Genomic DNA, 56332 nt, shown 5'->3' with positions numbered 1-56332 from the left:
GAGTACGCGTCCACCCGCTCGGGCTGCTCGCTGCGGGCATAGCCGCGCTGGTCGGGGGCGACGACCCGGTAGCCGGCCGCGGCGAGCGGGGCGAACTGGTGGCGCCAGGAGTACCAGCTCTCCGGGAAGCCGTGCAGCAGCAGGACCAGCGGGCCCTCGCCCTGTTCCGCGACGTGCAGACGGACACCGTTCACCTCGACGTGGCTGTGCTTGATCGCGTCGTTCAAGTCCCGCTCCCGGTCCGGTGGAAGGGCCGGGGCATCCGTTTCGCCCCGGTCCTTCCCGGCGCAACACCGCCGGGGCGCGGGGCATTCCCGCCGCCCCGGGGAGAACGGCCGAGGCCGCCCCGGAACTCCGGGACGGCCTCGGCGTGGTGATGGAAGGTCAGTTCACCGTGTAGCTGTAGGGGATCGCCGCGAGCACCGAACCGGTGGTGCCCAGGGTGTTGTTGGCGGTCGCCACCGAGCTGGGGGCGGACACCAGGTACAGCACACCGTGGACGGTGCTGCCCTTCGCACCGGTCGGGGTCACGGTGACCTGGAGCGAGCCGCTGGCGCCCGGCTGGACGGTCACCGGGTTGGCGGCCGGGGCCGAGGCGTTGACCGCCAGGGCGTACGGGTCACCGGTGCTGGAGGTCAGCGCCGGGTCGAACGCCTGGGTGTGCGCGGTCGCGGTGATGGTGGCGGTGCCGGCCGGGGCACCGGCGGTGCCGAACGGGCCGACCTGCTGCAGGAAGGTGCCCCACACGCCGGGGAGGACCGGCTGCGACGCGCTGCCGTTGTCGGTCACGACCGAGATGGTCGAACCGTCCTGGGCCTTCTTCAGGTCGCCGAAGAGGTCCGGCGAGCCGGTGGTGCCGGACAGCTCCAGGTGGGCCGGCGTCGAGGAGGCCGCCACCGCCTTCAGCTGGTCGGTGCCCGGCGGGACGAGGAAGGACGGCACCGCGGAGGTGAGGCTCAGCGGCAGGGTGACCGTCGCGGAGGCGCCCTGCGGCACCAGCGGGATGTCGGTGCGGCGGTCCAGGCGGCCGTCGGCCGAGATCTTCTGGGTGGCGACGGTGTTGTTGGTGTAGTTCACCTGGACGGTGACCGGCTTGCCGGCCGCCAGCTTGGCGTGCGGGTCGTTCGGCAGGCCGGCGGCGGTGGCGACGTTCTGATTGAACGCGACGGTGCCGGCGAAGTCCTGGGCGAGCTCCTGGCCGCTGACCGGGCCGAGCACGTTCAGGACGAACCGCCAGCGGCCGGCGGCCGGGTTGACGGTGGTGGCCGAGACGCCGGCGGTGGTGCCGGTCAGGTTGCCCTGCGCGTCGAGCAGGCCGTTGCCTTCGATGTCGATCGGGGTGCCGTTCGGGCTGATCAGCGCGCCCTGCATGAGCAGCTTCGGGTCCTTGGCGACGGTGACGCCGACCCGCAGGTCCTTCTGGCCCTTCGGGACGTCGAAGGCGTACGCGAAGCTCTGCGTCGGCGAGGCGTTGCGGCCGTTGCCACCGGTGATGGTGCCGGTGAAGGTGCCCTTGCCCTGGTTGACCGGGACGAGGCTGCGCAGCACGACCGGAACGCTGGTGGCGGTGCCGTTGGAGCTGGCGACGGTGATCGCCTGGCTGGAGTCGCCGCTGGTGCCCGGGGTGGTGAGCTGAACCTTGAGGGTCTTGGTCTCACCCGGCTTCAGGTCCGCGACGCTCGGGCTGACGGCGCCGGCCGGCACCGCGCGCTGGGTGGCGGTGCCCAGCTGGACCGGACCGTTGTAGCCGGCCTTGCCCGCCGGGGTGTACAGGACGGCGGTCCACTCGCCGGCCACCGGGTGCGGGACGTCCACCAGGCCGAAGTCGGCCGGGGTGGCTCCGCCCTGCGGACGGGTGTTGGTCTCGAAGCGGCCCGACGGGTCGAGCAGCGTCATGCGGACCACGGAGCCGTTGGTGACCGGGCTGGCCGCACCCTGCCAGGCGATCGACGCCGCGAGGCGGTCGGCGCCGGCCGGGACGGTGAACTTGACCTGCTTCTGCACCCAGGTGGCGCCGTTGGTGGCGTACTTGAAGGTGTCGGTGGAGGCCGTGTCCAGCTGGACGGTCTGCTGGTTGCTCGACTGCGGCACGAAGGTGCGGGTCGCGCCGCTGACCGTCTGCGGGGCGGAGCTGGTGTTGGTGACGGTCACGTCGGCGGTGTGGGTCGAGCCGGGGTTGCCGGCGATGTCGACCTGACCGGTGGTGACGACGACGGTCTTGCTGTCCGACGCGCCGGAGCCGGCGTGGTAGCCGCGGGCGGCCTCGACGGCGGCGCGGACGTTCAGCAGGCCGGCGCCCTGCTCCTCGGCCGGGACGCCGAGGTCCTGGGCGGTGCCGGTGATGAACTTCTTCACCAGCGCCGGGGCGGGCGACTGGCCGTTGTGGGTGTCGCGGTAGGCCTGGATGACCAGGGCCGCGGCGCCGGTGACGAACGGCGCGGCCTGGCTGGTGCCGCCGAACGACTGGATCGGCGAACCCTGGCCGCTGTAGCCGGTGCAGTCGGTGTACTTGCTGGTGTCGGGCGAGCAGAGCGCCCAGTCCGACTCGCCCGGCGCGACCAGGTCGACCGTGCGGCCGGCCTGGGTGAAGCCGCCCGAGGAGAGCGCGGAGATGCGGTTGTTGCTCCAGGTCTTGTTGGAGAACTGGGCGGCCGCGTAGCCGGTCTGCTGGTAGTTCTGGTTGTCCGTCGAGGCGCCGACCGCGATCACGTTCGGGTCGGTGGCCGGGGTGCCGATGGTGCCGCTGATGCCCGCGTCGCCGGTGGAGACGGAGACGGTGACACCGGCCTTGACGGCCTGGTCGTTGAAGAGCGAGATGGTGTCGTGCGCGCCGCTGTCCGGGGTGACGTTGCCGCCGAAGGACTCGTTCAGCACGTCGACCTTGGCGACCGAGACCGCGTAGTCGATGGACTGCAGGATCGACGAGTTCGACATGATCTCGCCGCCGGCCCGCAGGGCGACCAGCGAGGCGTCCGGGGCGAGGCCGCGGATGCGGATGTTGCAGCCGGCCGGCAGACCGCGGGAGGCGTTCACGAACTTCGAGACGTCGTAGACCTGGCGGCCCTGGGCGATGACCGCCGAGGCGTCGCCGAAGGCCTCCGCGCCACCGGTCGGCGCGTCCACGCCGTCGCCCGCGAAGTCCTGGTAGTCGACGACCGCGTGCGAGCCGTCGGCCCGGATGAAGTCCGGGTTGTTCGGGTCGAGGCCGTCCGCGATGTAGGCGACCTTGACGCCCTTGCCGGTGGCCAGGTCGGCCGCGCCGGGCTTGCCGTCGGCGCCGACGGCGTGCGTCGAGTAGAGGCCCTCCGGCTCCAGCAGCGGCTGGGACGGGTCGGACGGGCAGATCGTGTTGGTCGCGTTCTGCTCGGCGCCCTGGCCGTTGCTGCCCGAAACGGCCTGCGGGGCGGCGGCCTTGGCCGACTTGGCACCGGACTTGGTGTCCGCGGCGTCCTTCGCGGCCGCGGCCTTGCCGGCGGCCGGCGGCGTGACGGTGACCTGCTCGTCCGCGACGACCGAGGCGACGGCCGGGTCGGCCAGCAGCGCGGCACGCAGCGCGGGGCTCACCGTGGCCGAGAACGCGTTCCCGACCACGAAGCTCTTGATGTTGGTGCCGCCGTTGGCCTTGACCTTGTCCAGCAGCGGCGCCTGGGCGTTCGCGGCCTTCTGCTTACGGGCGCCGAGGTGGCCGTTGTCGGCCGGGGCGTCCGCTATCTGGTCCTTGAGAATCACGATCACCGGCACCGGGGTCCCGTCCGCGGACGCCACGGGGGCGTTCTGCGGGTCCGGGAGCGGAGCTGCGTTGGCGCTGGACCCGAAGGTCAGGACCATGGACGCGGCGGTGACCGTGACGGCAGCTGCTAGCTGGGATTTCCGCCAGCCGATCAATGGACATCCTTTCGTCTGATGAGACGTCAGGTTGCGCGGCCCAGCGTACGCGAATCCAGGTCGGACGCGTGGTTGCTCCGGACCGCGCGTCCCGACAGCGGTCGCATTCCAGCGCATCCGACACGACCACGACAAGGGGGGAAATCCCCATTAGAAAGTAAAAAAGACCATCAGAAAGTAAAATTCACGGCAGAAATCGGGCCATGTCCGCCCCTTTTCGCTGACCAGACCCGGTCGGAACTGTCCGATCCCGGTCGGAAAAAATCGGTGGCGAACTCTGGACAGTGGCGGACCACCGCCACCTGGGACACACCGTCAGCACCGCCACACACCCTTCCCCCCGGACCCACTCTGAAACCGGACATGACAGAACGGGCGCGCGGTCACACCGACGCCCGGTGGCCGGAACCCCCCGACCGCCGAGCGATCAGCACCCGATCAGCCGGCGGCCAATCGCTCCTGGGCGTCCGCCAGATCCTCGGCGGTGGGCGCGTCGTCCTGGGTCAGCCGGTGGCGCCAGTACCCGGTGAAGTCGATCGACCGCTTCGGCACGCCGCGCTCCGCCACCAGGTGGCGGCGCAGTGCCCGCACCGCGCCCGCCTCCCCCGCGAGCCAGGCGAACGGCGCGCCGGCCGGCAGCGCGGCGGCCCGCACGGCCCCGGCCAGCACGACCCCGGGGGCCGCCCCGCCCCGGACCGACCAGTGCACGGCCAGCTCGGCACGGCTCTCCAGCGGCTGCCGCTCGGCCTCGTCCGCGACCTCGACGAACGCGAGGGCCCGCACCCCGGCGGGCAGCGCCTCGACCAGCGTCGCGATCGCCGGCAGCGCCGTCTCGTCCCCCGCCAGCAGCACCCAGTCGGCAGCGGCGGCGGCCTCGGCGAGCGGGACCGGCGGGGCGTACAGCGCCGAGGGGCCGACCATCCCGAGCCGCTGCCCCGGCTCCGCGCGCTCCGCCCAGGCGGCGGCCGGACCGGTGTCGCCGTGCAGCACGAAGTCGATCTCGACCAGGCGGGTGCCGGGCCGCCGGCGCCGGAGGGTGAAGCTGCGCAGCAGCGGGCGCCCCGCCTCGGGGATCGCCAGGTACGCCTGGTACCAGCTCATCGGGTCGTCGCTCTGCGCGGGCAGCTCGGGCACCGCCTGGCCGGGACGGGGGAAGCACAGCTTCACCTGCTGGTCGGGCGCCGTGCCCACGGAGTCCGCCAGGGCCTCGGCCTCGAAGGTGACCCGGGCGGTGCGCGGCGTGATCCGGCGGACCTCGACGACCTCGGCGAAGGTGACGGGCAGTGTCATCGCAAAACCCCTTCGGTTGATAACCTTACGACATAAAGAGTTGTCGCGGGCGAGGATACTTTACGCCATAAGGAGTTGCTGCATGGTCGTCTACGCCGGACAGGGCGACGCCCACCGGTCCCTGTCCCTGCTCTGGGGCGCACCACCGCAACCGCGCACCGGGCGCAGCGGCCCCAAACCGGGCCTCAGCGTCGACGCGATCGTCTCCGCCGGCATCGCGGTCGCCGACGCGGACGGCATGGCCGCGCTCTCGATGCGCGCCGTCGGCGAACGGCTCGGCCGCACCGCCATGGCCCTCTACACCTACGTCCCGGGCAAGGCCGAACTCCTCGACCTGATGCACGACCGGGCACTCGGCGAACTGCGGCCTTCCGTCGCGGACTTGGAGGGCTGGCGCCCCGCCGTCACCGCCTGGGCCGAGGAACTGTACGCCTGCTACCTGCGCCACCCCTGGATCCTCCAGGTATCGCAGGCCCGCCCGGTGCTCGGACCGGCCGAACTCGCCGCCATGGAAAGCCTGTTACGTGCCCTGCAATCGGCCGCCCTCGCACCCCCGCGGCTGCACGGCGTCGTCGCGGCGCTCTGGCAGTTCGTCCGCGGCACGGCCGCCGTGGCCGCCGAATCACGCGGCGCCGCCGCCGCGACCGGCATCGCCGACGAGGACTGGTGGACCGCCCGGTCCGCCCGACTCGCCGAACTGGCACCGGACTTCACCGAGCGCTTCCCCCTGCTGACCGCCCTCCAGGGCGCCTCCGACGGCACGCCGCAGGACCGCGACCGGGCGGCCTTCCGCACCGGGCTCGCCGTCCTGCTCGACGGCGTGGCGGCCTCGGGGGCGGGGGCTGATCAGAGTGCCGGTCGGGGTGCCGGTCGGGGCTCGGGTTGAGCCGCTGATCAGCCTCGGCGGGCCGCCGGGATCGCCAGCAGGATGCCGAGCACCAGCAGGGTGGCGTACCCGGCGGTCTCATGGCCGTCCGGGACCAGGAAACGGACGAAGCCGAACAACCGGAAGCCCCCCAGCCAGTCCGCCGCCAGGCCGGACCCGCCGCCGAGGATCAGCACGAAACCGAGATAGCCGAGCAGCGTCTTCATGCCCCGAGCCTAGGCAGCTCCCGGCGCCCGGGAATCCGACTTTCGGCGCGACCCGGGGATGACCAAAGTCGTCCCGGCGGCTTCCGCCGGCCGTCCCGGAGCCGCCGGTCGCCGCCCGCCCGCCGCCCGGCCGTCCCGGTGCCGTACCGCCCGGGGTGCGGACCGCCGTACCCGCCCGGGATCCGGACGGAGCAGCAGGCGCGGCGGCCCGGCGGCGCCCCGGGTACGTTCGCCGTGTGCAGCAGATGCCACAGCATGTCAGCAGAGTGGCGGCGGCCGCCGCGGTGTCCGCCCTGATGCTCGCCGCCGGCGCCCCGACCGCCCCCGGGCAGGACGCCGCCGGTGCGATCGGCGGCGAACGGCTCGGCCGGTCCGCCGTCCAGGTCGCTCCGCTGGCCGGGGCGCCCGCGCTGCCGCCCACGTTGACCGGGCGGTCCTGGCTGGTCGCCGACGCCGGCACCGGCGAGGTCCTCGCGGCCCACAACGCCCACCTCCAGCTCCCCCCGGCCAGCACCCTGAAGATGCTCTTCGCGGACACCGTGCTGCCCAAGTTCGACCGCACGACGGAGCACAAGGTCACCACGGCCGAACTGGCCAACGTCGGCGCCGGCAGCAGCCTCGTCGGCGTCAAGGAGGACCTGCCGTACCGCGTCGAGGACCTCTGGCGGGGCGTCTTCCTCAGCTCCGGCAACGACGCCGTCCACGTCCTCGCGCACATGAACGGCGGCCTCCAGCAGACCGTCGCCGAGATGCAGTCCCGTGCCCAGGCCCTGCAAGCGCGCGACACCAAGGTGGTCTCCCCCGACGGCTACGACATGGACGGCCAGGTCTCCTCCGCCTACGACCTCACCCTGTTCGCCCGCGCCGGGCTGCGCAACGCCGACTTCCGCTCCTACTGCTCCACCCGCACCGCGCACTTCCCCGGCGGACTCGACAAGCTCACCGGGCAGCGCACCAGCTTCGACATCGCCAACACCGACCGGCTGCTCGGCAAGTACCAGGGCCTGATCGGCGTCAAGAACGGCTACACCACCAACGCGGGCGCCACCTTCACCGGCGCCGCCCAGCGCGGCGGCCGCACGCTGCTGGTGACGGTGATGCACCCGGACACCCAGACCCGGGTCTACGACGAGGCGGCCGAGCTGCTCGACTGGGGCTTCGCGGCGGCCGACAAGGTCCAGCCGGTCGGGCAACTGGTGGAGGACACCGCCGCCGCCCGCCCGGCCACCATCACCGGCCGGGCCGGCGCTGCCTCCTCCGCCGCCCCCGCCGCCATCGCCGGTCAGGCGCACCCGCAGGCCGTCCGGGGCAACGACCCCGGCCTCGCCCCGGCCGCCTGGACGGCCATCGCACTCGGCGCCGTCCTCGCCCTGTGGGCCGCCGGGCGCACCGCCGCCCGCCGCCGCGCCGCACTCGCCGCCGACCCGGCCGCGCTCCCCGACCCGGGCGCCACCGCCCTCGGCGGGCACGGCCACCGCGGGCTGGCCCGCCGGGCCCGGGCCCTGGTCAGGCACGCCCTAGACTTCCGGCCATGACCACGCCCGACCCCGTTTCCTCCGACCGGCTCGCCCGGATCGTCAGCCTCTCCTCCGGGAGCTACCTGCTCGTCACCACCTACAAGAAGGACGGCACCACCGTGCCGACCCCGGTGTGGGTGGTGCGCGACGGCGAGGCGCTCGGCGTCTGGACCGTCGCCGACTCCTGGAAGGTCAAGCGGATCCGCAACCGCGCGGACGTCCTGGTGGGCCCCTGCGACGTCAAGGGCCGGCCGACCGGCGAGCAGTACCCCGCCACCGCCGAGATCCTCAACCCCGAACGCACCGCCGCCTACCGCACCCTGCTGCGCCAGAAGTACGGCCTGCTCGGTGTGCTCACCCTGCTCGGCAGCCGCCTGCGCCGCGGCGAGCGCGGCACCGTCGGCATCCGGATCACCCTCACCTGACGCGCCACCCGGCTGGCGGGGCCCCCGGTCACTCGCCGGGCCGGCCCGGGGAAAGGCGTGACGAGGAAGGGCGTGGGAGAGGCCATGGAGGACAGGGACGCGGACGGGGCCCGGGGCGGGCTGCCGCTGCTGGTGGTGGACGCGGCCAACGTGGTCGGGTCGGTGCCCGACGGGTGGTGGCGGGATCGACGGGGCGCCGCCGAGCGGCTGCGGGACGCGCTGGTCGCCGTCGCCGGGCAGGGCCTGCCGGAGCGGCCCGGGCCGCTGGAGGTGGTGCTGGTCGTGGAGGGCGCGGCCCGAGGTGTGGACGGACTGCCCGAGGTACGGGTGGTCGCGGCGGCCGGCAGCGGTGACGACCGGATCGTCGAGCTGGTCCGGGCGGCCAGAGCCGAACAGCCGGACCGGGACTGCCTGGTCGTCACCGCCGACCGCGAACTGCGGGCCCGGGTCGGCGCGCTGGGCGCGGCGGTCACCGGGCCGCGCAGCGTGCGGCGTTAGGGCCGGTCCCGTTCAGTCCCGTTCGGTCCTGTCGCGCGCGCGGCAGGACCGAACGGGACCCGTTCCGGGACGCGCGGCGGGGTCAGTCCGCCTGGGTGGCGTACATGCCCCAGTGGATCGCCTGGTCGGAGGCGGTCACCGTGAACAGGAGGTCCCGGCCGGGCCGGGCGGGGATCTCCACCGAGCCGATGCCGGTCGCGCCGACCGGGCACTGGACCGTGAAGTCGGCCGGCGCCAGGCCGGCGACGTGGACCTGGACCGAGCCGCCGCCCTGGCAGCCCACCGTCACGGTGAAGGGCTGAGAGGGGTTGACGGAGGCCGTCACCGCGCCACCGTCGCCGATCCAGTCCGGGATCCAGATCAGGCCCGTCTCCCCCGGGTGCGGCAGGATCTCCCCCGTCCCCATACCGCTCTGGACCGCAGCCGGGCCCGGCTGCGCCGAGGCCGTCCCGGCGACCGCCAGTACCGCCGCCAGCGCGGCCGCGCTGGCGGCCAGCATCCGCTTCCCCGTACGTGTCATCGCTACTCCCCGCTGCGTTGACCATCCGTCCGGCCGCACGAGCGCGCGCGGCCGGGCCGGGTGCCGACCCTCGGCACACGAAGGGATCTTATGACGATCAGATTTCGCCGAGGGCGGATTCGCCTGAACCCCGGCCCTCGAACCACGCCCCCGCGCGGCGGGCTGAAGCGACCCCGGGGCTGAACGCGTATGGGCGCCTCCCGGAACCCGACCACGGGCACCGGCATCTAGTTGACGGGTAGTAGCCGGGGCCCAGCGCATCGGGAGGCGCCGTCCCGGACGCTACCTGGTCACACCGGGTGCGTCATCCGAATTAATCCGGGCCCGAGGCCCGCCGTACGGGTCTCGCCGGGCCCGCGACGCCAGGGCGCTCCCACCGGTCCCCACCGGTTCGGACCGTACGGGAACCAACCGTGCCCGTCGTCCGACTGCTGGGGGGTGAGTGCGAAGTCGCCGGGTGTCCGGCCCTTGAGTGTGCTGGCGGGGTTCGCCCTGCTGCTGGTGGTGGTGTTCGTGGTGGCGTACGCGGTGGGACGGCAGGCGGGCCCGGTGTCCCCGGGGCTGACGCCCGGGGGCGGCGCGTCGCCCGGGGCACCCGGGATGGGCGGGCACGACATGGGCGGGATGCGATGAGCCCGGTCGCGGGGGCCGACGCCGGGGCCCTGGTGAGCACCGATCTGGCGGTCGGCGGGATGACCTGCGCGGCCTGCGTGGGCCGGGTGGAGAAGCGGCTGGCCCGGATCGACGGAGTGACGGCCGGGGTGAACCTGGCGACCGGTCGGGCCCGGGTGCTGCACCCGGCCGGGGTGCCGGTCGCAGAGCTGGTGGCGGCCGTCGAACGAGCGGGATACACCGCCGAGTTGGCGCCCGCCGGGGCGGGCGTCGGGCTGCCGGACGAGGAGCCGGCGGAGCGCTGGCGGCTGCTGGTGACGACGCTGCTGGCCGTCCCGGTGGTGGTGCTGTCGATGGTGCCGTCACTACAGTTCCCCGCCTGGCAGTGGGTCTGCTTCGCGCTGGCCGTCCCGGTGGTGACCTGGGGGTCGGTCGGGTTCCACCGCCGGGCCTGGCAGGGGCTGCGGCACGCGGCGGCCACCATGGACACCCTGGTCAGCCTGGGGGTGGTGGCGTCCTTCGGCTGGTCCGCGTACGCGCTGGTGTTCGACGGCGCCGGGGAGGTCGGCATGCGGATGCCGTTCTCGCTGACCGCGGACGGCGGCGGCGCGGCGCACGTCTACCTGGAGGCGGCGGTCGGGGTGCCGCTGTTCGTGCTGGCCGGGCGGCTGCTGGAGGGCCGGGTGCGGCGGCGCAGCGGTTCCGCGCTGCGGGCGCTGGCCGAACTGGGCGCGAAGCAGGTGTGCGTCCGGGACGGCGGGACCGGCGAGGAGCACCTGGTACCGATCGAACTGCTGCTGCCCGGGCAGGAGTTCGTGGTGCGGCCGGGTGAACGGGTGGCCACCGACGGGGTGGTGGTCGAAGGCGGTTCGGCGCTCGACCTGAGCCTGCTGACCGGGGAGAGCGTGCCGGTGGAGGTCGGCCCCGGGGACGCGGTGGCCGGCGCGACCGTCAACGTCGGCGGCGCGCTGGTGGTACGGGCGACGGCCGTCGGCGCCGACACCCAACTCGCCCGGATCACCGCGCTGGTGGCGGACGCCCAGGCCGGCAAGGCCCGGGCGCAGCGCCTCGCCGACGCGGTGGCCGGGGTGTTCGTGCCGTGCGTGCTGGCGGGCGCGGTGTGCGTGCTGGGCTTCTGGCTCGGCGCGGGCGCGGCCCCGCAGGCGGCGGTGACGGCGGCGGTCGCCGTGCTGGTGGTCGCCTGCCCGTGCGCCCTGGGCCTGGCCACCCCGACGGCGCTGCTGGCGGCGACCGGGCGGGGCGCGGAACTGGGCGTGCTGGTGCGCGGCCCGGAGGTACTGGAGAGCCTGCGCCGGGTCGACACCGTGGTGCTGGACAAGACCGGGACGCTGACCACCGGGCGGATGGAACTGGCGGCGGTGACGGTCGCCCAGGGCTTCGACTCGGGGCTCGGCGAAGGTCTCGACGAGGGTGCGGTGCTGCGGCTGGCCGGCGCGGTGGAACACCGCTCGGAGCACCCGATCGGGCGGGCCGTGGCGGCGGCCGCGCGGGAGCGCTGCGGTCCGCTCCCCGCGGTGGACGGCTTCGCGGCCGCCACCGGGGTCGGGGTGGCCGGGGTGGTCGAGGGCCGGAGGATACGGGTGGTCCGCCCGGACGGCACGGCGCAGCCGCTGCCCGCCGACCTCGCGGACGCGGTCACCGCCGCCTCGGACACCGGCCGCACGGCCGTGGTGGTCGAACTGGACGGGCGGGCCGCGGCCGTGCTCGCCGTCGGCGACACGCTGCGCTCGGGCAGCTGGCGGGCGCTCCACCGGCTGCGCGGGATGGGACTGGAGACCGTCCTGCTGACCGGCGACGGCCCGGGCGCGGCCCGGGCGGTGGCGCGCGAGCTGGGCATCGAACGGGTGCACGCCGCGGCCTCGCCGGAGGGCAAGGCCGCGGTGGTGGCCGAGCTGCGGGGCGCCGGGCGGACGGTCGCGGTGGTCGGCGACGGCGTCAACGACGCGGTGGCACTGGCCTCGGCGGACCTCGGGGTGGCGCTGGCCTCGGGCAGCGACGCCGCGATCGGCGCGGCCGGACTCACCCTGGTGCGCGGCGACATCGAGGCGGTGGTGGACGCCGTCCGGTTGGCCCGGCGCACCCTCGGCACGATCCGGGCCAATCTGCTGTGGGCCTTCGGCTACAACGTGGTGCTGATCCCGCTGGCGGCCGTCGGCCTGCTCAACCCGATGCTGGCGGCGGTGGCGATGTCGCTCAGCTCGCTGCTGGTGGTCGGCAACAGCCTGCGGCTGCGCACCTGGCAGCCCGGGCGCGGCGCCTCGGCGGCCCGGAAGGGGGTACGGCGATGAGCGCGATCGGACGGCTGCGGGTGGTCGGCCCGCCGGTGGGCGCGGCGGCGCTGACGCTGGTGCTGCTGACCGGGTGGACGGCGGTCGGCGGGGCCGGGCGGCCCCGGCCGGTGGAGGCCGGCCCGGGCTGGCTGCTACTGCCGACGGCGGGCGCGGCCCCGGCCACGGCGGCGTTCTTCACGATCCGCAACCCGGGCGACGTACCGGACGAACTGACCTCCGCCAGCTGGGAGTTCGGCGGCAGGATCACGATCAAGCGGCACCTCCACCAGGGCGCCGCAGGCCGCTGGGAGCCGGTGGCCGCCCTCCCGATCCCGGGCCGCGGCGAGCTGGCGATGGCCCCGGAGGACGCCGACCTGATGATCGCCGACCCCCCACCCCTACGGGCCGGCCAGTGGGTGGACTTCACCCTCGGCTTCCGCCACAGCCCGGACCTCCACCTCAAGGCCCAAGTCCTCCCCCCGGGCACCCGCCCCCGCCCGACCGAACCCCCGGCAACCTGACACTCCCCGGCCGGATCACGCCCCGCCCCCGTCGAGGCGTGATCCGGCCCGGCCGATGGCCTGTCGGGCGGAGGCAGAGAACACGAGATTGCGGTTCGAACAGGATCAGGCCCCTTTCCCGGCTCCCAGTCCGGGACCGGAACGGACCGGATTCATTTGCCGGCCTCCGACCCGTACCACTGGAGGGCCTGTCCGGTGACGCTCGCGATGCACTCGAAGTCGCGGTCCCGGTGCAGAAGGGTCAGGCCTTGCAGTTCCGCTGTGGCCGCGACGACCAGGTCCACGGCTCCGGCGCTGCGGTGCTGACCTCGTTTGGTCAGCATGCCCTGGACGTACCAGGCGCGGTCGTAGGCGCGGTCATCGACCGGCACCCAGCCGAACAGCAGCCGCATGTCCTCGATCCCCTGAGCGCGGTCGGCCGCTGTCCGCGCGCTGTAGAAGAACTCAAGTTCGGTGATGGGGCAGGTTGCGACCAAGCCCGCCGCTGCGGCTTGGTCCCAGCCGTACTGCTCGGCGTCGCCGCGCATGAAGCGCGCGAGCGCGCTGGTGTCGATCAGGAATTGCGCCGCGTTCACCGGCGGTAGTTCCTCTTGTCCTCGAAGATCTCCAGGTCGAAGGCCCCCGCGTCCGCCGCGGCACGCAGCCGTGTGAGGGCGAGCGCTCGCCGTCTGTTCTCCAGCACCTCACGCAGAGCGGTGTTGACCGTCTCCCTCTTGGTGCTGGTGCCGAGAGCCTGAGCCACGTCGGCGAGCAGCTCGTCGTCCAGGTCGATCACGGTCCGGCTCATGTGATGCACCTCCTGATATCAACTCGCATCTGAAGTATATCTCGACATGTTCCAGGCGGAAGGGATGCGTGGACGGCGATGCCCAGCACTGCCGGAACGCCTGCGACGCCGCGCACGTTGGCGCCCCCCTGGGTTCCTCGGACGGGATACGCCGATGGCCCGGACCGCTGTGCGGTCCGGGCCATCGGCCGGCGGAGGAGGTGAGATTCGAACTCGTGAGGGGTTGCCTGGGCCCGCTTTCCGAGCGTGCGCCGCCGGGGTGTCGGTCAGGGGTGGGGGATGACGGCGACCGGGGACTGGGCGTGGTGCAGGGCGGCGTGGGCGACGCGGCCGAGGCGGGGGCCGAAGTCGAGGGAGCGGTGGCGGCGGCCGACGACCAGGAGGGCGGCACCGGCGGAGGCTTCGACCAGGCCGCGGGCGGAGCCGAGCCGGACGTCCTCGATCACCACGGTGTCCGGGTGCCGCTCGCGCTGGCCGGCCAGGGCGAGGGTGAGCAGCTTGGCCTCCAGCGCCTCCAGTTGGGCGATCTCGGTGGGCGGCACGGCCCCGCCGGCGTAGCCGAAGACCGGCGGGAGGTCCCAGCCGTGCACGGCCCGCAGCCGGGCGCCGCGCAGGGCGGCCTCCTGGAAGGCGAAGGCGAGCACCTCCTCCTCCGGGGCGTGCGCGTCGACGCCGACCAGCACCTCGGGCCCGTCATCGCCGGCCCCGTCGGGCGCGCCCGGCTCGCGCACCACGACCACCGGCACCGTGCTGCGGGCGGCCGCGGCCATGCCGACCGAGCCGAGCAGCAGCCCGGTGAAGCCGCCGAGGCCGCGCGAGCCGAGCACCAGGAGGGCGGCGTCCGCGGCCGCGGCGACCAGGCCGTCCACCGGCGCGTCCAGGACGGCGTCGGTGTGCACCACCAGGTCGGGGTGGCGCTCGCGGATCGCGTCGGCGGCCGAGGCCAGCACCCGCTGTGCGGCGGCCGGCAGGTCGTCGGGCTCGGCGAAGGTGGCCACACCGTCGGTCAGCCACGGCCAGGCGTGCACCAGGCGCAGCGGGGCGCCCCGGAGCACCGCCTCGTCGGCGGCCCAGAGGGCGGCGGTGGTGCTCTCCGGCGAGCCGTCGACCCCGGCCAGGACGGATGGCGTCATGAGGGTTCCTCCACTGTGTCGGCGCTTGGCGGGGCGGCGCGGGGACGGTGTGCGCACTGACGGCCCGTCCGCTCCTCCCCCACCCTGGCGGTCCGCCAGGGCCTCGCGACAGAGGCCGCAGGCCCCTCGGTGACGGGACGAAAGGCCCGCCCGTGGGAGCGTACGGCGCACCCCGGCGTGCGGGGTGCCGACACCCGGGCACTACCGTGAATCCGGCAATCGCCCTGATCGGGCGGCACCTGGCGCCCTCCGGCGGCGGGTGGAGGACGGGCCGGGGCGAGTACGAGGAGGACAGCGGTGGGCGGAGCGGACGGCAGCGCGGCGGTCGGCGGCGCGCGGATGCCCCGGCTGCGCCTGGACGAGCTGCTGGAGGAGCTCCAGTGGCGGATCGACGCGGCGCGCGGCACCCAGAACCGGGTGCACAGCCTGCTGGAGGCGGTGCTCGCGGTCGGCCGGGAGCTGGACCTCGCCCAGGCTCTGCACCGGATCGTCGAGGCCGCCGCCGACCTGGTGGACGCCCGCTACGCCGCGCTCGGAGTGATCGGCCCGGACGGGCACTCGCTGTCGCAGTTCCTGACGGTGGGACTGTCCGAGGAGGAGATCGCCGAGATCGGCCCGCCGCCGTCCGGCCGGGGCATCCTCGGGGAGTTGATCCGCGACCCGCAGCCGCTGCGCTGCCCGGTGCTGTCCGAGCACCCGGCCTCGGCGGGCTTCCCGCCGAACCATCCGCCGATGCACACCTTCCTCGGGGTGCCGGTGCGGGTGCACGGCGAGGTGTTCGGGAACCTGTACCTCACCGACAAGCGCGGCGGGCTGGACTTCGACACCGACGACGAGGCGGTGATCTCCACCCTGGCGGTCGCGGCCGGGGTGGCGATCGACAACGCCCGGCTGTACGAGGAGGCGCAGTTGCGCCAGCGCTGGCTGCGGGCCAGCGCGGAGATCAGCCGCAGCCTGCTGTCGGGCGCGCCCCGGCTGGAGGTGGTGGAGCTGATCGCCCGCCGGGCCGGGGAGATCGCCGGCGCCGAGCTGGCCGACGTCTCGGTGGCGCTGGACGGTCCGCAGGAGCGGGCGGAGGAGCTGACGGTGGAGGTCGCGCTGGGCGGGGCGCCCGCCGCGCGGCTGGGGGTGACGGTGCCGGTGGACGGCACGCTGTCGGGCGCCGCGTACGCCTCCGGTTCACCGGTGACCAGCGACGACCTGGCCTGCGACGCCCGCTACCCGGCGGGCCCGGCGGGGCGCTTCGACGGGCTGGGCCCGGCGGTTGCGGTGCCGCTGGGCACCGGGGCGGGGTACGGGCGGGGCGTGCTGCTGCTGGCCCGCGCCGCCGGACAGCCGGCCTTCGGGCCGGACGAGACCGGGCCGCTGCTGGGCTTCGCGGACCAGGCGGCGCTGGCCCTGGAGCTGGCCGAGCGGCGGCGCGACGCCGAGCAGCTGACGCTGCTGGAGGACCGTGACCGGATCGCCCGGGACCTGCACGACCTGGCGATCCAGCGGCTGTTCGCGACCGGGATGACGTTGCAGAGCGCGGGCCGGCTGATCGACAGCCCGGCCGCCGCCGACCGGGTCGCCCGCGCGGTGGCGGACCTGGACGAGACCATCAAGATCATCCGGTCGACGATCTTCGGGCTGCGCGCCCACAGCGAGCCCGACCGGGGCCTGCGCGCCCGCGCCACCCGCGTCGTCGCCGAGGCGCAGGGGACGCTCGGCTTCGCGCCCCGGCTGAGCATGGAGGGCCTGCTGGACACCGACGTGCCGCAGGAACTGGCCGACCACGTGGTGGCCGTCCTCGGCGAGGCGCTCAGCAACGCCGCCCGGCACGCGCGGGCGGGCCGGGTGGAGGTGACGCTGCGAGCGCTCGCCGGGCGGCTGTCCCTGGTGGTGGCCGACGACGGGGTGGGCGTTCCCGAGGGCGGCCGGCGCAGCGGGCTGCGCAACCTCGCCGAGCGGGCCGAGCGGGTGGGCGGCGCCTTCACGGTCGGGCCCGCCGAGGGCGGCGGCACCCGGCTCTCCTGGGAGGCCCCGCTCAGCTCCTGACGTGCCGTCACCGGGCCTTCGCCCACGTCGCTCCGCCCCCTTGCGCACGCCGTCCCTACTCGAACGACCGAACGTCCTCGGGCGGGTTCACACGTCAAGCACGCCCCCTTCGAAGAACGCTCTCAACATCCATTGTCGCCACGCATGTTCGACGGTAGAGTCGCCGTTCGCCGAGCACGGATGAGCATTCGACGGCATCATTTGGGGCGGCCATGTCAATTAATCAGGACACCCTCCAGGTCGTTCCCGACCTGATCCACGCGTTCACGGAAATGGCACGCCGCAATCCCCGGCACCCCGCGATCGTCCAGCGGGGTCGCACTCTCGACTACGGCCGGCTCGCAGAGCTGGCGAACACCCTGGCCAGGCGCCTGGGACCGGACCCCGGCACGGTCTCCGTGCCGGCCGTCCACACGGCCGAAACGGTGGTCGCACTTCTCGGCGTGCTGACCGCCGGGGGCGTGTACTGCCCGATCGATCCGGCATTCCCGGCGGCCCGTCGACACGCCATGGCGACGGCCGCGAACTGCCGCACGGCGATACTCGGCGACGCCGTCGCGGAGCACCAACTCGACGCTCGATTAGTAGAGTTACCCGCCCTCTCGGAATTCCCCGGAGAACCGCCCGGAACCCTTCCGGCGGACCGTGCCGCAAGCGGCCCGGAACATCCGGCCTACATTCTCTTCACGTCGGGTTCGACCGGGCAGCCGAAACCCGTCGCCACTCCCCGCCGGGCCGTCGCGGCCACGGCCCACGCACTGCGCGACCTCTTCCACCTCACCCCCCAGGACCGGGTGCTCCAGTTCGCCTCGCTCAACTGGGACACCTGCTTCGAGGAGATCCTCCCGGCACTCACCGCGGGCGCCACCCTCGTCCTCGACCCCGACGCGCACTGCGGGTCGTTCCCGCGCTTCCTGCGGATGGTCGAGCGCGAGCGGATCACCGTCCTGGACCTGCCGACCGCCTTCTGGCACGAACTCGTCCACCACCTGGTCGACGACCGGGCCGAACTGCCGCCCTGCGTAAGGCTCCTGGTGATCGGCGGGGAGGCCGTCCAACCGGCCCGGCTGGACGACTGGGCCCGGCTGGACACCGGGCGGATCCGGCTGCTGAACACCTACGGCTGCACCGAGACCACCCAGATCACCCACGCCGTCGACCTGTCCGGACCGCTCGCCCGCGAACCGGCCCGGCCCGGCGCCGACCGCGCACCGGCCGCCCGCGCACCGATCGGCCACGCCCTGCCGCACGTCATCGAACGCCTCGGCGAGCAGGGCGAGTTGCTGATCGGCGGGCCCGGCCTCGCGCTCGGCTACCCCGGCCTGCCCGAGGCGACGGCGGCCCGGTTCACCACCGTCGACGGCGAGCGGTACTTCCGCACCGGCGACCGGGTGAGCCGCGGCCCGGACGGCCTGCTCACCCACCAGGGCCGCCTGGACGGCGAATTGAAGGTACGCGGCGTCCGGGTGGACCCGGCGGAGGTCGAGGCGCACCTCACCGGCCACCCCGAGGTGAACGCCGCCGCCGTCACCGGCGCCGCCCTGGCCGGCCGCACCACGCTGCTCGCGTACGTCGTGGCGCGGCGGCACACCTCCCCGCCGGACCTGGCCGGCGAGTTGCTGTCCTACCTGCGGGCCCGGGTACCCGGCCACCTCGTGCCCGGGCGGATCACCGTCGTCCCCCGGCTCGTGCACACCCCCAGCGGCAAGGTCGACCGGGCCGGCTGCCACCTGCGCTACGGCGCCCACGACAGGTCGAAGGAGACCTCCGTTGAGCACTGACCTCACCACCCCCGCCACCCCACAGGACCTGGTGGCCGTCTTCCGGCGCGTGCTGGAACGCGACGACGTGGCGCCCGACTCCGACTTCTTCGACCTCGGCGGCGACTCGCTGATCGCCACCCGGGTGCTGAGCGCCGTCGCGCGCGGCTACGCCGTCGAGCTCACCTTCGACGAGTTCCTGCTCGGGCCCACTCCCACCGCGCTCGCGCGCAGAATCACGGCCGCGAGATGAACGACCACCCGTTCAACGGCCGGCAGTTCGACGCGCATCAGCCAGGAGGAACCGCCGTCGTGGTCGGCGCCGGACTGGCCGGGCTCACCGCCGCCACCGGGCTGGCGGCCCACGGTTTCGACGTGACCGTCCTGGAGGCCCGGGACCGGGTCGGCGGGCGCACCCACGGCATCGAGGCCGCCCCCGGTGTCCTGGTCGACGCCGGAGCCGCCTACCTGGGCGACCGGCACACCGAACTACTCGCCATGATGGACGAGTTGGTGCTCAAGACCACCCCCACCACGATGTCCGGCGCCAGCCGGTTCGCGCTCGGCAGCGGCAACCACAACGGCAGCAGCACCGACGCCGCGACCCGCGACGGCCGGTTCCCGCCGCTCGACGGCGTCGCGCTCGGCGACCTGTTCGACCGGCTGTCCGAACTCACCGCCGCCGTACGGCCGGAGGCGCCCTGGCTCACCCCGGACGCCGAACGCCTGGACGCCCTGACCGCCGCCGAGTGGGCCGAGCAGCACCTCACCCACCCCGACGCCCGGCTGTTCTTCCCGTTGTTCCTGGGTGAGATGACGGCCGCCGACCCGGCCGACATCTCCGTCCTCCACCTCGCCTTCTACCTGCGCTCCGGCGGCGGCCTGCGCTACCTCAACGCCTTCGCCGGCGGCGCCCAGCAGGACCGGATCTCCGGCGGCGCCCACCAGGTGTGCGAGCGGCTGGCCGAGCGCCTGGGCCGCCGGGTACGGCTGGGCGAGCCGGTCCGGGCCGTCCACCAGGACGCCGACGCCGTCACCGTGCACACCGACCGCGGCGAACACCGCGCGGACGTCGCCGTCATGGCGCTGCCGCCGCTGCTCGCCGACGCGATCGACTACCGGCCCGGCCTGCCGGTGCGCCGGGCCGGCGAGCGCACCGCGCGCGGCTGCGCGGTCAAGGTCCACCTGGTCTACCCGGCGCCGCTGTGGCGCGACCACGGCCTGTCCGGCTGGTCGGTCAACGCCCGGGGGCCACTGCTCTCCACCGTGGACGACTCCCCCGCCGAGGCCGGCATCGGCGTCCTGACCGGCTTCGTCACCGGCACCGAGGCGCACCGCTTCGCCGCCCTCACTCCGCGGCAGCAACGCGCCGCGGCCGTCGGGCAGGCCGCACAGCTCTTCCCGATGCTCCCCGAGCCGACCGCCTGCCACGTCACCGACTGGCTCAACGACCCGTACAGCCAGGGCTGTTACGCCGCCCTGCTGGGGCCCGGCGACTGGCCGCGGCTCGGCCCGGCGCTGACCGCGCGGCACCACCGGGTGCACTGGGCCGGCACCGAGACCAGCACCGCGTACTTCGGGCTGATGGAGGGCGCGATCCGCTCCGGCCACCGGGTCGTCGCCGACATCCTCGCCCATACCTGAGACCCGCGCCCGACGTCCGGGTCCGACGCCCGCACCTGAGACCCGCGCCCGACGTCCGGGTCCGACGCCCACTCCTGACGCCCGCGCCCCGAACCCACGCCTGACGCCCCACCCCCCGTTCTTCCCCGGCCTTTCCCCCTCCCCGGCGCCGGTTCCACGAGAACCCGCGCCCGGCCCCCCTTCGGGAGACCCCCATGAGCGACCGCAGTTCCATCGCGCCCCTCGCCGCCAGACAGCGGCTGATGACCGAACCCGCCCTGGGCGCGGGCAACTTCCTCGACCACGCCCTCGCGGCCAACCCGCACCGCGCCGTCCCGTCCGTCTTCACCCACCGCACCGACCACCGCGGCGAGGTGGTGCTGCGCGGCCACAGCCTGCTCGACCTGGCCGCGCTGCGCGACCGCTACGCCGCCTGGTACCACGCCAACGGGGTGCGCCCCGGCGAGCCGGTGGGCGTCGTGGTCGGCGAGGGGCTGGAACCGCTACTGCACTTCCTCGCGCTGACCTCGCTGGGCGCCGTCCCCGCGCTGGTCAACGACGCGATGCGGCACGACGTGCTGGTCCGCTACCTGGACCACGTCGGCGTGGTCGGCGTGGTCGCCGACGACCCCACCCGGCTGGCCGCCGCCTACCGCGAGGACCCTGGCCGCCGCCCGCGCTTCCTCGCCCTGGCCGCCGAGGTGCAGGCCTTCGACGCCGACACCGTCGAGCTGCCCGCCGGCCACCCGTACCGGCACGCCCCGGACGACGTGGTGGCGCTGATCCACTCCTCCGGCACCACCGGCACCCCCAAGTCCACGATGCTGGCGCACCGCCAGTTCTGGGACGGCAAGCAGCCGCGGATGGAGCGCTTCCCCGCCGAGCCGTACGACCGGCTGATGTCGCTGATGCCGCACACCCACGCCGGCGGGCTCAGCTACTTCCTCACCGCGACCCTGCTCGGCCTGCCCACCGTGGTGATGTCCGACTGGCGGCGCGCCGTCGTCGAGCCGGTGATGGAGGCCTTCCAGCCGACCATGGTCGCCTCCTTCCCCCGGACCTTCGTCGAGCTGGCCACCGGCGAACTCCCGGTCCGCGGCGCGGCCCGGGTGCACTCCTGGTTCAACACCGGTGACAGCGCGCACCACGGGCACATCCGCCGCCTGGTGACGCTCGGCGAGCGGCCGGCCGGGCTGATCCGCCCCTGGCTGCTGCCGCAGGACCGGGCCGACCAACCCGCTCTTCCCGGTTCGCAGTTCGTCGACGGCCTGGGCTCCTCCGAGATGGGCATGGCGCTCTTCGGCCAGGTGACCACCCCGGAGAGCGCCCGCGACGACCGCTGCGTCGGCAAGCCGCTGGAGGTGGTCCTGAAGGCCGCCGTGCTCGACCAGGACGGCACCGAACTCCCGGACGGCACGGTCGGGTTGCTCGGCGTGGTCAGCCCCTCCCGGACCCCGGGCTACTGGCACGACCGGCGGCTGACCGAGAGCTTCGAGCTGGCCGGCTACTGGCTCACCGGCGACGTCGCCCGCCGCTCGCCGGACGGCCGGTTCTACCACCTCGACCGCACGGTGGACGTCATCGACACCGCCGACGGCCCGGTCTACAGCCTGCCGATCGAGGAGGTGCTGCTCGCCGACTGCGCCGACCTGGTGCAGGACTGCTCGGTGGTCGGCGTGCCCGGGGCGCCCGGTGAGGGACAACGCCCGGTCGCCGTCGTCCGGTTGCAGGCAGGGGCCGGAGGGGCCGCCGGGGCCGGCGCCGAGGAGGTACAGGACGCGGCGAACAAGGCGCTGGCCGCGGCCGGGCTGGCCGCACTCGCCGCCGTCCGGATCGCCCGCACACCTCAGGACTTCCCGCTCGGACCGACCGGCAAGGTGCTCAAGCGCGAGCTGCGCACCCGCTTCGCGGGCCTCTTCACCGACGTCCGAGCCGACCCCCAGGCAAGCCCTCGAACAGACCCCCTGGTCGGCCCCTCCACCGCCCCCTCCACCGGCCAGTAGCCGGCCGTGGACCACCCCGTGATCCGCCAGCCGTACACGTACGCGCGGACGGCGCTGGTCGAGCCGGACTGGCGGCGGCTGCCGGGCTGGCGCCGCGTCACCGAGGCGCAGTGGCGCGACGCCCAGTGGCAGCGGGCCCACTCGGTGAAGACCGCCCGGCAGCTGCGGGCCGTCGTCGGCGACCGGCTCACCGACCACTTCTACCGCGAACTCGCCGCCGACCAGGCCGGGTTCGCCACCATGCCGATGCTGCTGCCGCCGCAGCTGCTGAACACCATGGCCCCGGACGCCCCGGCCGACCCGCAGGCCTTCACCGAGGCGTTCCTGGCCGACCCGGTGCGCCGCTACATGCTGCCGGTGCGCACCGACCGGCACCCGCACTGGCCCAGCCATCCCCGGGCCGAGCGGGATTCGCTGCACGAGGCGGACATGTGGGCCGTCGAGGGACTGACGCACCGTTACCCCACCAAGGTGCTGGCCGAGTTGACCGCCACCTGCCCGCAGTACTGCGGCCAGTGCACCCGGATGGACCTGGTCGGCACCTCGACGCCCCAGGTGGCCAAGACCCGGTTGCTGCTGCGCCCCGCCGACCGGCAGGAGCAGATGCTCGACTACCTCAAGCGCACCCCCGCCGTGCGCGACGTGGTGCTGTCCGGCGGCGACCTCGCCAACGTCCCCTGGCCCCGGCTGGAGTCCTTCCTGCTGAGGCTGCTGGACCTCGGCACCGTCCGGGACATCCGGCTGGCCAGCAAGGCCGTGGTCGGCCTGCCCCAGCACTGGCTGCAACCGCAGTTGCTGGACGGCCTGGCCCGGGTCGCCGAACTGGCCGCCCGCCGCGCGGTCAACCTGGCCGTGCACACCCACGCCAACCACGTGCGCTCGATCACCCCGCTGGTCGCCGAGGCGGCCCGGGCCCTGCTGGACGCGGGCGTGCGGGACGTCCGCAACCAGGGCGTGCTGATGCGGGGCGTCAACGACACCGCCGAGGACCTGCTCGACCTCTGCTTCGCCCTCCAGGGCGAGGCGAACATCCTGCCGTACTACTTCTACCTCTGCGACGTGATCCCGGGCGCCGAGCACTGGCGGACGCCGCTGCACCAGGCGCAGCGCCTCCAGGAGGCGATCATGGGCTACCTGCCCGGCTACGCGACCCCGCGCCTGGTCTGCGACGTCCCGCACGTCGGCAAGCGCTGGGTGCACCAGGCGGTGGCCTACGACCGCGAGCTCGGCATCTCGTACTGGACCAAGAACTACCGCACCGGCCTGGAGAGCGGCGGCGGCCAGGACGCCCCGCTCGACCGGCGCCACCCCTACTACGACCCGGTGGACACCCTCCCGGAGACCGGCCGCCGCTGGTGGTCCGAGCCGTCCACCGCACGAGGAGCGCGATGAGCACCCCCGCCCCGAGCCCCGACCCGAGCCCCGCCCCTCCCCGGGACGGCGAACTGCGCCGCCTGTGCTGGATCTTCCCCGACCGCGAGTCCTCCCGGATGGCCGCGATGTGGCACGGCTTCTTCTGGGACCTCTACGCCGAGAGCGCCGCCGACCTCGGCCTGCGCTGGACCAGGCACGCGCCGGAGGCCGTCACGGTGGACGCCACCGGGCCCGGCCGCCCCCGGGTCTACGTGGACGACGAGCCGGTCACCCCCGAGGACACCCTGTTCATCACCGCGCTCTACTCGCTGCCGTACCAGTCGATGGACGTCTTCAACCAGTACGCGCTGTACGCGGTGCTCGAACAGGCCGGGTTCTACCTGCCGTTCCCGCCGCAGGTCTCGCTGATCGGCAACGACAAGCTGGCCACCCTGCTGTTCCTGGGCGGCTCCCCGGTGCCGACCATCCCGACGGTGCGGATCGGCACCGGCCGGGACATCAGCAAGCACGGCTACGAGGTGGGCCTGCGGAACATGACCTACCCCGCGATCGTCAAACCCGCCGGCTGGTGCGGCGGCGGCGGGATCAACCTGGCCCGCGGCCCCGAGGACGTCCGGGGCCTGGCCAGCCTCGCCCAGGGCGGCGACACCACGCTCGTGGTCCAGCCCTACCTGGGCGACGGCACGATCGACTACCGGGTGTACGTCGTCGACGGCGAGCCGTACGCGGTGATGAAGCGGACCCCGGAGCCCGGCTCCCCGGTCGCCAACGCCAGCCGGGGCGGAGCCATGGAGTTCCCGCCGGTGCCGCCCGAACTCGCCGCCGCCACGGCCTGGTTCGCCGAGCGGCTGCCGATCCCGTTCTTCTGCGTCGACTTCCTGTACGACGGCGAGCGGTACTGGTTCTCCGAACTGGAACCGGACGGCGTGATCGCCCCCGACCTCACCGACCCGGACCGCACCCTCCAACGGGACGTCACCCGCGCCCGCTTCGCCGCCTACCGCGACGGCCACGCCAGGTGGCTCGCGGACGGCGCCCGCCCGCTCACCCTCGACCCCGCCCGAAGCCCCGCCCCCACACCCACACCCACCTCCAACCGCGACCTCGACCTCGCCCCCCGGACGGACTCCCGATGACCGCCTCCTTCTCCCTGCCCCCCGAGGCTGCCGAGCCCCGCCTGCACGTGGCCCGGCGCACCCTGGAGCGGCTGCGCAGCGTCCCCGACCTGGCCCCGCGCTACGCCAGCCACGTCAACGTCCACACCCTCGACCGGCTCGCCACGCTCCCGCCCCTGGCGAAGGACGACCTCAACACCGCCCTCGCCCACCTGGAGCCCGCCGCCGACCAGGCCGCCACCTGGCTGTTCCAGAGCGGCGGCAGCACCGGCGCCCCCCAGGTCGGCTACGCCCCCACCGGCTTCTACATGGGCGGCGTGCACGCCCACTGGCAGCCGCTCGACCGGACGGACGTCTTCGTCAACGCCTGGGGCGCCGGCCGGATGTGGGGCGCGCACTTCCTCGCCGCCGCGCTCGCCGACCTCTCCGGCTGCCGGATCATCGCGCTCGGCTCGGTCGCCGCCGAGGAGTACGGCGACTGGCTGGCCTTCCTGGCCGCGCGCCGGGTGACGGCCATCGGCGGGACGCCCAGCGTGCTGCGGCTCTGGTTCGCGCACGCCCGCGCCGCCGGCATCCGACTCCCCTCCCTGCGCAAGGTGTTGTGGCTCGGTGAGGCCTGGCAGCCCCAACTCGACGAGGACCTCGCCGTGGTGGCGCCCGAGGCGCGGCGCTGGGGCATGTTCGGCAGCACCGAGACCTGGGTGGTGGCCACCAACACACCCGACTGCCCGGCCGACACCTTCCACCCGCTGCCCGACCAGCTGGTCCACGCCGACGCCGGCGGCCTGCTCGACTTCACCACCCTCAACCCCGAGATGCTCAACCCCGTGCTGCGCTACCGCACCGGCGACGCGGGCGAGTTGACCGACTGCCCGTGCGGGCGACCGGGCCCGGCGATGCGGGTGCTGGGCCGACGCGACAACGTCGTCCAGGTCCGCGGCCTCGGACTGGACGTGGCCGAACTGATCGCCCGGGCCGAGCGCGAACCGGGCGTGGCCCAGGCCCAGGTGGTGCTGACCGAACAGCGCGGCCGGGCCACCGGGGTGGAGGTCCTGCTGCTCACCGGCGGGCCGGGCGCCACGCCCGACGCCGAGCGGCTGCGCAAGGAGCTGTTCACCGCCACTTTCACGCTCAGCACCGCCTTCCAGCACGACCCGGAGTCCTTCCGGGTACGGCCGGTCGAGGAGCTGATCAGCAACGGCCGCACCGGCAAGACCGCCGGGCTGGTCCTGCGGGAGGGTGCGTGAAGTCCGACCGGACGGGCGAGGGCGTGACGTCCGACCCGGTGGGAGGCGGGACGGCGCCCGAGCGGCCGGCGCCGCTGGGCCGGGGCTTCGACCTGTTCTGGGCCGGGCAGACCGTCAGCCTGGTCGGCGACAAGGTCACCGTGTTCGTCGTCCCGACTCTGATGATCTTCGTTCTGCACGCCTCCGCCCTCCAGGTCGGCGTGGTGGCGATGGCCCAGTACCTCGGCATCCCGCTGCTCGGGCCGGTCGCCGGGGTGCTGGTCGACCGCTGGGACAAGCGCCGCACCATGCTCGGCTGCGACCTGGTCCGGCTGGCGGCGGTGGCGGCGATCCCGCTCGCGTACTGGCTCGACGTGCTGTCCACCCCGCTGCTGTTCGGCTGCGTGGCGGTGATCAGCGGCGCGACGATCTTCTTCAATGTCGGCTACCTGGTCGCCGTCCCCGCCGTGGTGCCCGAGGACGGCATGGTCCGCGCGTACTCCCGGCTGGAGGGCAGCGGCTCGGTCGCCGAGGTCGCCGGCCCCTCCATCGCCGCCGCCCTGTACAGCGCGCTCGGGGTGGCCGCCCTGCTGGTGGACGCGGCCAGCTACCTGGTCTCGGCCGTCTGCTTCCGGTACATGAGCCCGTGGGGCGAGCGGACGGCCGAACCCGGCTCGATCCGGGAGCGGCTGACCCTCGGCTTCCGGCTCAACTGGGCGGACCCGGTGCTGCGCCGGGTGGTGCTGGCGGCCGTCACGCTCAACTGCGGCGGGCCGGTCTTCGTCACCGTCCTGCCCGTCCTCGCCTACCGGGGCCTGGGCGTGACGGTCGGCGCCTTCGGCGCGGCCATGTCGGTGGCCACGCTCGGCGCGCTGATCGGCGCCCTGGTCGCCCCGCGGCTCAGCCGGCGGTTCGGCCTGGGGCGGACGATGGCCTGGTCGCTGCTGCTGCACTGCCTGGCCGGCCTCGGCCTGCTCGCCGCGCCCGCACTGCCGCCCGGGCCGGTGATCGCGGTGACCATGGGCTGCTACGGGTTCTTCATGTCCTGCATCAACGTGTGCAGCGCGCCCACCCGGCAGGCCCGGATGACCGCCCGCAACCAGGGCGTCATGCACGCCGCCTTCCGAACCGTCACCTGGGGCGTGATCCCGCTCGCCGCGCTGGTCGGCGGCCTGGCCGTCACCCTGCTCACCGGCCCGCTGGGCATCCTGGACGCGGCCCGGGCGGTGATGGCGGGCGGCACCCTGCTGGCCGCCTGTTCCTTCCTCCCCGCCCTCGGCCTCCAGCCGCTGCTGGACGCCGCCGGGCGCGAGGCCGCCGCCCCCGGGGAGCTCGCGGAGAGCGCGTCATGAGCGGCGGGAGCGCTGGGAGCGCTGGGAGCGCCGGGAGCGCCGGGAGCGGCGCGAAGGCCGGGAGCGCCGACGGGAAGGTCCTGCTGATCACCGGGACGTCCTCCGGCATCGGCCTGGCCACCGCCGTCGCGGCGGCCCGGGCCGGGTACCGCACGGTGGCCACCCTGCGCGAACCCGGCCGCGCCGGGGAGCTCCGGCGGGCCGCCGAGGCCGCCGGCGTCACCGTGGACGTCCGCCGCCTCGACGTCACCGACCCCGGCTCGATCGCCGCCTGCCTGGACGGCGTGGCCCGGACGTACGGGCGGCTGGACGCCGTGGTCAACAACGCGGGCGTCTCCAACTCCGACCCGACCCTGGAGATGTCCACCGACGCGGCGCTGCGGGCCAACCTGGAGGTCAACTTCTTCGGGGTGGCCGCGGTCAGCCGGGCCGCGCTGCCGCTGCTGCGGGCCGCCGCAGGCCGCCTGGTCGCCGTCGGCAGCGTGCACGGCGTGGTCGGTCAGCCGTTCAACGAGGCCTACTGCGCCGCCAAGTTCGCCGTCGAGGGGTTCCTGGAGGCGCTCGCCCCGGTCGCGGCGGCGCACGGCGTCCAGGTCTCGGTGGTCGTCCCCGGCTACGTCCCGGACACCCGGTTCGGGGTCTTTCCGGACATCGACCGCGGCACCGTCCAGGCCGCCTCCGGCCCGTACGCGCCCACCTTCGCCGGCTACCTGGACTGGATCGGCGGCCAGGGCTGGGAGTCGGCCGGCCAGCCCGCCCGGGAGGTCGCCGAGGTCGTCGTGCGGACCCTGCTCTCCGACCGGCCGCCCTTCCGGGTGCCCGCCAACCAGTGGGCCGCCGACTACCTGGCCGCCAAACTCGCCGACCCGGACGGCTCCACCGTCCAGTCCCTCGCCCGGACCTGGCTCGGGCAGCCCGAAGCACGCCTCCAAGCGCGAGTCGAAGCACCCCCCGCAGCACCCGCCGAAGCACCCCCCGCCGCACCCTCCTCCTGAGCAAGGGACCCGACCACCATGCCCGCCAAGCCCCTGGCCGAGCTGATCGCCTTCGCCCGCGCCAACTCGCCGTTCTACGCCGAGCTGTACCGCGACCTGCCCCCCGCCGCCGAGCGCCTCGACCAGCTCCCCGTCATCGACCAGGCCGCCTTCTGGGCCGCCAACACCTGGCCCGACAACCGCGTCCTGACCGGCCCGCTCAGCGACGCCGGCATCTACAAGACCGGCGGCACCACCGGCGTCCCCAAGTTCTCGCCCTGGACCCGCACCGAGCACGCCGACTCGGTCACCGCCTTCGGCGCCGGACTCGTCCGGGCCGGCCTGCGGCCCGGGCACCGGGTCGCCAACCTCTTCACGGCCGGCGAACTCTACGGCGGCTTCCTCTACATCGAGGGCGCCCTGCACCACGCCCCCGTGGACAACGTCCGCCTGGGCGTCGGCGGCGCCGCCCCCGACCCGTACATCGCCGACCTCATCACCGGCTTCGGCGTCCACGTGCTGGCCGGCGAGCCGATGAAGCTCAGCGCCGTCGCCGAGTGCCTGGTCCAGCGCGGGGAGACGGCCGACGGGGTCGAACTGCTGCTGTTCGGCGGCGACCTGCTCTTCGCCGACCTGCGGCCGATCCTCGCCCGGGCCTTCCCCCACGCCGCCGTCGCCTCCGTCGGCTACGCCTCCAACGACGCCGGGCTGGTCGGCTCGCCCGTCCCCGGCGACGACGTCCGGGTGCACGAGGCCTTCGCGCACCGCACGGTGGTGGAGCTCGTCGACGACGTCACCGGCAAGACGATCACCACGCCCAGGACTCCCGGCCGGGTCGTCGTCACCAACCTGTTCCGCACCCTGATGCCGATCCTGCGCTACCCGACCGGCGACCGCGCCGAGTGGACCGACGCCCGCTGCCGCCGCTTCCGCCTGCTCGGCCGCTCCACCGAGGGCGCCCGGGTCGGCACCGTCGCCATGCCCACCGAGGAGATCCGCGCCGTCCTGCTCGCCGCCGACCCGGAGCGCCACATCACCGGCATGCAGCTCGTGCAGCGCCGCTGGGCCGGGCGCGACGGCCTGATCCTGCGCCTCGGCTACACCGGGCAGCGGCCGGCCCCCGAGCTCGCCGACCGGCTCGTCGAGGCCGTGTACACGGCCCGGCCGCTCTACCCCGACGAGGTCGCGCTGGGCAGCATCCACGACCTCGCGGTCGAGTGGGTGCCGCGCTCCGAACTGGTCACCAACCCGCGCACCGGCAAGCTCCAGCAGGTGCTGGACGAGCGTCCACGGTCCTGACCGGGAGGTGACGACGGGGGCCGGGCAGCGGTGAGGGGCCGGGCGCTCAGTCGGTCTGCGGCCGGCCCCCGATCACCACGCTCTGCCCGCGGAACTCGGCGATGGCCTTCCCGTCCGCCCGCCGGACCGTCACGTCGTAGACCCCGCCGCGCCCGGCCCGCGACCGCTCCACCGCCTCCGCCACCAGTTCGTCCCCGACCGCCGCCGGGGCCAGGAAGACGACCTGCGCCGCCTGCGCGACCGTCACCGGGCCGTGGCTGTTGCAGGCGAACGCGAACGCGGCGTCGGCGAGCAGGAACAGGAAGCCGCCGTGCGCCGTCCCGTGGCCGTTCACCATCGTCGCGGCCACCGTCATCCGCGTCACCGCTCGACCGGCGGACACCTCGTCCAGCGCGATGCCCAGCAGCCGACAGGTCTCGTCCCGCGCGTAGAGGGCGGCGGTCCCGGGGTCGAGCATGGCGTCCTGTTCCCTCCGTCGACGGCGTCCCGAGCCAGCCTAGGGCACGGCGCCCGCCCGCCGTCCGGGGGAACTCGGCCACGCCGCCCCGCCGTTCGGCCCGCCCCGCCGCCCGCCGACCCTAAGGTCTGTCCGGCAAGATCCGCCGGACAGGCCCTGGCCTGCTCAGGTTCCCCGAGCGCAAGGACGGCTGATGGCCCAGAAGTCACCCGCGACCGCCACCCCACCGGGCCCCGCCGAGATCCCGTCGGCGCAGCCGCCCAGCGGATCCGTGACGGCCCTGCGGATCGGGGCCGCCGTGGCCGGCGCGCTGCCCTCCGTGGTGCTGCGGCTGGCCGGGGTGCACCTGGCGCCCGTGCCGGGCATGGTGGTCTTCGGCCTCGGCGTCCTGGCGGCGGCGCTCCTGCTGATGTGGGCCGCGGAGACCGCCCGGGCCGACATCTCCGGCCCGCTCGCCCTGGCCCTGCTGGCGTTCATCGCCGTCCTGCCCGAGTACGCCGTCGACCTCTACTTCGCGTACGCGGCCGGCACCCGGCCCGAGTACGCCGCCTACGCGGCCGCCAACATGACCGGCGCCAACCGGCTGCTGGTCGGCGTCGGCTGGCCACTGGTCGCCCTCGCCTCCTCCTTCGCCGCCCGGCGCCGCGGCGCCGCCCCCGGGATCACCCTGCGGGAGCACCGCCGGATCGACACCGCCTTCCTCGGCGCCGCCGCCCTGGTGGCCTTCGTGATGCCGCTGACCCGGCAGATCTCCTGGGTGCTCGCGGTCGTCCTGATCGCCTGGTACGGCTACTACCTCTTCCGGGTCAGCCGCTGTAGCGAGGACGACGAGGAGGAACTCATCGGCGTTCCGGCCCGGTTGGCCGCCCTCCCCCGGCAGCGCCGCCGGGCGACCACCGTCCTGGTGTTCGCGGTCGCGGCCGGGGTGATCTTCGCCTGCGCCGAGCCCTTCGCCACCTCGCTGGTCGACGCCGGCGCCTCGCTCGGCATCGACCGCTTCCTGCTGGTGCAGTGGCTGGCCCCGCTCGCCTCCGAGGCGCCCGAGCTGATCGTCGCGGTCGTCTTCGCCTGGCGGCTGCGCGGGGACGACGGCCTCGGCGCGCTGCTCTCCAGCAAGGTCAACCAGTGGACCCTGCTGATCGGCTGCCTCCCGCTCGCCTACCTGGCCGGCGGCGGCGCGGCCTCCCTCCCGCTGGTCGAACGCCAGGTGGACGAGGTGCTGCTGACCGCCGCGCAGACCGTCCTGGCCGTGGTGCTCCTGCTCGACCTTCGGTTCCTGCCCTGGAAGGCCGGGCTGCTGTTCGCCCTGTTCGCCGTCCAGTTCGCCCTCCCCGGCGAGTCCGCCCGGGTCGCCCTCAGCTGGGTCTACCTCGCCCTGGCCGTCCCGCTCCTCGCCGTACACCTGCGCCAACTCCCGCCGACCGTCCGCGCCTTGGCGGGCCGCATCGAGGGCGATCCGCACTAGTCGGTGCGCGGGGGCAGCCGCCGGCCGACGACGAGTTCCGGGCGGATGCGGATCCGGACGGCCCCGGGGGCGCGGCCGGCGGCGGGGCCGACCTGGGCGCGGCCGAGGACGGTCACGTACCAGCCGGAGCCGTCCACGCCGTCCACCTCGTCGGCCTCGAAGGCGATCACGGCGTCGTCCACGGCCCGGGCGAGTTCGGAGCCGGCCGGGGCCGAGAGCAGCACTCCGCCGCCGTCCGACAGGTCGAGCCGGAAGGACACCGGCAGCACCGCCGGGAGGGCGCGGATGGTGTAGACCACCCGGCCGACCGCGGCCCTGGCCAGCAGTTCCAGCGCCCGCTCCCGGTCCAGTTCGAGCAGGTCGTGATCACCGTTCATGCTCTCGATGCTCGCCCCGGCGGTGGCGGCGCCGCGAGGGCCGATGGTCCCGCCGGGGGTCCCGGGCCCGGACGTCGCGTCAGCCCCGCAGGGAGCGCAGGTGCGCCGGCTGCGCGGCGGTGGCCGCCTGGCGCAGTTCGGTGGAGATCAGCGCGGCCTGCACCCGCCGCTCCACACCCAGCTTGGCGAGCAACCGCGACACGTGGTTCTTCACCGTCTTCTCGGCGAGGTAGAGCCGTTCGCCGATCTGCCGGTTGGTCAGGCCCTCCCCGATCAGCGCCAGCACCTCCTGCTCGCGCACGGTCAGCGCGGGCCCGGTGGTGACGGGCTGCGCGGGCTCGGCGTCGCTGCGCAGGCGGTTGAGCAGCCGGGTGGCGGCGCCCGGGTCCAGCATCGAGCGGCCGGAGGCGACGGTCCGCACGGCGGCCACCAGGTCGGTGCCGCTGATCTGCTTGAGCACGTACCCGGCGGCGCCCGCCATGACGGCGTCCAGCAGCGCCTCCTCGTCGTCGAAGGAGGTCAGCATCAGGCAGGCCAGGCCGGGCATCCGGGAGCGCAGTTCACGGCAGACCGACACCCCGTCGCCGTCGCCCAGCCGGACGTCCAGCACCGCCACGTCGGGCCGCAGCGCGGGCACCCGGACGAGCGCCTGCTCGGCGGTGGCGGCCTCGCCGACCACCTCCAGATCGGGCTCGCCGTCCAGCAGGTCGTGCACCCCGCGGCGCACCACCTCGTGGTCGTCCAGCAGGAACACCCGCACCGGCGCCGGTGCCCCGGCGCCCGCCGTCTTGGTCGCCATCACGCGGCTCCACCTTCGTCACCCCCGCACACTCCCGGCAGGGCCCAGGGCATCATCGCCCACCGACCGCCGCAGGACCCAGGGCCCAACGACCCCATTCGGGCGAGCACACGGGCGGCGCGGCCCCCGGAGGAGCCGCGCCGCCCGTACCGGAGGGGCCGTCAGCGCCGCCGCGCGCTGCCGAGGCCCGCCAGCAGGAAGGCCAGCGCCACCCCGGCCCCGCTGACCGCCGCGAGCACCACCCGGGAGCCGACGGCGCCCTCGTCCGACAGCAGGATCGCCACCGCCCCCAGCGAGGCGACGGCGGCGCCGACGACCAGCCACCCCGCGAGGGTGACGGCGGCGGGGCGGCCGGAGCGCGGCGCCGGCCGGGCGCCCAGGGCCGCCCAGCGGGCGGCGGCCTCGTGCTGCTCCCCGCGCCGGTCCCACCGGGCGCGGACCCGCAGCGCCACGCCGCCGACCAGCCCGGCGAGGGCGATCTGCGCGGCGGGCCGCCAGTCGGGCACGGCGAGCAGCAGCCCGCCGGCCAGGGCGAGGGCGGCCCACCACAGGACGCAGGCCGCCGCGGCCGTGCGGGTGGAGCGGGGCCGGTCGGCGCCGGCCTGGAGGTCGGCGATGGCGGGCAGGTACCAGACGCAGCCGCTCGCGGTGAGCGCGGCGGTGCCGATGGCGAGGACGGTGTGGGTCATGGGGCCGGCCTTCCAGGTCGCGAGGGGAGGGAGCCGTCCCCGCCCGTGACGGGGGCGCGGGCGGAGACGGCGGTCGGAGGGTTCGGAGCGGGTGGCCGGGGCGCGCCCGGCCTCGGGTCAGCTGTCCACGGCGGACCGCGCCCGCTCCGCCCTGGTCTGTGGCAGGTCGTACTTGGCCGGGCTCACGTCGCCCAGGTGGGTGGCGGGCTTGCCGGTGTTCTCCAGGACGTCCAGGGCCGCGATGTCGGGGTGGTGGAGGTCGAAGGCCGGGGATTCGGAGCGGATCCTCGGCAGCCGGACGAAGTTGTGCCGGGGCGGCGGGCAGGAGGTGGCCCACTCCAGCGAGCGGCCGTAGCCCCACGGGTCGTCGGCTTCGACCTTCTCGCCGTACTTGGCCGTCTTCCAGATGTTGTAGAGGAACGGCAGGATCGACAGTCCGAGCAGGAAGGAGAAGATGGTGGACAGGGTGTTGAGCGTGGTGAAGCCGTCCGAGGCCAGGTAGTCGGCGTAGCGGCGGGGCATGCCCTCGGCGCCGAGCCAGTGCTGGACCAGGAAGGTGCCGTGGAAGCCGACGGTGAGCGTCCAGAAGGTGATCCGGCCGAGCCGTTCGTCGAGCTTCTTGCCGGTCATCTTGGGCCACCAGAAGTGGAAGCCGGCGAACATCGCGTAGACCACGGTGCCGAACAGCGTGTAGTGGAAGTGGGCGACGACGAAGTACGAGTCGGAGACGTGGAAGTCGATCGGCGGGGCGGCGAGCAGCACGCCGGTGAGGCCGCCGAAGAGGAAGGTGACCAGGAAGCCGACCGTCCACAGCATCGGTGTCTCGAAGCTGAGCGAGCCCTTCCACATGGTGCCGACCCAGTTGAAGAACTTGACCCCGGTCGGGACGGCGATGAGGAAGGTCATGAAGGAGAAGAACGGCAGCAGCACCTGCCCGGTGACGTACATGTGGTGCGCCCACACCGTCACCGACAGGCCGGCGATGGCGACGGTGGCGGCGATCAGCCCCGCGTAGCCGAACATCGGCTTGCGGCTGAAGACCGGGATGATCTCGGAGATGATCCCGAAGAACGGCAGCGCCAGGATGTACACCTCGGGGTGGCCGAAGAACCAGAACAGGTGTTGCCAGAGCATCGCCCCGCCGTTGGCCGGGTCGAAGACGTGCGAGCCGAACTTGCGGTCGCATTCGAGGGCGAGCAGGGCGGCGGCGAGGACGGGGAAGACCAGCAGCACCAGCACCGAGGTGAGCAGCACGTTCCAGCAGAAGATGGACATCCGGAACATGGTCAGCCCGGGTGCGCGCATGCAGATGATCGTGGTGATGAAGTTGACGGCGCCGAGGATGCTGCCGAAGCCGGAGAGCGTCACGCCCATGATCCACATGTCGGCGCCGACGCTGGGCGAGTGGACGGCGTCGGACAGCGGCGCGTAGAGGAACCAGCCGAAGTCGGCGGCGCCCTGCGGGGTCGCGAAGCCGGCGGCGGCGATCAGCGAGCCGAACATGAACAGCCAGAAGGACAGCATGTTCAGGCGCGGGAAGGCGACGTCCGGGGCGCCGATCTGCAGCGGCATGATCCAGTTGGCGAAGCCGGTGAACAGCGGCATCGCGAAGAGCAGCAGCATCACCGAGCCGTGCATGGTGAAGGCCTGGTTGAACTGTTCGTTGGAGAGGATCTGCGTTCCGGGCCGGGCGAGTTCGGCGCGCATGACCAGCGCCAGGACACCGCCGATCAGGAAGAACCCGAACGCCGACACCAGGTACATGGAGCCGATCGTCTTGTGGTCGGTGGTGGTCAGCAGTCTGACCACGGCCGAACCGGGCCGTTTCGGCCGAACCGACGGCTGCGGTACGGAGGTTGGCGGTGGCGTGGGGTCGCCCTGTGCCGGGGTGGCGCTCAAGGACGCACTCCTTAGGAACGTCGTGCGAATGGCTGGCGATCCATGATCCGAACGCACCGCCCCCGCCCCCTAGGGCCGTTCGGCCCGCGCCCCCGGGGCCGCACGGCCCGCGTTCCGGCACCCGGACCGGGACCTCCGGTGGCCGTCGGTCCCTCCCCGGCCCCTCGGGCGGCGCTCACCGCGCCGACGAGCACCGCTGGAGGAACGCCGGAACCGCCCCGGCGCCCGCGCCCCGGACCTCGCCCGCCCGTCCCCGTCCGCCCCGGGGCCCGCACCCCCGGCCCCGGCCCTCCGCCGCACCCCGCCGGCCTCTCCCACCCCACCCCACCGGCCACAACACCGCGCCCGCCGGCCGCCACCGCCCCCGGCCGCCCCCTCCCCCGGATGCCCCCTCCCCCAGGTGCCCGAAGTGTGAGGGTCGCGTGACCGAAACAGGCCGATTCCGTGCCCTACAGATCGGATCGGCCGTCAAGTAGCCTGCGCCCACGCCCGCACCGCACCGGTCACGCACCCCCGCTCGGACACGCCCTGGCCCCCACCCACGCCCCGGAGGTACGCCGATGCCCCTGGCCCAGCCCGCCGCCCCCACCCGGCCGCGCTTCTCCGTCCTCGGCCCGCTGACCGGCGAAGCGGACGGCCGCCCGCTCGCCCTCGGTCCGCTGAAGCAGCGGCTGGTGCTGGCCGTCCTGCTGAGCCGCGCCAACACGGCCGTCCCGGTCGACCTGCTCACCGACGCGGTCTGGCCCGAGGAGCCGCCGCGCACCGCCCGCAAGAACCTCCAGGTCTACATCTGCACCCTGCGCACCCTGCTCGGCCGCGACCCCGGGCCCGAACGGCTGGTCCACACCGCCGGCGGCTACCTGCTGCGGGTCGCCGAACCCGAGCTCGACGTCCTGCAGTTCCGCGCCCTCGCCCGGGCCGGCCGGGCCGCCGCCGACAGCGGCGCGCTCGCCCCCGCCGCCCGGCTGCTGCGCCAGGCCCTCGACCTGTGGCAGGGCCCGCCGCTCGCCGACCTGCGCTGCTCGCCCGCCGTCCAGGCCGAGGCCGATCGGCTGGAGGCCCGCTGCCTGGGCGTCCACGAGGACTGGGCGGAGACCGAGTTGGAGCTCGGCAACGCCACCGCCGTCGCCGAGGAACTCGCCGACCCGGCCGAGCGCCACCCGCTGCGCGAACGCCTCCAGGCCGCCCGGATGAACGCCCTGCACCTGTCCGGCCGGCAGGCCGAGGCGCTCGCCGTCTACGACACCCACCGCCAGCTGCTCGCCCGCGAGTTGGGCCTCGAACCCAGCCCCGCCCTGACCGCCCGCTACCGGCAGCTGCTCGCCCACGGCCCGGCCCGCCCCGCCACCGCCCGGCCGGCGCAGCACCCCGGCCCGAGCGGCGCGCTGCTGCCCGCCGACACCACCGACTTCACCGGCCGAAGCCACGAACTGCGGGAGCTGATCGACGCGTTGGCGGAGGGCGGCGAGCGCGTCGCGGTCCTCTCCGGCCCGGCCGGCGTCGGCAAGACCGCCCTCGCCGTGCACGCCGGACACCTGCTCGCCGACCGCTTCCCCGACGGCCGGCTGCTGCTCCGGCTGCGCACCGAGGACGGCGCCCCGCGCCCCCTCGCCGACATCCTCGCCGAACTCGCCGCCCTCACCGGCCGATCCGGCCCTAGACCGGCCGACCCGGCCCAGGCCGCCGCCCTCTGGCGCGCCTCCCTGGCCGGACGCCGGATGCTGCTGATCCTCGACGACGCCCCCGGCGAGGCCGTGGTCCGCGAACTGCTGCCGGGCTTCGGCCCGAGCGCCACCCTCGTCACCTCGCGCAGCCAGCTCGCCGGACTGGCCTCGGTGCACCGGGTCACCGTGCCGCCCTTCGCCCCCGCCGAGGCGCTCGACCTGCTCGGCCGGATCGTCGGCACCGGCCGGACCGGCACCGACCGCGCGGCCGCCGCCCGGATCGTCGAGGCCTGCGGGCTGCTGCCGCTCGCCGTCCGGGTCGCCGGCACCCGGCTCGCCGTCCTGCGCCACCTGCCGCTCGCCGAGTACGCGGCCCGCCTCGCCGATCCGGCCGGCGCCCTGGACGAACTCGTCGCCGGGGACGTCACCGTCCGCGCCCGCCTCGACTCCGGCTGGCGCGACCTCACCGACCAGGGCCGCCTCGCCCTCGGCCGGCTCGCCGCCCTCCCGCTCTCCCTGCTGTTCACCCTCCCCGAGGCCGCCGCCGCCCTCGGCCGCCCCGAACGCCTCGCCCTGCGCACCCTGGAGGCCCTCACCGACACCGGCGCCGTCACCTCCCCCACCGGCGAGGTCACCGCCCACGCCGCCCTCTACGCCCTCCCCCGCCTCACCCACCTGCACGCCCGCGAGCACGCCACTGCTTTGGCCGACAACCTCAGCTGAGCCCGCCGCGCCGGCCGGCACCCCTCGGGCCGAGCGTCAGCACGTCCAGCAACTCCCCGCCCTCCGAGCCCTGTTCGACGGCCCGCAGGGCCAGCAGGACGCCCGCCGCCCCGGTGTGCAGGTCCGCCGAGAACCGCCGCAGCCGCATCCCGGGGACGAGCAGGCCCTCCGGCCGCGCGACCAGGTGCCACTGGAGCTTGCGGACCTGCTCGCGGACGGCGTCCCGAACCGCCGCCCCGCCCAGCCGGTCCAGCGCCAGCAGCAGCCCGGCGCGGCCCCGGAACAGCCCGGGCTCGCGCACGAATCCGGGTGCGCACACCCGCCGCACGTCGGCGAGGAACTCCCCGAACCCGCCGAACTCCCCGGGCCCGTCGAATCCCCCGAACCCGCCGAACTCCCCGAACCCGCTGCCGCCGAGCGCCTGGTACTCCTGGGCGACGAGCGCGATCCCGCTGCTGCCACGGTCGAGGTAGGCGAGCCGCCGCCCCCGGTCGAGGACCTGGACCGACCCGTCGGGCACCCGCACGCACTGCGCCACGGCCCGCCCCAGCGCCTCGCGCCCGGAGGCCAGCAGCCAGGGCTCACCGGTCCGCTGGTACAGCCGCAGCTGGACGAGGGCGATCCCGGCCAGGCCGTACAGCAGTCCGGCCGCCGTCGGCGCGCCGAGCCCCGGGACGGTCTGCCCGCGCAGCACCGCGTCGAGCGCCCGCGCGTCGGCGAGGGCGTCCGCGAGTTCGCGCCGGCTGCCGAGGGCGTCGGCGAGCCGCAGCCGGGCGAGCGCGGCGCCGGCCCGGCCGCCGTGGAGGGCGACGGTGGGCGCGGGCCGGGCCTGCCGGGCCTGGGCGGCCAGTTCGGCGGCCTCGTCGCCGCGGCCGACCCGGGCGAGCACGGCCGCCACGCCGAGCGGCCCGTCGAAGAGCCCTCCGGCGCCCGGTCTCGGGCCGCGCCGCCGCATCGCCGCGATCAGCCAGTCCGCGTACTCGTCGGGGCAGGGCGCCCCGGCGCGGTGCAGCGCGTACAGCACGCCGGCGGCGCCGTGGGCGACGCCGGTGCCGCCGTCGGCGAATCCGGCCGGGTCGCCGGGGAAGAGCCGGTCCGGCCGGTCGGGGGTGGCCCCGGCGTGGATGCCGGCGACGAGTTCGTTCCTGGCGGCGTCGAGGGTGGGCCCGGCGAGGAGTTCACGGACCCGCCGTTCGCCGACCGGTTCCACCCGCGCCACCGGTGCCACGGCGCCCGGCCGCACCGGCCCCTCCTCCGGCCCGAGGCCGAACCACTGCCGTGCCCGCCGTTCCAGCGCGGGCAGTTTGCCGGGATCGCGTTCGGCCAGCTCCATCACGGGCATCAGCAGCATCAGCCAGGTGGCCCAGAGCATGTGGCGGTCGGCGTCGGCCCCGTCGAGCCCGGGCGGGGGCTGCAGCGCGCCCGCGCCGGCGAGCGGGACACGGCGGCCGGTGAGTTCCTCCGCGTACTCGAAGTCGACGAGCACCACCGAACCGTCCGGACGGACGATCACATTGGCCGGGTGCAGGTCGCCGAACCGGACGCCCCGCTCGTGCAGGGCACCGAGCGCCTTCTCCAGTCCGGCCACGACCCCGGCCACCCAGTGCGCGTACTCGGCGCGCTGTCCGGCGGTGCAGTTCTGGTGCACCAGCGGGTAACGGCGGATCGCCTCGGCGAACAGCTGGACGCCCTCGATGTGCTCCTGGACCAGGAAGGTGTGCTCCCAGACCGTCCGGACCTCGTGCAGCCGGGGCACGCAGTCCAGGCCGGCGAGCCGTTCCAGCGCCCACTGCTCGCGCCGCAGCCGGGTGACGGCGTCGTCCCCGGCGGCGTCCAGCCCGGCGTGCGGGCGGGCCTCGCGCAGCACCACCCGCTCCCCGGTGGTCCGGTGCTCGGCGAGGTAGATCCCGCCGGCGTTGGAGAACTGCAGCACCTCGACGATCCGGTACGGCAGGTCGCCGCCGGCCGCCTCCCGGGCGGCCAGGTGCGGGCGCAGTTCCTCGGGCGGTTCGACCCAGGCCGGCAGCTGGAACACCGGGTCGCGCCGGTCGGGGACCAGCTCGCCGGACGGGTCGCGCAGCGCGGGCACGGGCCGCCCGTCCTCGTCCTGGCACCACAGCTCGACGAACGCGCCGTAGCGCACGTACACGGGGGCCGTCCCGATCCGCAGGTCGGTGAGCACGTACGGCCCCCGGCGGCCCGCCAGCACCTCGGCCAACTCCGCCGCCACGGCCAGGAACTCCGCCTCCGACCCCGGGTAGACGGTGACGAACTTGCCGCTGCTGCCGCGCCCCATGTACTTGCCGTTCGCGACCCGCAGCGCCTCGTCGCTGCGCAGGAACTTGAACGTCGTGCGGCGCGCCATGCAGACCCGCGCGACGGCCCGCAGAGTCGCCTCGGCCTCCTCCGGCACGGTCGAGACGTGGATCTTCCAGCCCTGCTCCGGCAGCCGGGCGCCGTCCGGCCGCAGCGCCGTCCACAGCCCGCGCCGCTCGCGCCGCCACCCGGCGGGCGGTGCGCCGAGCCCCAGCTGGTACCGGCCGGCCCGGTCGCGGAGCCGGCCGGGGGTGTCGTAGTACGTCGGATCGGCGAGGCAGTACAGCTGGGTCTCCTGGGCGCCGGCCATGGCGCGCCTCCTCTTCCGGGTCGTCTTCCGGGTCGTCTTCCGGGCTCTTCCGGGTCGCTCGTCTCCCGGGCCGCCGAACGGTTCAGCCTGCGGGTGCGGGTAGCGGTGCGGGGGCCGGGGCAGGCGCCGGACCGCGCCGGACCGGCGGCGCCCAGGTGACGACGGCCGCGCAGAGCGAGATGGCGAGCGCCAGCAGGGCGAAGGTCCGGGTGCCGCCGAGAGCGCCGAGCAGCGCGCCGCCCACCAGCGGGCCGAACGGCTGGACCAGGGTGGACAGGAAACCGGCGGCGCTCTGCACCCGGCCGATCCGGTCGGGCGGCGCGGCGAGCAGCATGCCGGAGACGAAGCCGATGCTGGCGACCGTGGACAGGCACATGCACACCGCGCACAGCAGCCCGATCAGCAGCGGGATCCGAGTGAGCACCAGCACCCCGGCAGTGGCCGCGGCCGCCCAGCAGCTGAGCGCCACCAGCCTGCCGTCGCGCACCCCGGGGCGCGTCTCAGGGCGTGTCTGACAATTCCCGTCGGGCGCGTGAATTGTCAGACGCGCCCTGGCCTCCAGCCTCGGGGCGAGCAGCGCGCCGGCCAGAGCGCCGGCCGCGGTGCAGGAGACCACGGTGCCGCCGCCGATCCCGGAGCGGCCGCCGTCGGAGGCCACGGCCAGGGTGGTGAACATCAGCGCGCTGAACGCGAAGTTCATCCCGAGCCCGAAGATCAGCAGCAGGGTGCGCAGGTAGGGCTGGCGCCAGATGAAACTGAGCCCGGCGGTCAGTTCGCCGCGGCTGAACGCCGCGCCGCTCCTGGCGGCGGGCACCGAGCGGGTCCGCATCAGCGCGACGCAGACGGTGGAGAGCAGCAGCCCGACGCCCTCCGCGAGGAACGGCAGCACCGGGTGCCAGGCGAACAGCGCGCCGCCGGCGATCGGCCCGACCAGCCGGGCGGCGGCGCCGCGTGCCTGCATCCGGGACGAGGCCGCGCGGACCTGCTCGCGCGGCACCACCGCGCGCAGCAGGCCGCCGGCGGCGGGCCCGTAGGCGCTGGTGATGAGCGCCCCGGCGGCGGCCACCAGCAGCACCAGCGGCAGCGGGGTGTGGCCGCGCAGGACGGCGATCACCAGCGCGGTGACGGCGAGCAGGCTGCCGACGTCGCACACCCGCATCAGCCGGCGCCGCTCGATCCGGTCGGCGATGACGCCGCCGGGCAGCATGGTGAGCAGCAGCGCGCCGATCGAGACGGTGCCGATGGCGCCCGCCTGGGCGGCCGATCCGGTCTCCCGCAGGACGAGCAACGGCAGGGCGATCGAGGCGAGTTGGGAGCCGAGCGAGGCCATCAGGCCGCCGACCCAGAGCAGCCGGAAGTCCCGGTTGCGGGAGAGCGAGGTGGGCTCCATGGCCGTCCTCCGGGGTGGGGGGTGGAATCGGGCCGGGGCGGTCCCGCACCGGCGGGACCGCCCCGGAAGCCAATCACTGCCCGGCGGCCGGGGGCGGTGGTGCGCCCGCCCCCGCGCCGGACACCGCTGACCTGCCGCTGGTCAGGCGGAGGTCTCGGCGGAGCTGACGTAGCTGATCAGGCTGAAGCAGCTGCCGTCGGAGGCCTCCTGAAGGACCTTCATCGCCTGGAGGTCCAGGACGTTGGCGGCGTGCGCCTCGACCTCGGGGGCCTCCTCGCTGTCCTCGCCGACGATCGGGTCGATGTTCTCGGCCATGGCTGAACTCCCTTCACTGGGTTGATCGGTGGGGGTTCGACGGGTGGTGGCCCGTCGTGGTGAAGACGGTAGGCAGGCGGGGCTTCGCACGGCCTGCGAACCGGTACGGCACCGGTATGGCCGCAGGTCGGGGCGCCGGCGGCGGCGCCTCCCGGCCCGCCGAGCCCGCCCGGCGGCCCTGCGCACCCGCTCCGGGCTGCGGCCATACCGCCGGCAAGGCGGCCGCGAACCGGGCTCGAAGCCGGGCCGGGGAGCCTGGCCCGGCACGCCCGCACGCCCGGCTCCGACCACGCCCACCCCGGCTCCATGCGCACCCCGACCCCGCGCACTCTCCAGCCTCATGCACTCCCCGACCCCACGCACTCCCCCGACTCCACGCACACCCCGATGCACTCCCCGCACCGCGAAGGACTAGCGAAGGACTGCCACCATGCCCTGCCCGCTCTGCGCCCAACTCGCCAGCACGAACGACCAGTTCTGCCCCGCCTGCGGCACCCCCCGGGCCGCCGCCCTCGACCTGGCCGCCGAGGAGCGCAAGCTGGTGACGGTGGTCTTCTGCGACCTGGTCGACTCCACCGCCCTGTCCGGCGCGCTCGACCCGGAGACGCTGCGCGAGGTGATCCTGCGCTACTTCGAACGGATGCACCGTCAGATCGAGGCGCACGGCGGCACCTTGGAGAAGTTCATCGGGGACGCGGTGATGGCGGTGTTCGGCGTCCCGGTGATCCGCGAGGACGACGCCCACCGGGCGCTGGCCGCCGCGCTCGCCATGCTGGAGGACCTGGAGGACCTCAACACCGAGCTGGACGCCACCCTCGGGGTCCGCCTGGACGTCCGGATCGGTGTCAACACCGGCCAGGTGGTGGCGGGTTCGGACGCCTCCGCGCGCCAGGCCCTGATCTCCGGCGAGACCGTGAACATCGCCGCCCGGCTCCAGACCCAGGCCGCCCCCGGCCAGGTGCTGATCGGCCCGCAGACCCTGCGCGCGGCGGGGCCGGCCGCCCAGGTGCACGAGGTCGGCCCGCTGCGGCTCAAGGGCAAGGCCGAGCCCGTCACCGCGTACCGCCTGGTCGGGCTGGACGAGGACGACCCCGAGCTGCTGCGCCGCTTCGACGTTCCGCTGGTCGGGCGGGAGCGCGAACTCGCCCAGCTGGACGCCGCACTGGCCCGGGTGGCCGGCGGTCAGGGCGCCGAACTGCTGCTGGTCGTCGGCGAGGCCGGGATCGGCAAGACCCGGCTGGTGCGCGAGTGGCAGGAGCGGACGGGCCGGCACACCGCGCGCTGCGGCACCGGCCGCTGCCGCAGCTACGGCGAGCAGGGCGTCCTGACCCCGCTCGCGGAGGCCGTCGGGGCCCTGCTCGGCGGCCCGGGGACGCCCGCGCCCGCCGAGGCGCTGGACCGGCTGGCGCAGGCCACCGCGCCCGGGGTGAGCGCCGAACAGTCCCTGGACCGGCTGGCCGCGATCCTGCGCGGGCGGACCGTCGAGCGCCCGGCCGTGCTGGTCCTGGACGACTGCCAGTGGGCCGGCCCGGTGCTGCTGGACGCCGTCGAGCGACTGGTCGCCGCCCTCGGCCAGGCCCCGGTGCTGCTGCTGTGCCTGGCCCGGCCGGAGCTGCCGGCCTCCCGCCCGGAGCTGCCGGCACTGCCGGTCGGCGGCCTGTCCTGGGACGAATCGGCGCTGCTGGCAGCTCAGTTGACGGAGCTGAGTGCCCACCAGGACGCGGTGCCGACCCGGCTGCTGGAGCGCGCCGAGGGCAACCCGCTGCACCTGGAGGAGCTGCTGGCCGCCCTCACCGAGGCGGACGGCCCCGCGCTCGCCGACGAACTCCCGCCCACCGGCCGGGCGCTGCTCAGCGCGCGGATCGACGACCTGGAGCGCGACGAGCGCACCACCCTGGACCTGGCCGCCGTGCTCGGCCGCGCCTTCACCGCCGCCGAACTCGCCCAGCTCGCCCACGGCGGCGCCGACCAGGACGCCTTCGCCGACCCGGAGGACGACGTCTTCACCGGCCCGTTCGACGGCCTCCCCGGTCTGCCCGCGGGCGACGACACCCCGCCTCGGCTGCACGCCGCGCTGGCCCGGCTGACCGAGCGCCGCCTGGTCGAACCGGCCGGCACCAGCTTCCGGTTCAGCAGCGGCCTGGTCCAGGAGTCGGTCTACCAGTCGATGTCCAAGCGGGCCCGCGCCGAGCGCCACGAACGCGCCGCCGACCTGCCGGCCGTCCGCGCCGCCGGGGACGCCGCCGTCGGCGGCCACCTGGAGCGCGCCCACCGCTACCGGCTCGAACTCGGCCTGCTGGACGCCCGGACGGACGCCCTGCGCACCCGCGCGGCCGCCGCCCTCGGCGTGGCCGGCGCCCAGGCGCTCACCCACGCCGACCTGCCCGCCGCCACCGACCTGCTGGAGCGCGCCGTCCGGCTGCACTACCCGAACGAGCGCACCGCCGGCCCGGCCCTGCGCCGCCTCGGCGAGGCCCGGCTGGCGCTCGGCCGGGCCGACGAGGCGCTGCCCGTCCTGGCGCAGGTCCGCGACTCGGCCGCCGATCCGCTGGACGCCGCGCACGCCCGGCTCGCGCTGGCCGCGCGCGGTCTGCCGCCCGGCCCGGAGCAACCTGCCGCCACCGCCCGCGCCGTCCTCCCGCTCTTCATCGACCTGCGGGACGACCTCGGCCAGGCCCGGGCCGGGCTGCGCCTGGCCGAGGAGCACCTGCTGGCGGGCCGGCACACCGAGGCGGAACGGCTGCTGGACGACGCCCTCGACCACGCCGCCCGCACCGACGCCGAGCTGGACCGGGCGGCCGTGCTGGCCGCGCTGGCCGCCTCCCTGCTGGCGGGCCCCGAGCCCGTCCCGAACGCCGTCTTCCGGCTGCGGGCCCTGCTGGCCGGGCACGGCGCCGGCCACCGGACGGTGCGGGTCGCGCTCAACGGCCCGCTGGCCGTCCTGCTCGCCCTGCGCGACCGGCCCGACGAGGCCGAACTGCTGCTGGCCGAGGCCAACGGCCTGGCGGGCGAGCTGTCGCTGGCCGACGCGATGATCTCGCTGCCGGCCCTGACCGCCCAGGCCGCGGCGGCCACCGGCCAGACCGCGCAGGCGCTGGACCTGCTCGCCGACGCCGCCGAGGTCGCCCGCCGGCTGGGCAACTCCGCCCCGCTGCCCCGGCTCGCCCTCACCACCGCCCGCGCCCTGCTGGACACCGACCGCCCGGGCCCGGCCGCCCGCCACCTGGACGGCGTCGACGCCACGGCCGCGCTGCCGCCGGTGCTGGCGATCGAGCTGGACGCGCTGCGCGGCCGGCTCGCCGCCTCCCGGGGCGAGGCCGACCCGGCGCTGGAGCTGACCGCGGCCGCCGCACAGGCCGCCGAGGCCACCGAGTCGCTGCTGCTCCAGGCGCTCACCGCGCTGGACCGCGCCCACGCGCTGCTGCTGCTCGACCGGCGGGCCGAGGCCGCCGTGGCGGCCGGCACCGCCCGGGACCGGTTCGCCGCCAAGGGCCACCTGCCGGGCGTGCGCCGGGCCGAGCGGCTCGGGGGCGCCCGGTGAGCGGCCCGGCCGGCCTCACCTGGAGCCTGCGCGGCCGGACCGCCGCGGACCTGCCGGTGCTCGCCGACACCACCGCCCACGACACCACCGCCCACGGCAGCGCCGGCCCCGACGGCGCCCTCGACGGCGGGGGCACCGGCGGCGGGGGCACCGGCAAGGGCGTGCGGGTGTGCGTCGTGGACTCCGGCATCGAGCCGGACCACCCGCTGGTCGGCCCGCTGAACGGCTCCTGGGTGGTCGTCAAGGACCCGACGACCCGGGAGCTGGTGGTCCGCCCCGACCGCACCGGCGACACCTGCGGCCACGGCACCGCCTGCGCGGGCATCATCCGCCGTACCGCCCCGGACTGCGAGCTGTACAGCGTCCGGGTGCTCGGCGAACGCTTCACCGGCACCGGCGACATGCTGATCACCGGGCTGCGCTGGGCCGTCGAGCAGGGCTTCGACGTCGTCAACCTCAGCCTCTCCACCACCCGGACCCGCTTCCTGGAGGAGCTGCACGCGATCGCCGACGACGCCTTCTTCGCCCGCACCGCGATCGTCGCCTCCGCCCACAACACCCCGGTGGAGAGCTACCCCTGGCGGTTCTCCTCGGTCATCTCGGTCGGCAGCCACCAGGAGGACGACCCGGCCCTGCACCTGTACAACCCGGCGCCGCCGGTCGAGTTCTTCGCCCCCGGCCAGAACGTCCGGGTCCCCTGGCTCGGCGGCTCCACCATCCGCACCACCGGCAACAGCTTCGCCACCCCGTACGTCGCCGGGCTGTGCGCCCGCATCCTGTCCGGCCACCCGAGGCTGACGACCTTCCAGCTGAAGAGCGCGCTCTACCTCACCGCAGCCAACGTCCAGGTCGGCCCCGGTGCCGGTCCTCACCGTCCCCCAGGCGGGAGTTCGACGACCGAGCCCACCCCGTCCACCCCCATCACGGAGGCGCCCGATGACCCTCAGCACTGATCCCGCCGTCGACCCGCTGGCCCGCGAGCTGCTGCAGTCCGTGGTGGACGTGGCCCGAGCGATCTTCGGCGCCGAGGCCGGCTCGGTCTGCCTGCTCGACGAGGCGGCCGGGGAACTGGTGTTCCAGGCCGTCTCGGGGCGCGGCGAGGAGTCCCTGGTGGGCCGCCGCTTCCCGGCGGGCAGCGGCATCGCGGGCTGGGTCGCCGCCTCGGGCGAGCCGATGGTGGTCGACGACCTGGGTGCGAACCGCACTTTCGACCGGGCCTTCGCCGAGTCCACCGCGTACGTCCCGAACGCGCTGATGGCGGCGCCGCTGACGCACGGCAGCCGGGTGCTGGGCGTCCTGGAGGTACTGGACCCGGCCCCGCAGGCCCGGTCCAGCCTGCCCGAGCTGGACCTGCTCGCCCTGTTCGCCCGCCAGGCCGCCGCCGCCCTGCGGGTCATCGCCGAGCGTTCCCCGGCCCCGGCGGCGGTGCCCGACCGCGCCGCCGCCCTCGACCTGCTGGCCGACCTGGAGGAGCTGCTGCGCCGTCAGCCCTGACGCGGCGCCGACCTCGCGATCGATCCGCGCTCCAGCGCCGCGTACACCGCGCCGTCCGGGCCGACGGCGATGCCGTGCGGCTCGGCGGCCGGGCCGGGCAGCTGGTAGCCGTCGAGCAGCCCGTCCGGGCCGAGCACCCCGATCCGGCCGGCGCCCCACTCGGTGAACCAGAGCCGGCCGTCCGGGCCGCAGGTGATCGCGTGCGGCCGGGCCGCCCGGTCGGCCAGCGGGTACTCGGTGACCTCGCCGTCCACGGTGATCCGGCCGACCAGCCCGCCGCCGATGCCGACGTACCAGAGCGCGCCGTCCGCCCCGGCGGTGATCCCGACCGGGGCGGTGCCCCCGGTCGGCAGCGGGTGGACGGCCACCTCGCCCCCGACGGTGATCCGGGCGACGGCGTCCGCCTGGTTGAGCGTGCACCAGAGCGCGCCGTCCGGGCCGGCCGTGATGAGCGACGGGAAGGCCCCGGCCCGCGGCAGCGGGTACTCCGTCACCTCGCCCTCGACGGTGATCCGCCCGATCCGGTCGGCGTTCAGCTCGGTGAACCAGAGCGCCCCGTCGGGCCCCGCCGCGATCCCGTACGGCCCGGCGCCCGCCGTCGGGACGGCGAAGGAGCACGCCTTCCCGTCGGTGTCGATCCGCCCGATCCGGTGGTCGCGCATCCGGGTGAACCAGAGCGCGCCGTCCGGGCCGACGGTGAGCACCGCGGGCCCGCACTCCGGCGCCCCGAGGCCGTACCGCTCGACCGTGCCGTCCGCCGCCAGCCGTCCGATCTCCCCGGCGTGCACCAGCGTGAACCACACGCCCCCGTCCGGCCCCACGGCGACCCCGTACGGTCCGGCCCCCTCCTCGGCGACCTCGATCAGCTCCGCGATCCGTGCCATGCGAACCCCCGTCCTCACTATTGCGACTTCCGTCGCATTAGCGATCCTCGCACGCCCTCCCCTCCCCCGGCAACCGGGTTACACCTCGTTCCCCGCGCGGCGGGCGGCCCGCGGGGCGGGGACGCCGCGCAGGACGGAGACGATGCCCACGCCGGCGGCGCACACCGGGACGGCGAGCAGGGCCCCGAGGATGCCGGCGATCCCGGAGCCGGCCACCACCGCGACCATGATGGTGGCCGGGTGCAGCTCCACCGTCCGGCTCTGGATGAGGGGTTGGAGGACGTTGCCCTCGAACAGCTGGACCGCCATCACCACGCCGAGCGCCCACAGCGCCGTCCCGATCCCGCCGTCGGCGAGCGCGACCAGCACGGACACCGCCCCGGACAGGAAGGCCCCGACGAACGGGATGTAGGCGCCCATGAACACCAGCGCGCCCAGCCCCGGCGCGCCGGGCACGCCGAGCGCCACCAGGCCGATGGTGATGAAGGTCGCGTCGATCAGCGCGATCAGCGAGGTGCCGCGCATGAAGCCGGCCATCGCGTCGAAGGCCCGCTCGGCGCAGGCGATCACGGTCTCGGCGCTGCGCTCGGGCAGGTAGGAGCGGATCGTGTCGCCGGTGCGGTGGCCGTCGCGGAGGAAGAAGAACACCAGGGCGAGCGCCAGCACGCCGCCGGCGATCAGCTGGGTGGCCAGGCCCAGCCCGGACAGCACGCCGTTGGTGACGGTCGAGACCAGCGAGTTGGTCTCCCCCTTGGCGTTGTCCAGCGCGTGCCGGATCTTCTCCCCGGTCGGGCCGAGCCACGCGGCGAGCTGGTTGCCCGCCTGCTGGAGGGACTCGGCGATCTGCGGGGCGCTGTGCACCAGCGCGTTGACCAGCAGCGCGATCACCCCGCAGACGGCCGCGACCAGCAGCACGCAGGTGAGCCCGGCGGCCAGCCCCCGACTCACGCCCCGCCGGACCATCCACGGCACCGCCGGGTAGAGCAGCGAGGCCCCCAGCAGCGCCAGCACCACCGGCACGGTCGCGGCCCGCAGCTCGACCAGCGCGAAGACCAGCAGCGAGGCGAGGGCGAGCAGCAGGATCACCGCCGCCGACCAGGCGGCCGCCTGCCGGACCACCGGCGGCAGCATCAGGTACGGCCTGCGGGGGTCCGGCGCGGCCCCGCCCACGAACCGGGGTTCCACCGCCGGGCCCTCCCCGGCCGGGTGCTCCTCGGGCACGGCCACCTCCGCCTGGCTCGTCGACGAGTCCGAATCGCCCCGTCCCGGCGGACGATCCGTCAGCGTGCCCGTGCCGCCGGGCTGCCCGGCGAACCCGCCACGCCGCCGTCCGGCCGATCAAGGGTGGAGCCGATTCAATCCGCCCCCGTCCGTCGCGTACAGAGCAGCCGGTGGAGCTCACCTCATCGGACGAAGCGCCCTGGCGGACACATTCGAGTGCCGGACCTCAGTTCGCCTCGAAGCGGCCGCCCCGTCCACCCGGAGCGGTCGCCCCCGTCCAGCCGGTCGGCACGCTCAGCGGCGGCCGTCCAGGACGGCGCGCAGCACGCCGATCCGGTTGCTGGTGATGGAGGCGACCCCGCTGTCGCGCAGCCGGCGCATGGTGCGGCGCAGGTCGGCGGTCCAGGTGGAGACGGCGAGCCCGGCGTCCGCGGCGGCGGCGGTGAACTCGGGGGTGACCAGGCCGAACGGCGGGTTGAGGTAGCGCGGGCGCAGGTCGTCGAGCAGGGCGCGGACGGGCAGCCGGGGCTCCTTCCAGGTGAGGGCGATCTCGGCGCCGGGCGCCAGCGCGCGGACGGCGAGCATGGCGGTGGCGGGGCCGCAGAAGGAGACCAGCCCCTCGGCGTCGAGGTCGCTGACGACGGACCAGGTGGCGGCGACGGGGCCGGGGTCGTCGAGGTCGATGAGCAGCCGGGGGCCTCCGGCGGCAGCGACGACCTTGATCGTCTCGGCGAGGGTCGGGACGGCGAGCGGCCCCCGGCGCAGTTCGTCGAGCTGCGCGGTGGTGACCCGGCCGATCGACCGCGGGTCGCCCCAGAGGCGCTCCAGGGTGCGGTCGTGCAGCAGGACGGGCACCCGGTCGCGGGTGAGCTGGACGTCCACCTCGACGGCGTCGGCACCGGCGGCGAGCGCTGACTCGACGGAGGGCAGGGTGTTCTCGCGGTGGCGGTACGGGTCGCCGCGGTGCGCGACGGCGAGCACCCGGCGGCGGTCGGTGGCCGGTTCCCCGACCGCGCGGACGGCGCTCTGGGTGGTCGGCAGATGCGGGTGGGACATCCCGGGCGGGGCCTCTCGTTCGGAACCGGTTCGGGCGGGGCTCGACGCGCCGTCGGCGCGCGGCACCCGGTGGAGCGTGCCGTGGGGCGTGCCGTGCGGGTCAGGCCGGACCTAACGCCGCTCGATCATCACATTGGTGGACTTGATGACCGCGGTGGCGGGGGCGCCGGGGACGAGGTTCAGCTCCTCCGCCGACTCCCGGCTGATCAGCGACACCACCCGGAAGGGCCCTGCCTGGACCTCCACCTGGGCCGCGACGTCGCCGAGCACCACGTGGGTGACGATCCCGGGGAAGCGGTTGCGGGCCGAGGACGGACGGCCCTCGGCCTCGGCGTTCTCCGGGCGGGCCAGCTCACGGGCGAAGGCGGCGAGGTCGACGCCGGGGATGATCCGGTGGCCGTGCTCGTCCCGCTCGGCCGCGACCCGCCCCGCGTCCACCCAGCGCCGCATGGTGTCGGCACTGACCCCGAGCAGCGCCGCGGCTTCGCCGATGCGGTACGGGTTGACCGGCGCCTCGGACTGGCCCATGTGCGACTCCTGACACTGACTCGGGGACTGGCTCGGGGAACGTGGGACGGGAACGGGGACGCCGCACGCGCGGCGGGCCGTCGCCGTCATCCTGCCGTACCGGCGGCCGGGGCCGCCAAGCGAGGCGGGTCAGGACTCGCCGAAGAGGTCGCGGCGCACCGCGTCCCCGGCGGTGAGGACGGCCCCGGCCAGCACCGCGCCGCCGCCCGCCGTGCCGGGCCGGACCTCGGTGCGCAGCGGGGACAGCTCGGCCAGCCGCCGTTCGACCCGGCCGGCCAGTTCGGCGCCGCCGGCCCGGCCGAGCTCGCCGCCGAGCACCACGCAGCCCGGGTCGAGGACCACGCAGATGCTGGCGGCGCCGACCGCGATCCGCGCGGCCAGCTCGTCCAGGAACGGCCCGCCGGGCCCGTCCGGGCCGAGTGCGTCCAGCGCGGCGCGGACGGCCGCCTCGGCGGCGGGGGCGTCCCCGGCCGCGCCGGCGGGCAGTCCGTGGGCGCGGGCGAGCTCGCAGACGGCGGCGCTGCCGGCCAGGCTGTGGAAGCCGCCGTCGCAGCCGGTGGCGCTGGGCAGGCCGCCGGTGCCGGGGACGGGCAGGAAGCCGATCTCGCCGGTGCCGCCGGAGAAGCCCCGGCGCAGCCGGCCGTCCAGGACGACGGCGGCGCCGACGCCGTGGCCGAGCCAGAGCAGCACGAAGGTGTCGCGGTCGCGGGCGGCGCCGATCCGGTACTCGGCCCGGCCGGCCAGGTTGACCTCGTTCTCCAGGATCACCTCGGTGCCGGGCAGCCCGCGCAGCTCGGCGAGCAGTTCGGCGTGCCAGGCGGGGAGCTTCCCGGTGCTGTTGAGGCGCCCGGTGGCGGGGTCGACCAGTCCGGGGGCGCCGACGGCGACGGTGTGCAGCCGGTCGACGCCGACGCCGCGCGCGGTGTCCAGCAGGGTGCGCACCAGGTGCCCGGCGGTGTCGGGCGTTCCGTCGCCGTGGACCGGGATCTCGGCGCTGGCGAGGGTGCGCCCGGTGAGGTCGGCGACGACCAGGCTGACGCCGCCGGAGCGCACGTCGAAGGCGGCGAGGTGGGCGCGGGAGGCGACCAGTGCGTAGAGCCGGGCGTTGGGGCCGCGCCGCTGTTCGCCCCGTTCGCCGACGACGGCGACCAGGCCGGTGCGCTGGAGGCGGTCGAGCAGGTCGGCGACGGTCGGCCGGGAGAGGCCGGTGAGGTCGCGCAGCTCGGTCGCGGTCAGGGGGCCCTGTTCGAGGAGCAGGTTGAGGGCCAGCCGGTCGTTGATCGCCCGGGCGGTGCTCGGCGTGGCCGTGCGCGCGGTGGTCATGGCGGCTCATCCTTCCAGAGTGTTTCTATCAGGTTCCCTTCCTGATAATTTTATCGAACCATCCGCCGGACGGCCGTCGCCGCCGCGCGGACCGAACGGCCTGCACGTAGACCACCCTCAGGCACGTCAGAACCACCGCCGGGCACGTCAGACCACCCACCAGCACGTCAACCACCCACACAGGGCACCGTCGCGCCGCCCCACCTGCGCGACCCGGGAGGGAACGCCGGATGAGCACGACCGCACACTCACTGGAGCCGCTGGCCTCCCCACGCCGGGCCAGGGCCGGCATCGCCCTGGTCTTCGGCGTGCACGGCGCCGTCAGCGGCAGTTTCGTCACCCGCATCCCGTGGATCCAGGACCGCCTCGACCTCTCCCCCGGCCAGCTCGGCCTGGCCCTGGTGATGCCCGCCATCGGCTCCTCCCTCGCGATGCCGCTGGCCGGCCGGTTCGTCCACCGCTACGGCGGGCGGGCGGCGGTCCGCGGACTGATCTCGCTCTGGTGCCTGGCCCTCGCCCTGCCCGCGCTCGCCCCCTCGCTGCCGGTGCTGTGCGTGGCGCTGCTCGCGTACGGCGCCTCGGCCGGGATGGCGGACGTCGCGATGAACGCGCAGGGCGTGGAGATCGAACAGCGGCTCGGCCGCTCGATCATGTCCGGACTGCACGGGATGTGGAGCGCGGGCGGGCTGCTGGCCTCCGGCTTCGGCATCCTGGCCGCCCACCTCGACCTCGACGCCCGGCTCCAGCTGGCCGTCACCGCGCTCGTGCTGCTCGTCCTCGCGCAGCCCGTCTGCCGGAACCTGCCCGACCTGCGGGCGCCGGAGGGGGCGGAGGAGCCGCCGCGGTTCGCACTGCCGCCGCGCAGCTCGCTGGTGATCGGACTGGTCGGCTTCTGCGCCGTCTTCGCCGAAGGCGCCTCGATGGACTGGAGCGGCGTCTACCTGCGGGACGTCACCGGCGCCTCTGCCACCGTCGCGGCCGCCTCCTACACCGCCTTCTCGCTCACCATGGCCGTCAGCCGCCTGTGCGGGGACGCGGTGGTCCGCCGGCTCGGCGCCGTGCGCACCACCCGTCTCGGCGGCGCCGTCGCCACCGTCGGCGGCCTGCTGGTGGTGGCCGCCGACAGTCCGGCGCTCGCCATCCCGGGCTTCGCCCTGATCGGCATCGGCATCGCGGTCACCGTCCCGCTGGCCTTCGCGGCGGCCGGGCGGATCGGCAGCAACCCCAGCCAGGCCATCGCGGGCGTCGCCACCGTCACCTACACCTCCGGCCTGGTCGCGCCCGCGATCATCGGCGCCCTCGCCCAGGCGACCTCGCTGACCGTCTCCTTCGGCCTGGTCACCGCGCTCGCCTTCGCGCTGCTGCTGAGCGCCGGGGCGCTGCGCCGGGCCGAACGGAATTCCCCCGGATCCGGCGCCGAAAATGTGACCGCAACGTCACCGGAAAGCACTTCGAAAAAAGATCTCTCTGCGATATGATCTAGAGAATTCCGGGGAATTCCTCGCTAATATCGCCGACCGCCGGGCGCATTCCGCGCCCGGCGGTTTCGCGATCCGTGAGGTGAACCCCGTGTGCTACGACCCCGACGCCGCCCCGCCCGCCGTCACCCCCGCGCTCTGGCCCCTGGCCGAGGCTGCGGCGCTCACCCTGACCTCGGCGGACGGCACCGAGTTCGCCGCCTTCCTGGCCCGCCCCGAGGTGGCCACCGGCGTCGGCGTCCTCGTCCTGCCGGACAACAAGGGCCTTTCCGGCTTCTACCGGCAGACCGCCGCCCGGCTCGCCGAACAGGGCCACCCCGCGCTCGTCGTCGACTATTACGGCCGCACCGCCGGAGCCGATCCGGAAATCCGCCCGAAGGAATTCGGCGACCTGCCCGGCCTGCTCCGCCACCTGCTCGCCCTCACCCCCGAAGGCCTGGACGCCGACCTCGCCGCCGGCCTCGCCCGGCTGCGCGCAAGCGGGCCGGCCGAGGTGGTCGCGCTCGGCTTCTGCTTCGGCGGCCGGCAGGCCTTCCGCGCCGCCGCGCCCCGGTTCGGGCTGGCCGGCGCGGTCGGCTTCTACGGATACCCCGACGCGATCAACGGCTCCCCGGGGCCCACTCAGCTCGCGGCCGACCTCAGCGCGCCGATCCTCGCCTTCTGGGGCGGCGCGGACGAGCACATCCCGCCCACCGCCGTCGACGCCTTCGACGCGGCCCTGACCGCCGCCGGCAACCCGCACGAGTTCGTCACCTACCCGGGCGCGCCGCACAACTTCTTCGAGCTCTCCGCCGTCGAATATTCGGACGCGGCCCGGGACTCCTGGCGACGTCTGCTGGGATTCCTCGCCGACCGCTCCGCATCCGCGACCCCCCGGAGGACGCTCTGATGTCCCGCCTGTCCCACCCGTCCCGCATTTCCCGGCTGGCCCGCCTGTCCCGTCGTGCGCGGCTCGCCGCCGCCACGGCCGCCCTCGCCGCCGCCGCGGTGGCGCTCACCGCCCCGCCGGCCCCCGCGGCCACCCCCACGACCACCCCCGCGGCCACCCCCGCCGCCGACTTCGGGCCCGCCGAGATCCGCACCGGCATGTACCCGGGCCCGAACGACCTGTGCCTGGAGGTCGCCGACTGGCGCACCGACGACGGCGCCCCGGTCCGGATCTGGACCTGTACCGGCGGCGCCAACCAGCAGTGGACCCAGAGCGCCCGCGGCTGGGTGAACCTGAACAGCGGCAAGTGCCTGGACATCCCGGCCTTCAGCACCACCTGGGGCACCCAGGCCGACCAGTGGACCTGCGACGGCGGCGCCAACCAGAGCTGGAGCGACCCCCCGGCCAGCCACCCCGGAACGCCCCGCCGGATCGTGAACGGCTACAGCGGCCTCGTCCTGGACGTCTCGGGCGGCGCGCTGACCGACGGCACCCCGGTGATCCAGTGGGAGTTCCACAGCGGCGACAACCAGTTCTGGCACTACAACCCGGAAAAGCCCCCGTACAGCTGACCGCGACCGCCCTCGACGGTCGCGACCGGGCACCGGTTAGGCTCGGCCGGTGCCCGCCCCCGTCTCGCCCCTGCCCGCACCCGCAACGCCCCCGTCCGCCGTCGAGCTGCCGCCGTCCGGCCCCGTGCCGCGTTCGCCGTGGTGGCGGTTCGCGCTGCTGGTGGTGCTGCTCGGCGCCGCGGCCGGATCGCTGCTGCTGTGGAGCCCGACGGCGCTGCTGAACGGCGGCCTCGCCGACCGGATGCCCGGGTACTGGTTCGCGCCGCTGTTCGCCACCGTGTACGCGGTCGGCACGCTCGCCTTCGTCCCCCGGCCGGCGCTGAACGCCGCCGCCGGGCTGCTGCTGGGCATCCAGCAGGGCGTGCTGCTGTCGGTGCTCGGCACCACGCTGGGCGCGGCCATGGCCTTCGGGCTCGGCCGGGGCCTCGGGCGCGAGGCACTGCGGCCGTACCTGCGCGGGCGGGTGCTCGGCACGCTGGACAGGCGCTTCACCGAGCAGGGCTTCCGCAGCGTGCTGGTGCTGCGGCTGCTGCCGGGCATGCCGTTCCAGGCGGCCAACTACGGCGCGGCCTTCTCCGGGGTCCGCTTCGCGCCCTTCCTGTTCGCCACCGCGATCGGCGTGGTGCCGACCACCGCGGTGTACGTGACGGCGGCGGCCAGCGCGGGCGAGCCGGGCTCGGCGACCTTCCTGGTGTCGGCCGGGATGATCGCGCTGCTCGTGCTGGGCAGCGTGGTCGGGCTGTGGCGGGCCGCGACCGCCCGGCGCCGCACACCGGCCGCCTGACCGCTGAGCGCCTGACTGTCCGACCCCCTGACCCCCTGACCGGCCGAGATTCCGAGGCACTCGGGGGGCGCTCGACAATTCGCTCGCGCCCGCCCGCCGTCGGACGTCAGGATGGCCCGCATGACCGAACCCTCCCCGCGGGTCGACCCGCCGATGGCGGCCGACGAGACCGCCATGCTCACCGCCTGGCTCGACTACCACCGCAGTACCCTCGCGCTCAAGTGCGAGGGCCTGACCGACGACCAGCTGCGGCTGCGCTCCGCCCCGCCGTCCACCCTCTCGCTGCTCGGCCTCGTCCGGCACATGGCCGAGGTGGAGCAGTACTGGTTCCAGAGCATCCTGCGCGGCGACGAGTACACCGAGAACCACTACTGGACCGAGGCCGACGAGGACGGCGACTTCAACGGCGTGGACACCGCCGACGTCGCGGCGGACTTCGCCACCTGGCGCGCCGAGGTCGAGACCGCCCGCCGCGCGAGCGCCGGCCTGTCGCTGGACACCGTCGGCAAGCGGCTGCGCCGCGGCGAGGAGGTGACGCTGCGCTGGATCCTGGTCCACATGGTCGAGGAGTACGCGCGGCACAACGGCCACGCCGATCTTCTGCGCGAACTGGTGGACGGCACTACCGGCGAGTGAAATCGTTTCCGCATTGTTGACAGAAGGTCAATTGCGCGGTGACCACGACCGATATGGTCTACGCGCGCAACCGTACGGCTCACCGCCGCGTCGCTGATGTTGCCCGGGTTCGCCCGGGTTTCCGTCGCGGCGCGACTCGTACGGGGGCC

General features: G+C 75.0%; 49 protein-coding genes (1 of these 49 running past the window's edge). 28 read left to right on the top strand and 21 right to left on the bottom strand.

Translation table 11 applies throughout. The annotated features are described in order from the left end of the window. The 3 genes from ACIOGZ_RS24040 to ACIOGZ_RS24030 form a co-directional block, all read right to left on the bottom strand. A protein-coding gene (locus tag ACIOGZ_RS24040; RefSeq protein ID WP_400987187.1) for an alpha/beta fold hydrolase crosses the window boundary here: on the bottom strand, positions 1–227 show its 5' portion. Its footprint begins 742 nt before the window's first position; 227 of the gene's 969 nt are visible here — the first part of the coding sequence; the start codon lies at positions 225–227; the stop codon falls past the left edge of the window. 157 nt (positions 228–384) lie between these two features. Further along, a complete protein-coding gene (locus tag ACIOGZ_RS24035; protein WP_363584759.1) occupies positions 385–3828 on the bottom strand; it encodes a S8 family serine peptidase in 3444 nt (1147 codons plus the stop codon). A 495-nt stretch (positions 3829–4323) separates the two neighbouring features. Beyond that, complete coding sequence (locus tag ACIOGZ_RS24030; protein WP_363629841.1) at positions 4324–5175, bottom strand: siderophore-interacting protein; 852 nt, start codon at positions 5173–5175, stop codon at positions 4324–4326. An 82-nt stretch (positions 5176–5257) separates the two neighbouring features. Here ACIOGZ_RS24030 and ACIOGZ_RS24025 point away from each other — a divergent pair, with 82 nt between their 5' ends. Continuing rightward, positions 5258–6061 (top strand): TetR/AcrR family transcriptional regulator C-terminal domain-containing protein, encoded by an 804-nt coding sequence (locus ACIOGZ_RS24025; RefSeq protein ID WP_363629839.1) that lies wholly within the window; start codon positions 5258–5260, stop codon positions 6059–6061. An 8-nt stretch (positions 6062–6069) separates the two neighbouring features. On the opposite strand, the gene ACIOGZ_RS24020 is transcribed toward ACIOGZ_RS24025, so the two are convergent. After that, positions 6070–6267: a hypothetical protein gene (locus ACIOGZ_RS24020; RefSeq protein WP_363373336.1), complete on the bottom strand. Its 198-nt coding sequence runs from the start codon at positions 6265–6267 to the stop codon at positions 6070–6072. A gap of 245 nt (positions 6268–6512) precedes the next feature. On the opposite strand from ACIOGZ_RS24020, the gene ACIOGZ_RS24015 reads away from it, so the two are divergent. The 3 genes from ACIOGZ_RS24015 (at position 6513) to ACIOGZ_RS24005 (ending at position 8707) form a co-directional block, all read left to right on the top strand. Next, a complete protein-coding gene (locus tag ACIOGZ_RS24015) occupies positions 6513–7802 on the top strand; it encodes a D-alanyl-D-alanine carboxypeptidase family protein (RefSeq protein ID WP_400987237.1) in 1290 nt (429 codons plus the stop codon). Continuing rightward, complete coding sequence (locus ACIOGZ_RS24010; protein ID WP_363584753.1) at positions 7799–8209, top strand: PPOX class F420-dependent oxidoreductase; 411 nt, start codon at positions 7799–7801, stop codon at positions 8207–8209. The genes ACIOGZ_RS24015 and ACIOGZ_RS24010 overlap by 4 nt, the downstream gene beginning before the upstream one ends. An 84-nt stretch (positions 8210–8293) precedes the next feature. Further along, on the top strand, positions 8294–8707 hold the full coding sequence (locus ACIOGZ_RS24005; protein ID WP_363584751.1) for an NTP pyrophosphohydrolase: 414 nt from the start codon (positions 8294–8296) through the stop codon (positions 8705–8707). A gap of 82 nt (positions 8708–8789) precedes the next feature. On the opposite strand, the gene ACIOGZ_RS24000 is transcribed toward ACIOGZ_RS24005, so the two are convergent. Continuing rightward, on the bottom strand, positions 8790–9227 hold the full coding sequence (locus ACIOGZ_RS24000) for a hypothetical protein (RefSeq protein ID WP_363584749.1): 438 nt from the start codon (positions 9225–9227) through the stop codon (positions 8790–8792). Positions 9228–9695: 468 nt separating this feature from the next. Between ACIOGZ_RS24000 and ACIOGZ_RS23995 the strand changes: the two genes are divergently transcribed. From ACIOGZ_RS23995 to ACIOGZ_RS23985, 3 genes are read left to right on the top strand one after another with little or no spacing between them, the layout of a single operon-like run. After that, positions 9696–9860 (top strand): hypothetical protein, encoded by a 165-nt coding sequence (locus ACIOGZ_RS23995; RefSeq protein ID WP_350879799.1) that lies wholly within the window; start codon positions 9696–9698, stop codon positions 9858–9860. Then, positions 9857–12148 carry a heavy metal translocating P-type ATPase gene (locus tag ACIOGZ_RS23990; RefSeq protein WP_400987184.1) on the top strand — a complete coding sequence of 764 codons (2292 nt, stop codon included), beginning with the start codon at positions 9857–9859 and terminating at the stop codon, positions 12146–12148. The genes ACIOGZ_RS23995 and ACIOGZ_RS23990 overlap by 4 nt, the downstream gene beginning before the upstream one ends. After that, positions 12145–12651, top strand: a complete 507-nt coding sequence (locus ACIOGZ_RS23985) for a copper chaperone PCu(A)C (RefSeq protein WP_400802745.1) — start codon at positions 12145–12147, stop codon at positions 12649–12651. The genes ACIOGZ_RS23990 and ACIOGZ_RS23985 overlap by 4 nt, the downstream gene beginning before the upstream one ends. A gap of 152 nt (positions 12652–12803) precedes the next feature. Here the strand turns inward: ACIOGZ_RS23985 and ACIOGZ_RS23980 are convergent, their stop codons facing one another. The 3 genes from ACIOGZ_RS23980 to ACIOGZ_RS23970 all read right to left on the bottom strand — a co-directional run bounded on the left by ACIOGZ_RS23980 (position 12804) and on the right by ACIOGZ_RS23970 (position 14571). Then, complete coding sequence (locus ACIOGZ_RS23980; protein WP_400987182.1) at positions 12804–13226, bottom strand: PIN domain nuclease; 423 nt, start codon at positions 13224–13226, stop codon at positions 12804–12806. Next, on the bottom strand, positions 13223–13438 hold the full coding sequence (locus ACIOGZ_RS23975) for a type II toxin-antitoxin system VapB family antitoxin (RefSeq protein WP_363584741.1): 216 nt from the start codon (positions 13436–13438) through the stop codon (positions 13223–13225). The genes ACIOGZ_RS23980 and ACIOGZ_RS23975 overlap by 4 nt, the downstream gene beginning before the upstream one ends. Before the next feature lie 266 nt (positions 13439–13704). Next, the gene (locus tag ACIOGZ_RS23970) at positions 13705–14571 is read right to left on the bottom strand and encodes a universal stress protein (protein ID WP_363584739.1); all 867 of its coding nucleotides are present in this window, start codon (positions 14569–14571) and stop codon (positions 13705–13707) included. 339 nt (positions 14572–14910) lie between these two features. Here ACIOGZ_RS23970 and ACIOGZ_RS23965 point away from each other — a divergent pair, with 339 nt between their 5' ends. The 11 genes from ACIOGZ_RS23965 (at position 14911) to ACIOGZ_RS23915 (ending at position 29334) form a co-directional block, all read left to right on the top strand. Then, complete coding sequence (locus ACIOGZ_RS23965) at positions 14911–16608, top strand: GAF domain-containing protein (protein ID WP_400803787.1); 1698 nt, start codon at positions 14911–14913, stop codon at positions 16606–16608. A 212-nt stretch (positions 16609–16820) separates the two neighbouring features. Next, complete coding sequence (locus ACIOGZ_RS23960; RefSeq protein WP_400987180.1) at positions 16821–18389, top strand: AMP-binding protein; 1569 nt, start codon at positions 16821–16823, stop codon at positions 18387–18389. Further along, entirely contained in the window at positions 18379–18621 is a 243-nt protein-coding gene (locus tag ACIOGZ_RS23955; protein ID WP_363584735.1) for an acyl carrier protein, read from the top strand. The genes ACIOGZ_RS23960 and ACIOGZ_RS23955 overlap by 11 nt, the downstream gene beginning before the upstream one ends. After that, positions 18618–20012: a flavin monoamine oxidase family protein gene (locus tag ACIOGZ_RS23950; protein ID WP_400987178.1), complete on the top strand. Its 1395-nt coding sequence runs from the start codon at positions 18618–18620 to the stop codon at positions 20010–20012. The genes ACIOGZ_RS23955 and ACIOGZ_RS23950 overlap by 4 nt, the downstream gene beginning before the upstream one ends. Before the next feature lie 194 nt (positions 20013–20206). Then, positions 20207–21994: a class I adenylate-forming enzyme family protein gene (locus tag ACIOGZ_RS23945; protein WP_400987176.1), complete on the top strand. Its 1788-nt coding sequence runs from the start codon at positions 20207–20209 to the stop codon at positions 21992–21994. 6 nt (positions 21995–22000) lie between these two features. After that, the gene (locus tag ACIOGZ_RS23940; RefSeq protein WP_363629825.1) at positions 22001–23386 is read left to right on the top strand and encodes a lysine 2,3-aminomutase; all 1386 of its coding nucleotides are present in this window, start codon (positions 22001–22003) and stop codon (positions 23384–23386) included. Next, positions 23383–24504 (top strand): RimK family alpha-L-glutamate ligase, encoded by a 1122-nt coding sequence (locus tag ACIOGZ_RS23935; protein WP_400987174.1) that lies wholly within the window; start codon positions 23383–23385, stop codon positions 24502–24504. The genes ACIOGZ_RS23940 and ACIOGZ_RS23935 overlap by 4 nt, the downstream gene beginning before the upstream one ends. Next, on the top strand, positions 24501–25730 hold the full coding sequence (locus tag ACIOGZ_RS23930; protein ID WP_400987172.1) for an AMP-binding protein: 1230 nt from the start codon (positions 24501–24503) through the stop codon (positions 25728–25730). Before ACIOGZ_RS23935 ends, ACIOGZ_RS23930 begins: the two co-directional genes overlap by 4 nt. Continuing rightward, complete coding sequence (locus ACIOGZ_RS23925; protein WP_400987170.1) at positions 25727–27061, top strand: MFS transporter; 1335 nt, start codon at positions 25727–25729, stop codon at positions 27059–27061. The genes ACIOGZ_RS23930 and ACIOGZ_RS23925 overlap by 4 nt, the downstream gene beginning before the upstream one ends. Continuing rightward, the gene (locus ACIOGZ_RS23920) at positions 27058–28056 is read left to right on the top strand and encodes an SDR family NAD(P)-dependent oxidoreductase (RefSeq protein WP_363584721.1); all 999 of its coding nucleotides are present in this window, start codon (positions 27058–27060) and stop codon (positions 28054–28056) included. The genes ACIOGZ_RS23925 and ACIOGZ_RS23920 overlap by 4 nt, the downstream gene beginning before the upstream one ends. An 18-nt stretch (positions 28057–28074) precedes the next feature. Then, positions 28075–29334, top strand: a complete 1260-nt coding sequence (locus tag ACIOGZ_RS23915; protein ID WP_363584719.1) for a phenylacetate--CoA ligase family protein — start codon at positions 28075–28077, stop codon at positions 29332–29334. A gap of 46 nt (positions 29335–29380) precedes the next feature. Here ACIOGZ_RS23915 and paaI read toward each other — a convergent pair whose 3' ends face one another. Continuing rightward, entirely contained in the window at positions 29381–29791 is a 411-nt protein-coding gene (gene paaI / locus ACIOGZ_RS23910) for a hydroxyphenylacetyl-CoA thioesterase PaaI (RefSeq protein WP_363584717.1), read from the bottom strand. A gap of 193 nt (positions 29792–29984) precedes the next feature. Here paaI and ACIOGZ_RS23905 point away from each other — a divergent pair, with 193 nt between their 5' ends. Continuing rightward, positions 29985–31256: a hypothetical protein gene (locus ACIOGZ_RS23905; protein ID WP_400987167.1), complete on the top strand. Its 1272-nt coding sequence runs from the start codon at positions 29985–29987 to the stop codon at positions 31254–31256. On the opposite strand, the gene ACIOGZ_RS23900 is transcribed toward ACIOGZ_RS23905, so the two are convergent. The 4 genes from ACIOGZ_RS23900 to ctaD form a co-directional block, all read right to left on the bottom strand. Beyond that, a complete protein-coding gene (locus ACIOGZ_RS23900) occupies positions 31253–31633 on the bottom strand; it encodes a pyridoxamine 5'-phosphate oxidase family protein (protein WP_363584713.1) in 381 nt (126 codons plus the stop codon). The genes ACIOGZ_RS23905 and ACIOGZ_RS23900 overlap by 4 nt on opposite strands. Before the next feature lie 79 nt (positions 31634–31712). Continuing rightward, positions 31713–32432 (bottom strand): response regulator transcription factor, encoded by a 720-nt coding sequence (locus ACIOGZ_RS23895; protein WP_363629813.1) that lies wholly within the window; start codon positions 32430–32432, stop codon positions 31713–31715. Between the two features lie 161 nt (positions 32433–32593). Beyond that, positions 32594–33121: a hypothetical protein gene (locus ACIOGZ_RS23890; protein WP_400987165.1), complete on the bottom strand. Its 528-nt coding sequence runs from the start codon at positions 33119–33121 to the stop codon at positions 32594–32596. 117 nt (positions 33122–33238) lie between these two features. Continuing rightward, entirely contained in the window at positions 33239–34885 is a 1647-nt protein-coding gene (gene ctaD / locus ACIOGZ_RS23885; RefSeq protein ID WP_400803790.1) for a cytochrome c oxidase subunit I, read from the bottom strand. Between the two features lie 695 nt (positions 34886–35580). On the opposite strand from ctaD, the gene ACIOGZ_RS23880 reads away from it, so the two are divergent. Next, positions 35581–37407, top strand: a complete 1827-nt coding sequence (locus tag ACIOGZ_RS23880; protein ID WP_400329503.1) for a BTAD domain-containing putative transcriptional regulator — start codon at positions 35581–35583, stop codon at positions 37405–37407. Here the strand turns inward: ACIOGZ_RS23880 and lanKC are convergent. The 3 genes from lanKC to ACIOGZ_RS23865 all read right to left on the bottom strand — a co-directional run bounded on the left by lanKC (position 37400) and on the right by ACIOGZ_RS23865 (position 41738). After that, complete coding sequence (gene lanKC / locus ACIOGZ_RS23875; protein ID WP_400987163.1) at positions 37400–40033, bottom strand: class III lanthionine synthetase LanKC; 2634 nt, start codon at positions 40031–40033, stop codon at positions 37400–37402. The two genes, ACIOGZ_RS23880 and lanKC, sit on opposite strands and share 8 nt — an antisense overlap. 82 nt (positions 40034–40115) lie before the next feature. Continuing rightward, a complete protein-coding gene (locus ACIOGZ_RS23870) occupies positions 40116–41423 on the bottom strand; it encodes an MFS transporter (protein WP_400987161.1) in 1308 nt (435 codons plus the stop codon). Between the two features lie 141 nt (positions 41424–41564). Then, positions 41565–41738 (bottom strand): hypothetical protein, encoded by a 174-nt coding sequence (locus tag ACIOGZ_RS23865; RefSeq protein ID WP_363584699.1) that lies wholly within the window; start codon positions 41736–41738, stop codon positions 41565–41567. Positions 41739–42168: 430 nt separating this feature from the next. Between ACIOGZ_RS23865 and ACIOGZ_RS23860 the strand changes: the two genes are divergently transcribed. From ACIOGZ_RS23860 to ACIOGZ_RS23850, 3 genes are read left to right on the top strand one after another with little or no spacing between them, the layout of a single operon-like run. Continuing rightward, the gene (locus ACIOGZ_RS23860; protein ID WP_400987159.1) at positions 42169–45279 is read left to right on the top strand and encodes an adenylate/guanylate cyclase domain-containing protein; all 3111 of its coding nucleotides are present in this window, start codon (positions 42169–42171) and stop codon (positions 45277–45279) included. Continuing rightward, positions 45276–46232 (top strand): S8 family peptidase, encoded by a 957-nt coding sequence (locus ACIOGZ_RS23855; RefSeq protein ID WP_400802789.1) that lies wholly within the window; start codon positions 45276–45278, stop codon positions 46230–46232. Before ACIOGZ_RS23860 ends, ACIOGZ_RS23855 begins: the two co-directional genes overlap by 4 nt. Then, positions 46216–46773: a GAF domain-containing protein gene (locus ACIOGZ_RS23850; protein WP_350879761.1), complete on the top strand. Its 558-nt coding sequence runs from the start codon at positions 46216–46218 to the stop codon at positions 46771–46773. The genes ACIOGZ_RS23855 and ACIOGZ_RS23850 overlap by 17 nt, the downstream gene beginning before the upstream one ends. Here ACIOGZ_RS23850 and ACIOGZ_RS23845 read toward each other — a convergent pair. The 5 genes from ACIOGZ_RS23845 to ACIOGZ_RS23825 form a co-directional block, all read right to left on the bottom strand. Then, on the bottom strand, positions 46764–47657 hold the full coding sequence (locus ACIOGZ_RS23845) for a virginiamycin B lyase (protein WP_400987157.1): 894 nt from the start codon (positions 47655–47657) through the stop codon (positions 46764–46766). The two genes, ACIOGZ_RS23850 and ACIOGZ_RS23845, sit on opposite strands and share 10 nt — an antisense overlap. Positions 47658–47735: 78 nt before the next feature. Beyond that, a complete protein-coding gene (locus ACIOGZ_RS23840) occupies positions 47736–48878 on the bottom strand; it encodes an AI-2E family transporter (RefSeq protein WP_363584691.1) in 1143 nt (380 codons plus the stop codon). 294 nt (positions 48879–49172) lie between these two features. Next, a complete protein-coding gene (locus tag ACIOGZ_RS23835) occupies positions 49173–49934 on the bottom strand; it encodes a glycerophosphodiester phosphodiesterase (RefSeq protein ID WP_363629797.1) in 762 nt (253 codons plus the stop codon). 111 nt (positions 49935–50045) lie between these two features. Then, positions 50046–50462, bottom strand: coding sequence for a molybdopterin-binding protein (locus tag ACIOGZ_RS23830; RefSeq protein ID WP_208869038.1), 417 nt, complete (start codon positions 50460–50462; stop codon positions 50046–50048). 129 nt (positions 50463–50591) lie between these two features. Next, positions 50592–51785, bottom strand: coding sequence for an ROK family transcriptional regulator (locus ACIOGZ_RS23825; protein ID WP_363584687.1), 1194 nt, complete (start codon positions 51783–51785; stop codon positions 50592–50594). 230 nt (positions 51786–52015) lie between these two features. On the opposite strand from ACIOGZ_RS23825, the gene ACIOGZ_RS23820 reads away from it, so the two are divergent. The 5 genes from ACIOGZ_RS23820 to ACIOGZ_RS23800 all read left to right on the top strand — a co-directional run bounded on the left by ACIOGZ_RS23820 (position 52016) and on the right by ACIOGZ_RS23800 (position 56183). Next, complete coding sequence (locus ACIOGZ_RS23820) at positions 52016–53263, top strand: MFS transporter (protein ID WP_363584685.1); 1248 nt, start codon at positions 52016–52018, stop codon at positions 53261–53263. Between the two features lie 91 nt (positions 53264–53354). Continuing rightward, positions 53355–54152, top strand: a complete 798-nt coding sequence (locus ACIOGZ_RS23815) for a dienelactone hydrolase family protein (RefSeq protein WP_400987155.1) — start codon at positions 53355–53357, stop codon at positions 54150–54152. Then, on the top strand, positions 54152–54763 hold the full coding sequence (locus tag ACIOGZ_RS23810) for an RICIN domain-containing protein (RefSeq protein WP_400987153.1): 612 nt from the start codon (positions 54152–54154) through the stop codon (positions 54761–54763). Before ACIOGZ_RS23815 ends, ACIOGZ_RS23810 begins: the two co-directional genes overlap by 1 nt. Before the next feature lie 49 nt (positions 54764–54812). Then, the gene (locus ACIOGZ_RS23805; protein ID WP_400987151.1) at positions 54813–55547 is read left to right on the top strand and encodes a TVP38/TMEM64 family protein; all 735 of its coding nucleotides are present in this window, start codon (positions 54813–54815) and stop codon (positions 55545–55547) included. A gap of 120 nt (positions 55548–55667) precedes the next feature. Beyond that, positions 55668–56183, top strand: a complete 516-nt coding sequence (locus tag ACIOGZ_RS23800) for a DinB family protein (RefSeq protein ID WP_363584677.1) — start codon at positions 55668–55670, stop codon at positions 56181–56183. The last annotated feature ends 149 nt before the right edge of the window (positions 56184–56332 follow it).

It is taken from the genome of Kitasatospora sp. NPDC088160 (assembly GCF_044741445.1).
Lineage (GTDB): Bacteria > Actinomycetota > Actinomycetes > Streptomycetales > Streptomycetaceae > Kitasatospora.
Note: the sequence above shows the minus strand (reverse complement) of the source record. Positions and strands in the feature narration are given on the sequence as shown.

Coding starts and splice junctions, on each gene's coding strand:
- ACIOGZ_RS23905 (WP_400987167.1), top strand. CDS start 29,985: ATGGCCCAGAAGTCACCCGCGACCGCCACCCCACCGGGCCCCGCCGAG.
- ACIOGZ_RS23820 (WP_363584685.1), top strand. CDS start 52,016: ATGAGCACGACCGCACACTCACTGGAGCCGCTGGCCTCCCCACGCCGG.
- ctaD (WP_400803790.1), bottom strand. CDS start 34,885: ATGTACCTGGTGTCGGCGTTCGGGTTCTTCCTGATCGGCGGTGTCCTG.
- ACIOGZ_RS23845 (WP_400987157.1), bottom strand. CDS start 47,657: ATGGCACGGATCGCGGAGCTGATCGAGGTCGCCGAGGAGGGGGCCGGA.
- ACIOGZ_RS23890 (WP_400987165.1), bottom strand. CDS start 33,121: ATGACCCACACCGTCCTCGCCATCGGCACCGCCGCGCTCACCGCGAGC.
- ACIOGZ_RS23965 (WP_400803787.1), top strand. CDS start 14,911: ATGCCCCGGCTGCGCCTGGACGAGCTGCTGGAGGAGCTCCAGTGGCGG.
- ACIOGZ_RS23810 (WP_400987153.1), top strand. CDS start 54,152: ATGTCCCGCCTGTCCCACCCGTCCCGCATTTCCCGGCTGGCCCGCCTG.
- ACIOGZ_RS23915 (WP_363584719.1), top strand. CDS start 28,075: ATGCCCGCCAAGCCCCTGGCCGAGCTGATCGCCTTCGCCCGCGCCAAC.
- ACIOGZ_RS23835 (WP_363629797.1), bottom strand. CDS start 49,934: ATGTCCCACCCGCATCTGCCGACCACCCAGAGCGCCGTCCGCGCGGTC.
- ACIOGZ_RS23850 (WP_350879761.1), top strand. CDS start 46,216: ATGACCCTCAGCACTGATCCCGCCGTCGACCCGCTGGCCCGCGAGCTG.
- ACIOGZ_RS23880 (WP_400329503.1), top strand. CDS start 35,581: ATGCCCCTGGCCCAGCCCGCCGCCCCCACCCGGCCGCGCTTCTCCGTC.
- ACIOGZ_RS24005 (WP_363584751.1), top strand. CDS start 8,294: ATGGAGGACAGGGACGCGGACGGGGCCCGGGGCGGGCTGCCGCTGCTG.
- ACIOGZ_RS23975 (WP_363584741.1), bottom strand. CDS start 13,438: ATGAGCCGGACCGTGATCGACCTGGACGACGAGCTGCTCGCCGACGTG.
- ACIOGZ_RS24015 (WP_400987237.1), top strand. CDS start 6,513: ATGCCACAGCATGTCAGCAGAGTGGCGGCGGCCGCCGCGGTGTCCGCC.
- ACIOGZ_RS24000 (WP_363584749.1), bottom strand. CDS start 9,227: ATGACACGTACGGGGAAGCGGATGCTGGCCGCCAGCGCGGCCGCGCTG.
- ACIOGZ_RS24025 (WP_363629839.1), top strand. CDS start 5,258: ATGGTCGTCTACGCCGGACAGGGCGACGCCCACCGGTCCCTGTCCCTG.
- ACIOGZ_RS23895 (WP_363629813.1), bottom strand. CDS start 32,432: ATGGCGACCAAGACGGCGGGCGCCGGGGCACCGGCGCCGGTGCGGGTG.
- ACIOGZ_RS23920 (WP_363584721.1), top strand. CDS start 27,058: ATGAGCGGCGGGAGCGCTGGGAGCGCTGGGAGCGCCGGGAGCGCCGGG.
- ACIOGZ_RS23985 (WP_400802745.1), top strand. CDS start 12,145: ATGAGCGCGATCGGACGGCTGCGGGTGGTCGGCCCGCCGGTGGGCGCG.
- ACIOGZ_RS23860 (WP_400987159.1), top strand. CDS start 42,169: ATGCCCTGCCCGCTCTGCGCCCAACTCGCCAGCACGAACGACCAGTTC.
- lanKC (WP_400987163.1), bottom strand. CDS start 40,033: ATGGCCGGCGCCCAGGAGACCCAGCTGTACTGCCTCGCCGATCCGACG.
- ACIOGZ_RS23830 (WP_208869038.1), bottom strand. CDS start 50,462: ATGGGCCAGTCCGAGGCGCCGGTCAACCCGTACCGCATCGGCGAAGCC.
- ACIOGZ_RS23800 (WP_363584677.1), top strand. CDS start 55,668: ATGACCGAACCCTCCCCGCGGGTCGACCCGCCGATGGCGGCCGACGAG.
- ACIOGZ_RS23970 (WP_363584739.1), bottom strand. CDS start 14,571: ATGACGCCATCCGTCCTGGCCGGGGTCGACGGCTCGCCGGAGAGCACC.
- paaI (WP_363584717.1), bottom strand. CDS start 29,791: ATGCTCGACCCCGGGACCGCCGCCCTCTACGCGCGGGACGAGACCTGT.
- ACIOGZ_RS23960 (WP_400987180.1), top strand. CDS start 16,821: ATGTCAATTAATCAGGACACCCTCCAGGTCGTTCCCGACCTGATCCAC.
- ACIOGZ_RS23865 (WP_363584699.1), bottom strand. CDS start 41,738: ATGGCCGAGAACATCGACCCGATCGTCGGCGAGGACAGCGAGGAGGCC.
- ACIOGZ_RS24020 (WP_363373336.1), bottom strand. CDS start 6,267: ATGAAGACGCTGCTCGGCTATCTCGGTTTCGTGCTGATCCTCGGCGGC.
- ACIOGZ_RS24035 (WP_363584759.1), bottom strand. CDS start 3,828: ATGGTCCTGACCTTCGGGTCCAGCGCCAACGCAGCTCCGCTCCCGGAC.
- ACIOGZ_RS23950 (WP_400987178.1), top strand. CDS start 18,618: ATGAACGACCACCCGTTCAACGGCCGGCAGTTCGACGCGCATCAGCCA.
- ACIOGZ_RS23930 (WP_400987172.1), top strand. CDS start 24,501: ATGACCGCCTCCTTCTCCCTGCCCCCCGAGGCTGCCGAGCCCCGCCTG.
- ACIOGZ_RS23990 (WP_400987184.1), top strand. CDS start 9,857: ATGAGCCCGGTCGCGGGGGCCGACGCCGGGGCCCTGGTGAGCACCGAT.
- ACIOGZ_RS23870 (WP_400987161.1), bottom strand. CDS start 41,423: ATGGAGCCCACCTCGCTCTCCCGCAACCGGGACTTCCGGCTGCTCTGG.
- ACIOGZ_RS23945 (WP_400987176.1), top strand. CDS start 20,207: ATGAGCGACCGCAGTTCCATCGCGCCCCTCGCCGCCAGACAGCGGCTG.
- ACIOGZ_RS24030 (WP_363629841.1), bottom strand. CDS start 5,175: ATGACACTGCCCGTCACCTTCGCCGAGGTCGTCGAGGTCCGCCGGATC.
- ACIOGZ_RS23900 (WP_363584713.1), bottom strand. CDS start 31,633: ATGAACGGTGATCACGACCTGCTCGAACTGGACCGGGAGCGGGCGCTG.
- ACIOGZ_RS23935 (WP_400987174.1), top strand. CDS start 23,383: ATGAGCACCCCCGCCCCGAGCCCCGACCCGAGCCCCGCCCCTCCCCGG.
- ACIOGZ_RS24010 (WP_363584753.1), top strand. CDS start 7,799: ATGACCACGCCCGACCCCGTTTCCTCCGACCGGCTCGCCCGGATCGTC.
- ACIOGZ_RS23825 (WP_363584687.1), bottom strand. CDS start 51,785: ATGACCACCGCGCGCACGGCCACGCCGAGCACCGCCCGGGCGATCAAC.